At 39.6% G+C, this 56,483-nt stretch carries 60 protein-coding genes (1 of these 60 running past the window's edge); 24 read left to right on the top strand and 36 right to left on the bottom strand.

Going from position 1 to position 56,483, the window contains the following annotated elements; all coding sequences use genetic code 11:
* Positions 1 to 138: 138 nt before the first annotated feature.
* The 4 genes from RIC88_RS19050 to RIC88_RS19065 all read right to left on the bottom strand — a co-directional run bounded on the left by RIC88_RS19050 (position 139) and on the right by RIC88_RS19065 (position 3,418).
* Positions 139 to 849 carry a hypothetical protein gene (locus RIC88_RS19050; RefSeq protein WP_350219170.1) on the bottom strand — a complete coding sequence of 237 codons (711 nt, stop codon included), beginning with the start codon at positions 847 to 849 and terminating at the stop codon, positions 139 to 141.
* Between the two features lie 257 nt (positions 850 to 1,106).
* Positions 1,107 to 1,670, bottom strand: coding sequence for a hypothetical protein (locus tag RIC88_RS19055; RefSeq protein ID WP_350219171.1), 564 nt, complete (start codon positions 1,668 to 1,670; stop codon positions 1,107 to 1,109).
* Positions 1,671 to 1,909: 239 nt separating this feature from the next.
* The gene (locus RIC88_RS19060; RefSeq protein ID WP_350219172.1) at positions 1,910 to 2,476 is read right to left on the bottom strand and encodes a nuclear transport factor 2-like protein; all 567 of its coding nucleotides are present in this window, start codon (positions 2,474 to 2,476) and stop codon (positions 1,910 to 1,912) included.
* Between the two features lie 75 nt (positions 2,477 to 2,551).
* Positions 2,552 to 3,418, bottom strand: a complete 867-nt coding sequence (locus RIC88_RS19065) for a tyrosine-type recombinase/integrase (protein WP_350219173.1) — start codon at positions 3,416 to 3,418, stop codon at positions 2,552 to 2,554.
* Between the two features lie 75 nt (positions 3,419 to 3,493).
* Between RIC88_RS19065 and RIC88_RS19070 the strand changes: the two genes are divergently transcribed.
* The 3 genes from RIC88_RS19070 (at position 3,494) to ppk1 (ending at position 7,204) form a co-directional block, all read left to right on the top strand.
* Positions 3,494 to 3,904 carry a hypothetical protein gene (locus tag RIC88_RS19070; RefSeq protein ID WP_350219174.1) on the top strand — a complete coding sequence of 137 codons (411 nt, stop codon included), beginning with the start codon at positions 3,494 to 3,496 and terminating at the stop codon, positions 3,902 to 3,904.
* Positions 3,905 to 4,001: 97 nt separating this feature from the next.
* Positions 4,002 to 4,940: a malate dehydrogenase gene (gene mdh, locus RIC88_RS19075; protein WP_350219175.1), complete on the top strand. Its 939-nt coding sequence runs from the start codon at positions 4,002 to 4,004 to the stop codon at positions 4,938 to 4,940.
* 164 nt (positions 4,941 to 5,104) lie between these two features.
* Positions 5,105 to 7,204, top strand: coding sequence for a polyphosphate kinase 1 (gene ppk1 / locus RIC88_RS19080; RefSeq protein WP_350219176.1), 2,100 nt, complete (start codon positions 5,105 to 5,107; stop codon positions 7,202 to 7,204).
* A 285-nt stretch (positions 7,205 to 7,489) separates the two neighbouring features.
* Here ppk1 and RIC88_RS19085 read toward each other — a convergent pair whose 3' ends face one another.
* From RIC88_RS19085 to RIC88_RS19100, 4 genes are all read right to left on the bottom strand, one after another.
* A complete protein-coding gene (locus tag RIC88_RS19085; RefSeq protein ID WP_350219177.1) occupies positions 7,490 to 7,879 on the bottom strand; it encodes a hypothetical protein in 390 nt (129 codons plus the stop codon).
* Positions 7,879 to 8,208 carry a PadR family transcriptional regulator gene (locus RIC88_RS19090; protein ID WP_350219178.1) on the bottom strand — a complete coding sequence of 110 codons (330 nt, stop codon included), beginning with the start codon at positions 8,206 to 8,208 and terminating at the stop codon, positions 7,879 to 7,881. The genes RIC88_RS19085 and RIC88_RS19090 overlap by 1 nt, the downstream gene beginning before the upstream one ends.
* A gap of 13 nt (positions 8,209 to 8,221) precedes the next feature.
* Positions 8,222 to 10,837, bottom strand: a complete 2,616-nt coding sequence (locus RIC88_RS19095; RefSeq protein ID WP_350219179.1) for an ABC transporter permease — start codon at positions 10,835 to 10,837, stop codon at positions 8,222 to 8,224.
* Between the two features lie 339 nt (positions 10,838 to 11,176).
* Entirely contained in the window at positions 11,177 to 11,377 is a 201-nt protein-coding gene (locus RIC88_RS19100; protein ID WP_350219180.1) for a DUF1328 domain-containing protein, read from the bottom strand.
* Positions 11,378 to 11,560: 183 nt separating this feature from the next.
* Between RIC88_RS19100 and RIC88_RS19105 the strand changes: the two genes are divergently transcribed.
* Positions 11,561 to 11,980, top strand: a complete 420-nt coding sequence (locus tag RIC88_RS19105; protein ID WP_350219181.1) for a hypothetical protein — start codon at positions 11,561 to 11,563, stop codon at positions 11,978 to 11,980.
* 72 nt (positions 11,981 to 12,052) lie between these two features.
* On the opposite strand, the gene RIC88_RS19110 is transcribed toward RIC88_RS19105, so the two are convergent.
* The 4 genes from RIC88_RS19110 to RIC88_RS19125 all read right to left on the bottom strand — a co-directional run bounded on the left by RIC88_RS19110 (position 12,053) and on the right by RIC88_RS19125 (position 17,197).
* The gene (locus RIC88_RS19110; protein WP_350219182.1) at positions 12,053 to 13,063 is read right to left on the bottom strand and encodes a hypothetical protein; all 1,011 of its coding nucleotides are present in this window, start codon (positions 13,061 to 13,063) and stop codon (positions 12,053 to 12,055) included.
* Between the two features lie 85 nt (positions 13,064 to 13,148).
* Positions 13,149 to 15,797 (bottom strand): TonB-dependent receptor, encoded by a 2,649-nt coding sequence (locus RIC88_RS19115; RefSeq protein WP_350219183.1) that lies wholly within the window; start codon positions 15,795 to 15,797, stop codon positions 13,149 to 13,151.
* A gap of 6 nt (positions 15,798 to 15,803) precedes the next feature.
* The gene (locus RIC88_RS19120; protein WP_350219184.1) at positions 15,804 to 16,682 is read right to left on the bottom strand and encodes a FecR family protein; all 879 of its coding nucleotides are present in this window, start codon (positions 16,680 to 16,682) and stop codon (positions 15,804 to 15,806) included.
* Positions 16,682 to 17,197, bottom strand: coding sequence for an RNA polymerase sigma factor (locus RIC88_RS19125; RefSeq protein ID WP_350219185.1), 516 nt, complete (start codon positions 17,195 to 17,197; stop codon positions 16,682 to 16,684). Before RIC88_RS19125 ends, RIC88_RS19120 begins: the two co-directional genes overlap by 1 nt.
* A 104-nt stretch (positions 17,198 to 17,301) precedes the next feature.
* Between RIC88_RS19125 and RIC88_RS19130 the strand changes: the two genes are divergently transcribed.
* Positions 17,302 to 17,757 (top strand): hypothetical protein, encoded by a 456-nt coding sequence (locus RIC88_RS19130; RefSeq protein WP_350219186.1) that lies wholly within the window; start codon positions 17,302 to 17,304, stop codon positions 17,755 to 17,757.
* 50 nt (positions 17,758 to 17,807) lie between these two features.
* On the opposite strand, the gene RIC88_RS19135 is transcribed toward RIC88_RS19130, so the two are convergent.
* Complete coding sequence (locus RIC88_RS19135; protein WP_350219187.1) at positions 17,808 to 18,650, bottom strand: M57 family metalloprotease; 843 nt, start codon at positions 18,648 to 18,650, stop codon at positions 17,808 to 17,810.
* A 249-nt stretch (positions 18,651 to 18,899) separates the two neighbouring features.
* Here RIC88_RS19135 and RIC88_RS19140 point away from each other — a divergent pair, with 249 nt between their 5' ends.
* The 4 genes from RIC88_RS19140 to RIC88_RS19155 all read left to right on the top strand — a co-directional run bounded on the left by RIC88_RS19140 (position 18,900) and on the right by RIC88_RS19155 (position 24,393).
* The gene (locus tag RIC88_RS19140; protein WP_350219188.1) at positions 18,900 to 21,668 is read left to right on the top strand and encodes a S8 family peptidase; all 2,769 of its coding nucleotides are present in this window, start codon (positions 18,900 to 18,902) and stop codon (positions 21,666 to 21,668) included.
* Between the two features lie 176 nt (positions 21,669 to 21,844).
* Positions 21,845 to 22,447, top strand: coding sequence for an RNA polymerase sigma factor (locus RIC88_RS19145; RefSeq protein ID WP_350219189.1), 603 nt, complete (start codon positions 21,845 to 21,847; stop codon positions 22,445 to 22,447).
* Positions 22,437 to 23,225: an anti-sigma factor family protein gene (locus RIC88_RS19150; protein ID WP_350219190.1), complete on the top strand. Its 789-nt coding sequence runs from the start codon at positions 22,437 to 22,439 to the stop codon at positions 23,223 to 23,225. The genes RIC88_RS19145 and RIC88_RS19150 overlap by 11 nt, the downstream gene beginning before the upstream one ends.
* 19 nt (positions 23,226 to 23,244) lie before the next feature.
* Positions 23,245 to 24,393 carry a hypothetical protein gene (locus RIC88_RS19155; RefSeq protein WP_350219191.1) on the top strand — a complete coding sequence of 383 codons (1,149 nt, stop codon included), beginning with the start codon at positions 23,245 to 23,247 and terminating at the stop codon, positions 24,391 to 24,393.
* 86 nt (positions 24,394 to 24,479) lie between these two features.
* Here the strand turns inward: RIC88_RS19155 and coaD are convergent, their stop codons facing one another.
* The 4 genes from coaD to RIC88_RS19175 form a co-directional block, all read right to left on the bottom strand.
* Positions 24,480 to 24,932: a pantetheine-phosphate adenylyltransferase gene (gene coaD, locus RIC88_RS19160; RefSeq protein WP_350219192.1), complete on the bottom strand. Its 453-nt coding sequence runs from the start codon at positions 24,930 to 24,932 to the stop codon at positions 24,480 to 24,482.
* Positions 24,933 to 25,038: 106 nt separating this feature from the next.
* Positions 25,039 to 25,929: a DUF3822 family protein gene (locus RIC88_RS19165; RefSeq protein WP_350219193.1), complete on the bottom strand. Its 891-nt coding sequence runs from the start codon at positions 25,927 to 25,929 to the stop codon at positions 25,039 to 25,041.
* A gap of 5 nt (positions 25,930 to 25,934) precedes the next feature.
* Complete coding sequence (locus RIC88_RS19170) at positions 25,935 to 26,528, bottom strand: hypothetical protein (protein ID WP_350219194.1); 594 nt, start codon at positions 26,526 to 26,528, stop codon at positions 25,935 to 25,937.
* Between the two features lie 74 nt (positions 26,529 to 26,602).
* Entirely contained in the window at positions 26,603 to 27,094 is a 492-nt protein-coding gene (locus RIC88_RS19175) for an NUDIX domain-containing protein (RefSeq protein ID WP_350219195.1), read from the bottom strand.
* A 52-nt stretch (positions 27,095 to 27,146) separates the two neighbouring features.
* On the opposite strand from RIC88_RS19175, the gene RIC88_RS19180 reads away from it, so the two are divergent.
* Positions 27,147 to 27,551 (top strand): DUF1573 domain-containing protein, encoded by a 405-nt coding sequence (locus tag RIC88_RS19180; RefSeq protein ID WP_350219196.1) that lies wholly within the window; start codon positions 27,147 to 27,149, stop codon positions 27,549 to 27,551.
* Here RIC88_RS19180 and RIC88_RS19185 read toward each other — a convergent pair.
* Positions 27,548 to 28,219 carry a YggS family pyridoxal phosphate-dependent enzyme gene (locus RIC88_RS19185; protein ID WP_350219305.1) on the bottom strand — a complete coding sequence of 224 codons (672 nt, stop codon included), beginning with the start codon at positions 28,217 to 28,219 and terminating at the stop codon, positions 27,548 to 27,550. The two genes, RIC88_RS19180 and RIC88_RS19185, sit on opposite strands and share 4 nt — an antisense overlap.
* A 56-nt stretch (positions 28,220 to 28,275) precedes the next feature.
* Between RIC88_RS19185 and RIC88_RS19190 the strand changes: the two genes are divergently transcribed.
* A complete protein-coding gene (locus RIC88_RS19190) occupies positions 28,276 to 29,829 on the top strand; it encodes a GH3 family acyl-acid amido synthetase (protein WP_350219197.1) in 1,554 nt (517 codons plus the stop codon).
* Entirely contained in the window at positions 29,830 to 30,450 is a 621-nt protein-coding gene (locus RIC88_RS19195) for a LysE family translocator (protein WP_350219198.1), read from the top strand.
* A 58-nt stretch (positions 30,451 to 30,508) separates the two neighbouring features.
* On the opposite strand, the gene RIC88_RS19200 is transcribed toward RIC88_RS19195, so the two are convergent.
* The 13 genes from RIC88_RS19200 to RIC88_RS19260 all read right to left on the bottom strand — a co-directional run bounded on the left by RIC88_RS19200 (position 30,509) and on the right by RIC88_RS19260 (position 38,519).
* Positions 30,509 to 30,850 (bottom strand): hypothetical protein, encoded by a 342-nt coding sequence (locus tag RIC88_RS19200; RefSeq protein ID WP_350219199.1) that lies wholly within the window; start codon positions 30,848 to 30,850, stop codon positions 30,509 to 30,511.
* A gap of 111 nt (positions 30,851 to 30,961) precedes the next feature.
* Positions 30,962 to 31,801 (bottom strand): DUF2705 family protein, encoded by an 840-nt coding sequence (locus tag RIC88_RS19205; protein ID WP_350219200.1) that lies wholly within the window; start codon positions 31,799 to 31,801, stop codon positions 30,962 to 30,964.
* Complete coding sequence (locus RIC88_RS19210) at positions 31,794 to 32,687, bottom strand: ABC transporter ATP-binding protein (protein ID WP_350219201.1); 894 nt, start codon at positions 32,685 to 32,687, stop codon at positions 31,794 to 31,796. The genes RIC88_RS19205 and RIC88_RS19210 overlap by 8 nt, the downstream gene beginning before the upstream one ends.
* A complete protein-coding gene (locus RIC88_RS19215; RefSeq protein ID WP_350219202.1) occupies positions 32,684 to 33,175 on the bottom strand; it encodes a hypothetical protein in 492 nt (163 codons plus the stop codon). Before RIC88_RS19215 ends, RIC88_RS19210 begins: the two co-directional genes overlap by 4 nt.
* 61 nt (positions 33,176 to 33,236) lie before the next feature.
* Entirely contained in the window at positions 33,237 to 33,764 is a 528-nt protein-coding gene (locus RIC88_RS19220; RefSeq protein WP_350219203.1) for a DUF4252 domain-containing protein, read from the bottom strand.
* 56 nt (positions 33,765 to 33,820) lie between these two features.
* The gene (locus tag RIC88_RS19225; RefSeq protein WP_350219204.1) at positions 33,821 to 34,237 is read right to left on the bottom strand and encodes a PG0215 family putative anti-sigma factor; all 417 of its coding nucleotides are present in this window, start codon (positions 34,235 to 34,237) and stop codon (positions 33,821 to 33,823) included.
* Entirely contained in the window at positions 34,221 to 34,730 is a 510-nt protein-coding gene (locus RIC88_RS19230; protein ID WP_350219205.1) for a GFO_1088 family ECF-type sigma factor, read from the bottom strand. Before RIC88_RS19230 ends, RIC88_RS19225 begins: the two co-directional genes overlap by 17 nt.
* Positions 34,731 to 34,791: 61 nt before the next feature.
* A complete protein-coding gene (locus RIC88_RS19235) occupies positions 34,792 to 35,202 on the bottom strand; it encodes a type II toxin-antitoxin system VapC family toxin (protein WP_350219206.1) in 411 nt (136 codons plus the stop codon).
* A complete protein-coding gene (locus RIC88_RS19240; protein ID WP_350219207.1) occupies positions 35,183 to 35,452 on the bottom strand; it encodes a YlcI/YnfO family protein in 270 nt (89 codons plus the stop codon). The genes RIC88_RS19235 and RIC88_RS19240 overlap by 20 nt, the downstream gene beginning before the upstream one ends.
* A 51-nt stretch (positions 35,453 to 35,503) precedes the next feature.
* Positions 35,504 to 35,650 carry a hypothetical protein gene (locus RIC88_RS19245; protein ID WP_350219208.1) on the bottom strand — a complete coding sequence of 49 codons (147 nt, stop codon included), beginning with the start codon at positions 35,648 to 35,650 and terminating at the stop codon, positions 35,504 to 35,506.
* A gap of 68 nt (positions 35,651 to 35,718) precedes the next feature.
* Positions 35,719 to 36,762 (bottom strand): VWA domain-containing protein, encoded by a 1,044-nt coding sequence (locus RIC88_RS19250; protein WP_350219209.1) that lies wholly within the window; start codon positions 36,760 to 36,762, stop codon positions 35,719 to 35,721.
* Positions 36,752 to 37,654: a hypothetical protein gene (locus RIC88_RS19255; RefSeq protein ID WP_350219210.1), complete on the bottom strand. Its 903-nt coding sequence runs from the start codon at positions 37,652 to 37,654 to the stop codon at positions 36,752 to 36,754. The genes RIC88_RS19250 and RIC88_RS19255 overlap by 11 nt, the downstream gene beginning before the upstream one ends.
* Positions 37,635 to 38,519 (bottom strand): DUF58 domain-containing protein, encoded by an 885-nt coding sequence (locus tag RIC88_RS19260; protein ID WP_350219211.1) that lies wholly within the window; start codon positions 38,517 to 38,519, stop codon positions 37,635 to 37,637. Before RIC88_RS19260 ends, RIC88_RS19255 begins: the two co-directional genes overlap by 20 nt.
* A gap of 134 nt (positions 38,520 to 38,653) precedes the next feature.
* Here RIC88_RS19260 and RIC88_RS19265 point away from each other — a divergent pair, with 134 nt between their 5' ends.
* From RIC88_RS19265 to RIC88_RS19285, 5 genes are read left to right on the top strand one after another with little or no spacing between them, the layout of a single operon-like run.
* Entirely contained in the window at positions 38,654 to 38,986 is a 333-nt protein-coding gene (locus RIC88_RS19265; protein ID WP_350219212.1) for a DUF4296 domain-containing protein, read from the top strand.
* The gene (locus RIC88_RS19270) at positions 38,986 to 41,346 is read left to right on the top strand and encodes an endonuclease MutS2 (protein WP_350219213.1); all 2,361 of its coding nucleotides are present in this window, start codon (positions 38,986 to 38,988) and stop codon (positions 41,344 to 41,346) included. Before RIC88_RS19265 ends, RIC88_RS19270 begins: the two co-directional genes overlap by 1 nt.
* Positions 41,346 to 41,573, top strand: coding sequence for a cytochrome b5 domain-containing protein (locus RIC88_RS19275; protein WP_502880012.1), 228 nt, complete (start codon positions 41,346 to 41,348; stop codon positions 41,571 to 41,573). The genes RIC88_RS19270 and RIC88_RS19275 overlap by 1 nt, the downstream gene beginning before the upstream one ends.
* Entirely contained in the window at positions 41,570 to 42,025 is a 456-nt protein-coding gene (locus tag RIC88_RS19280; RefSeq protein ID WP_350219214.1) for an acyltransferase, read from the top strand. Before RIC88_RS19275 ends, RIC88_RS19280 begins: the two co-directional genes overlap by 4 nt.
* Entirely contained in the window at positions 42,022 to 43,107 is a 1,086-nt protein-coding gene (locus tag RIC88_RS19285; protein ID WP_350219215.1) for a DegT/DnrJ/EryC1/StrS family aminotransferase, read from the top strand. Before RIC88_RS19280 ends, RIC88_RS19285 begins: the two co-directional genes overlap by 4 nt.
* On the opposite strand, the gene RIC88_RS19290 is transcribed toward RIC88_RS19285, so the two are convergent.
* Positions 43,108 to 44,283, bottom strand: coding sequence for a hypothetical protein (locus RIC88_RS19290; protein WP_350219216.1), 1,176 nt, complete (start codon positions 44,281 to 44,283; stop codon positions 43,108 to 43,110). It lies immediately after the preceding gene.
* Between the two features lie 34 nt (positions 44,284 to 44,317).
* On the opposite strand from RIC88_RS19290, the gene RIC88_RS19295 reads away from it, so the two are divergent.
* From RIC88_RS19295 to RIC88_RS19310, 4 genes are read left to right on the top strand one after another with little or no spacing between them, the layout of a single operon-like run.
* The gene (locus tag RIC88_RS19295; RefSeq protein WP_350219217.1) at positions 44,318 to 45,838 is read left to right on the top strand and encodes an IPT/TIG domain-containing protein; all 1,521 of its coding nucleotides are present in this window, start codon (positions 44,318 to 44,320) and stop codon (positions 45,836 to 45,838) included.
* 48 nt (positions 45,839 to 45,886) lie between these two features.
* Complete coding sequence (locus RIC88_RS19300) at positions 45,887 to 46,783, top strand: sulfotransferase family protein (protein WP_350219218.1); 897 nt, start codon at positions 45,887 to 45,889, stop codon at positions 46,781 to 46,783.
* Between the two features lie 12 nt (positions 46,784 to 46,795).
* Positions 46,796 to 47,992 carry a glycosyltransferase gene (locus tag RIC88_RS19305; RefSeq protein ID WP_350219219.1) on the top strand — a complete coding sequence of 399 codons (1,197 nt, stop codon included), beginning with the start codon at positions 46,796 to 46,798 and terminating at the stop codon, positions 47,990 to 47,992.
* Positions 47,989 to 49,104 carry a hypothetical protein gene (locus RIC88_RS19310; protein WP_350219220.1) on the top strand — a complete coding sequence of 372 codons (1,116 nt, stop codon included), beginning with the start codon at positions 47,989 to 47,991 and terminating at the stop codon, positions 49,102 to 49,104. Before RIC88_RS19305 ends, RIC88_RS19310 begins: the two co-directional genes overlap by 4 nt.
* Here the strand turns inward: RIC88_RS19310 and RIC88_RS19315 are convergent.
* Genes RIC88_RS19315 through folK form a run of 4 tightly spaced genes read right to left on the bottom strand, consistent with a single transcriptional unit; the run spans position 49,101 to position 54,277 of the window.
* Entirely contained in the window at positions 49,101 to 51,536 is a 2,436-nt protein-coding gene (locus RIC88_RS19315) for a YfhO family protein (protein ID WP_350219221.1), read from the bottom strand. The two genes, RIC88_RS19310 and RIC88_RS19315, sit on opposite strands and share 4 nt — an antisense overlap.
* Positions 51,533 to 53,026 carry an oligosaccharide flippase family protein gene (locus RIC88_RS19320; protein WP_350219222.1) on the bottom strand — a complete coding sequence of 498 codons (1,494 nt, stop codon included), beginning with the start codon at positions 53,024 to 53,026 and terminating at the stop codon, positions 51,533 to 51,535. The genes RIC88_RS19315 and RIC88_RS19320 overlap by 4 nt, the downstream gene beginning before the upstream one ends.
* A 10-nt stretch (positions 53,027 to 53,036) precedes the next feature.
* Positions 53,037 to 53,783 (bottom strand): sulfite exporter TauE/SafE family protein, encoded by a 747-nt coding sequence (locus RIC88_RS19325; RefSeq protein ID WP_350219223.1) that lies wholly within the window; start codon positions 53,781 to 53,783, stop codon positions 53,037 to 53,039.
* Between the two features lie 2 nt (positions 53,784 to 53,785).
* Positions 53,786 to 54,277, bottom strand: a complete 492-nt coding sequence (gene folK / locus RIC88_RS19330; protein ID WP_350219224.1) for a 2-amino-4-hydroxy-6-hydroxymethyldihydropteridine diphosphokinase — start codon at positions 54,275 to 54,277, stop codon at positions 53,786 to 53,788.
* 120 nt (positions 54,278 to 54,397) lie between these two features.
* On the opposite strand from folK, the gene sppA reads away from it, so the two are divergent.
* The 3 genes from sppA to RIC88_RS19345 form a co-directional block, all read left to right on the top strand.
* A complete protein-coding gene (gene sppA / locus RIC88_RS19335) occupies positions 54,398 to 56,131 on the top strand; it encodes a signal peptide peptidase SppA (RefSeq protein ID WP_350219225.1) in 1,734 nt (577 codons plus the stop codon).
* Between the two features lie 10 nt (positions 56,132 to 56,141).
* Positions 56,142 to 56,276, top strand: a complete 135-nt coding sequence (locus tag RIC88_RS19340) for a hypothetical protein (RefSeq protein WP_350219226.1) — start codon at positions 56,142 to 56,144, stop codon at positions 56,274 to 56,276.
* A gap of 98 nt (positions 56,277 to 56,374) precedes the next feature.
* On the top strand, positions 56,375 to 56,483 hold the 5' portion of the coding sequence (locus RIC88_RS19345) for a GNAT family N-acetyltransferase (RefSeq protein ID WP_350219307.1). It continues 74 nt past the right edge of the window; only the first 109 of its 183 coding nucleotides appear in the window; it begins with the start codon at positions 56,375 to 56,377; its stop codon lies off the right edge, out of view.

Here is a 56,483-nt window from a genome sequence, read left to right on the forward strand (position 1 = left end):
TGAATCACTAGTTAGGTTTAAAGACCTGGCCTGTTAGTTAAAGTTCCCCTATCAGTATCCTTTAGTTAAACATGATTTTAGGATATTAAACTATATCCTAATCTTGAAATAATTCAACGGGGTGAATCTAAAGGCCTGTTACATGGCGTTTTTTACCATCTTCTCCAGCGATTCAGTTGTTAGTTCGCTGCTCAGTTCGAGTTCAGGGTTAATACGTAAAAACTGCTTATTGTCAAGGTCGTCATACAAGCTAACCCAGAACTTCTTGCCCATGTTGGTTCTGCCGATCATGTCGTTATCTCCCTCGGTGTTAGAAATGGTCAGAAACCTAGTTCGTCCGTTCGAAGCAAGTCCGACTATCTGATTTTTGGTGAAGTTGTTAGTTAGCCACTGGATCATGAAGTTATAACCGTAGAATCCAGTTCGTGGAATCTCAATGACAGAATAGGAGTCAGTTCGTGCAATAGAATGGTCTTCTAGGTTCACCTCTGGACAGCACTCGTCAGCCTCATTTAGTTCGCTTTCGATCTGTTCAGATGTTGAGTTGACTATGATGTACTTTCTAAAATTCTGGAAGTTGATCTGTTTTCGTTCCTTCGTTTTCTGTTTGGTTGTTGAAGGTTCGCGTTCAATGAACTTAGTTAGATAGTTAATCTCAAATTTCTTCTCAAGAAATAGAATTAAGAGTTCAAGAGGAAATAGAAAGAATCGGATGTAGCTCCATAGTCGTTCAAATGGTAATAGAAGCATGCCAAGTATTCCTCGGCCAACATCCTTAGGATATTTGATAATTGTTACAATCAGCGCAACAATCCCAATGATGATTAATCCTTCAAATACGTACTTCATTTGCGATGCGCAGGTATGCCATGTAACGCCACGCTAGCAGGAGTGCGCCCCGAGCGGCAGAAAGACACTAAGATAGCGCAGCTGCCCAACACCTTCAACGGCATCTACGAAGAACTGCAATTAGAAAGACAAAATCCAGAAGCAAGACAGTTGCTAGGAGTGAAGATGCTTTCAGAATGGGTAGCGGAGCGGTGAAGTTCAGATGAAACTAGTTGATAGCACTCAGGCGCATTCGTGCTAGCAACTGTTATGAGTAGTTATTTAAGTTTTACTTCTCCAGTTTCTGTTACAGTTAAATTGTAGGTTGTGCTATCTAATCTGGTTAGCTTAAATTCAGTTGGTGTACTCCAGCCTTGGAATTTCACGTTTCCAGTCTGTTCAGAACTAATGTTAAGAAGGGTTTCAATATCAATCTGGTTACGAAATGCTTGTCGTCTGCCCATCTCTCCGATGTATTCAATCTTAGATATGTAGAAGTATTTATAAATTTCTGCGCCGTAGACTTCAATTCTGTAGTTGAACCCATGAGCTTGGTCCTCATCTTCTGAGTTTTGCTCTTGATATGCTCCAATTTCAACAAGTTCAAGGTAGCTTCTATCCTTTTCAGACTGTTGGATTTCATATTCGAGAGAATCCAGTACTTCTGTTAGATAGTTGTATTCCTGCTTAATTGAGTCAGTCAGAAAGTTCAAGTCGACAACCTGAGTTAGCAGTTGTTGATTAGATTCCTCTAATTCATCAATTCGCTCTTGTTGAGTGTTGTCTGTGCAAGAAAGAGTTAGAAAGAGAAATGAAAGAGTTAAGTAGTGGTATTTTTTCATCAGGTGAGATTACTCATAACGCCTAGCTAGCAGGAGTGCGCCCCGAGCTCAGCAGAAAAACACTAATCTAGCGCAGCTGCCCAACACCCACAACGGCATCTACAAAGAACTGCGTTTAGAAGTGAAATCCAGAAGCAAGACAGTTGCTAGGAGAGATGCGATTACAGAATGGGTAGCGGAGCGGTGAAGAACAGATGAATCTTGCAGAAAGCACACTGGCGCATTCGTGCTAGCACTTGTTACAGGGCGTCTTTTCTGTTTTCATACAACTCGATGGCCTTGAGGTAGTTTATTGCTCCGTTCATTGTAAGATCATGTATGAATCCATCTAGTTCGGGGTTGTTCTTTTTCGTCCAGTTGACCAATGAATCTCTTTCGGTTTGCCAGACATTCCAATCTGCATTAGGGCAGTCCAACGATTCTAATTTTGTTATCTCGTTCGAGTTAAAGGAAATTCTAAATTGACAGGTTAATGGATCGTTTTTTAGAAATTTGTATCGCTTGGAACTTGATGCTACAGTCACAATTATTTGGTTGTCCTGCTCTTCCAGTTCAAGGATCTTATAAGTTGGCTGGAAAATGGAGTCCCATCTAAATTGTTCATGAAAACTTTCTTTCGAGTATGGCATCACATACTCACCTTCAATAATGGTTATGCTATCAGTGATTACACCAGTTAGACGGTTAAAATCAGAAGAGTTAAACGCATCATAGTATTCAGTTACCAGTTCCCTTGGAGTTAGTCCTTTGTTGCCACATCCAGTTAAGAGACTAGTTAAGAAGAATAGAATAAAATATCTTTTCATGAATTGGTGCAGTAATGCCCTGTAACATATAATGTATCACGCAAAAGTGCGTGATATACACCTTTCAAATATACCCTAATTCATTAAGTCTAATGGACTCCTAACCTCGTCCAGTTTCTTAGTACTTACATGCGTGTATATCTCTGTCGTCTTTGCACTGGTATGACCAAGCAATGTTTGAATGTACCTCAAATTTGTACCACTCTCTAGTAAGTGAGTAGCAAAACTATGTCGCAGCGTGTGTGGCACCACTTTTTTCCTAATTCTTGCTTTTACCACGCTGCGCTGAAGCACCTTCCTAATGCTACTGGCCGAATATTGATCCCCTGAAGGACCCTCAAATAGATAGGTTTTAGGTTGATATGCCCTAAAATAATCTCTGAGCAATTTTAATAGGAGAGGTGAAAGAATAGTCATCCTGTCTTTCACTCCTTTTCCTTCCCGAATCCAAATTCGCATAGTTTGGGAATCCACATCTGAAATTTTGAGGTGTGTAAGCTCTCCAATTCTCAACCCGGCCGAATAAATAGTAGTGAGCATGGCCTTATGCTTAAGGTTTTTGGTGCTTTTCAATATGAGTTTTACTTCTTCCAAACTCAATACTTCAGGCAGCTTTTCCACCTTTTTTGGCCGTTCCAGTTCAAAAAACTGCTTGTCTTGCCTCAATACATGTTCCAGGTAAAACTTTATTGCATTAATGGATTGATTTTGAGTAGATCTGGAAATATTCTTTTTCCGTATCTGTTCCTGGTGGTATTTGTACACATGGAGATTACCAACATGGTGTAGAGGAAGCGGATAGACGAACATTAAAAATGCTCTGAATGCCTGATAATAGCTACGTTGAGTAGAAAGACTATATCTTTTTATCTGTAGCTGCAATTGCAATTGCTCCAAAGCCCAGCGGTATGATTTCGCATCAGAAGCTGCTATTGAATTCATTGCCCAAACATTTATTAAATATGAATCTTAAATTCGTTTATAAGTACTTATATTCGACTATAAGTATTTATATAAATGAATAATTTATCGCCAAAATCTTGTTTGCAATGCGGAAAGCCGTTGGTTGGTCGTGCTGACAAAAAATATTGTGATGCTTATTGCCGGAATAGCTATAACAATCAGCACAAAGCAGAGGACGAGCACTTCATTCAGCTGGTCAATGCCGGGATTAGACGAAACAGACGCATACTCAAGGATTTATCGCCGGAAGGTAAGGCCACTGTAAGAAAAGAAGTGCTGGATCAGATGGGTTATGACTTTAGGTATTTTTCCAGCATCTTCAAAACCGGAGACTCCCGATTATACTATTTGGTCTATGACTATGCCTTTTCACCCGTTTTTGAAAAAGGAGTAGAGAAGGCATTGATCGTGCAGCGGCAGGACTATATGGATCGGTTGAGTCTGGAGATTTGGAAGAAACCATAACCCTAATTCATCCGTTCAAAACGTCCATTTCTCCTGCCAAATCACTACTTTTGCGCTTGAAAAAAATTAATCCCAATTCATAAAAACAAAATAGATCATGAAGGTAACCGTAGTAGGCGCTGGAGCCGTAGGTGCAAGTTGTGCCGAATACATCGCAATCAAAGATTTTGCAGCTGAAGTTGTACTCATCGATATCAAAGAAGGCTTTGCAGAAGGTAAGGCCATGGACCTGATGCAAACAGCATCGTTAAACAGTTTTGATACAAAAATTACCGGTACTACCAATGACTATTCAAAAACAGCAAACAGTGATGTGGCGGTTATCACTTCAGGTATCCCACGTAAACCGGGAATGACTCGCGAAGAACTCATCTCTACTAACGCAGGTATCGTTAAGTCGGTAGCAGAAAACCTGATCAAGCACTCACCGAATGTGATCATCATCGTAGTATCTAACCCGATGGACACAATGACCTACCTGGCACACAAAGCGCTAGGCCTTCCGAAACACCGAATCATTGGTATGGGTGGAGCACTTGATTCTGCACGATTCAAGTACAGATTATCAGAAGCGTTGGATTGCCCGGCTTCAGATGTTGACGGAATGGTGATCGGAGGTCACAGTGATACAGGTATGATTCCTTTGACCAGGTTGGCGACCAGAAACAGTGTACCCGTTTCTAAGTTCTTGAGCGAAGACAAGCTGAACTACGTGCTGGAAGAAACCAAAGTAGGTGGAGCTACACTGACCAAGCTTTTAGGTACTTCTGCTTGGTATGCGCCTGGAGCTGCCGTTTCTGCTATGGTTCAGGCAATTGGTTGTGACACGAAGAAAATGTTCCCATGTTCCAGCATGCTGGACGGAGAATACGGATTGAAAGATATCTGCATTGGCGTTCCGGTTATCATTGGTAAGAATGGTATCGAGAAGATCGTAGAAATTGAACTTGATGGTGCTGAAAAAACAAAGCTTGAAGAAAGTGCAGCCGCTGTTCGTAAAACGAACGACACCCTTTCTGAAATGAATATTATTTAAATTCATCCTTTAAATGATGTGACGAAAAGAAAAACGTTACGTCATATTCGAGCTGGTCTCGGATATCTCCTGATTTTAAGAGCTATTCTTGATTCCGGAGATTCCTGTATTTACAGGAATGACGCTAAATCGTTTTTCTTTTCTATTTTATGACCTTTAACTAAATGCAAACACCACAGGAACTCATCGGTAAAAGTGATCTGATCAGTCGGGATTTGAGCTGGCTGCAGTTCAACCATCGTGTGCTGGACCAAGCGCGGAAGGAGAAGCGAAACTTGTTTGAAAAACTCAAATTTCTGGCGATCACATCCAGTAATGCAGATGAATTCAACATGATTCGCGTGGGCAGTTTGTACAATTACCTGGATTATGGAAATGATCGTATTGATTATTCCGGCCTTCAGGCTATCCCCTTCAAAAATGAGCTGCTTTCCGGACTGAAAGAATTCGGTAAGCAGCAAAATCAGCTTTTTTTAGATCTGAAGCCTTCTTTTCCAAAACACAATTTTGAGATTAAAGGTTATGGGGAGCTAAACGAAAAACAGCAAAAGTCGGCGAGTAGGTATTTTGAGAAGACCATCTTCCCCATGCTCACCCCAATGGTATTCGATCCGTACCATTCCTTCCCGATTCTGATGAATAATATCCTGATCTTCGGGGTGGTTACCAAGGCGGTGAAATCAAGGGAAAAGAAGAAAATGTCTTTCATTCAGCTACCGCAAAACCTACCCCGGTTTTTTGAGATTACTGACAAGGAGAAAGTCATTTTTGTACCAATAGAGAAGATCGTTCAGCAGCACTTCGACCGGGTATTTAAGAATGTAGACATCATCTCGAGTTCACTTTTCAGGTTAACCAGAAATGGCGATTTTACACTGGAAGAGTCGGAGGATATTGAAGCGAACTTCCTGGAGGAGATGAAGAAAAAACTCAAAACGCGAAAGACCGGGCGGGTGGTGCGGATGGAAGTAGAGGAAGGAGCTGATCCATGGCTTATCAAGCAATTGAAGAAGCGCTACGAAATTGGTAGTGAGAATATTAAAATTAGTGCAGAGGGCTCGCTGATTGATTTTACCTGCCTTTGGCAAATTGTCAATCATGAAGAGTTTAACTCTTTCAGACCTGTACGCTTGAAACCGGTCCCACCTATCAGCATGTCGGATGTGGAGCATCAGGATATGTTTAAGATTCTGAAAGATCGTGACATTCTTTTACACCATCCATACAACACGATTGAGCCACTTTTAGACTTACTGGAGCAGGCGGCAGACGATCCTTATGTACTTTCTATTAAGCTGACGATCTACCGTCTGGCAAAGAATAGCCGGATCGTGGAGGCGTTGCTCAGAGCAGCGGAGAATGGAAAGCACGTTTCGGTATTGTTCGAAGTGAAAGCACGCTTTGATGAGGAGAATAACATGAAGCAGGCTCAAAAGCTTCAAAAGGCTGGATGCTTTGTGATTTATGGAGTAGGATCACTAAAGACGCACACTAAGTTGCTGTTGATCGTCCGCAAAGAGAAGGAAAAAGTGAATCGGTTTGTGCACATGAGCACCGGTAATTACAATGAGGCTACTTCCAAGTTGTACACCGATATGAGTTTACTCACCTCGGATGAATCTTATGCCAATGATGTGCAGGAGTTCTTTAACGTAATCACCGGACATTCCATGCCGGAGGATTATGACAACCTGATCACTGCCCCAACTCAAATGCGACGTGATTTGATTGCATTGATAAATAAGGAGCGTGAGCATGCTGTAGCTGGTAAATCCAGCGGAATCGTCATAAAATTAAACTCACTTCAAGACAAGGATGCGATCTATGCCCTGTATGAGGCATCAAAAGCAGGAGTGCCGATTAAGCTGATTGTGAGAGGTATTTGTTGTCTACGACCGGGGAGGGATGGGTTGAGTGAGAACATTAGTGTAAGATCAATAGTGGGTGAATATCTGGAGCACTCCCGTATTTTCTATTTCCACAATGATGGAGACCCTTTAGTCTATTGTGGCAGTGCGGATATGATGGTACGTTCGTTTGACCGGAGATTGGAGTCTCTTTTCATCATTAGGGATCCGTTGCTAAAACAGCAGGCCATTAACATTTTGGCATACAATCAGAAAGACAATGTGAATACTTACGAGATGAAAGAAGATGGCTCATATGTTCATCTGGAACCGAATGGACACCCTTCATTTGATATTCATCAGGAATTTTACAAAGTGAAGCGTGAGGTGATCATGAAAGCGAAGTTGTTTGGGTAGAATCAGCCATTTCAAAAAGATTATAGAAACAGACCAACAAAAACCGTCATTCAGAGGCTCTTTGGGATGGTTGTGAGATGGAAGCCGTGGAATCTACTCGGAATAGAAAGACTCCACGCCTTTTCCCCACCCACACTTCCCTTTAGAAAAGGCTCTGAGTGACGTAGATTAGGTTTTTGTTGGTTTATATGTTTATCTCAATCTCACTCACTTCCAAAGCGGATAATCTGTATATCCTTTTCACCAGCTGTAGATAGGAATTGAGGTTCAGACCTTTAGAAAAATTCAATATTCTTTTTTCAACTCCATCATCTTCTGAATGAATCGGTGATTGTTCGGTTCTTCAAACTCAATGAATTTTCCATCTGATTCGAGTTTCAGAGAATGCTCATAGGTGATTTTCAATGAATCATAAGGCATGATCCAGGAGTAGGCCTGAAGCTTATGACGAAAGTGAATGACGATTCCTTTTGGTCGCAGCTCAATGCTGGCAGTAGAAATATAGTGCTCTGCATTCATGTACGATTGATACTCCTCGCTAATCGCACTGACCGTCATTCTTCGTGATCCAATGCCACCCATTTTCCATCGTTGCTTCCATGAAAATGGGAGTCCAACTGCCAGATTGATTTGTCGGGTGGTTTCCTTGTCTGAATAGGAGGTATCGAAGATCATTAGGTGTGGAAAGCTACGGAAGGAATCTCACTCCAGATAGCATTTCGCTGTTCTTTTACCTGCTCCAACACTTTTTGACCTGCTTTGGTTACCCGAAAAAGGTGTTTTCTACGTCCACCTCGCTCGGAAGTGGCTTCACCATAGCGTGAGTCTACATAACCCTTTGACTGTAATCGTGCAAGTGCAGCATGGACAGTACTAATAGTTATCGATCGATTGCATCGATTTTTGATTTCTTTCATGACGGCTACCCCATAGGCCTCATCATACAATAGGGCTACTGTAAGCATGATCAATTCTTCCAGTTCCCCCAGGTTAGTTCCTTTCATTCTTGATGTTTTTTTATTCGTTGCTTAATGTTTCGGAAGGGTTGGTATTAGCAGTTCGGATAGAGAGCCCACTAATGATCAATGCACTAATGAGACAGGTAATTCCCCCAGCAATAAAGAAGGCCAGGTAATCAATCGAAATTTTATAAACAAATTGATCCAGCCAATCAATCACGAGAAAATATGCAATGGGTACTGCAATGATAAAGCCTAGCGTAATGATGATTAAAAATTGTTTATTCATCATGGAAACAATACTTACAATGGGTGCACCAAGAACCTTTCTGATACTTATCTCCTTGGATCGATGTTGTAGAATCAATGCGGTAATTCCATAAAGCCCCAGTGCACATAATAAGATACTGATCACTGCGTATATGCTCGCGATGCTAAGCACTTGCTGTTCTTTTTGATATTGTTCCTTGAACCATTCATCTACAAAATAGAAATTTAGTGGTGAACGTTCTGCTAGCTCATCATAGGTTTCAGCTATAAAACTGAAAGTATCCTTGAAATCTCCGGTTCCAATTTTTATTGAGGCATAGTTGGGCCGGAGATTGATAAATAGAATCATGGGTTCGATATCTGAGGTGGCGAGGGAGCTAATATGGAAGTCATCCACTACACCTATAATCGGATATGAATTGCCGGAGGAAAAAGTAATCTTTTTTCCTATTGGATCCTCCCATCCTGCAAATTTGAGAAACGACTCATTTATCATCATAGCTGATGAGTCTGATCCGAATGCTGTGCTAAATGCCCTCCCGGAAGAGGTATTGATACCATAGGTTTTAAAGAAATCATAATCAACTCCAAACATTCGAGCCCCAAGCTCTCCGTTGTATCCTTCAGGCACTACCCGTGTGGTATATGATCCACCACCTACAGCAGATCTACCTGCCGAAACGCAAATGATGTTTGGATGAGTAAGTAGTTTTGACTTAAACACATCTGCTTTCTCACCAACCTCATTGTAGATATCAAGCACCAGAATTTGTTCTTTTTCGAATCCCAGAGGCTTGTTTAGAAGATAATTCGTCTGCTTAATGACCACTATAGTACAACTGATCAGAAAGATAGATGTGGCGTATTGAAGTACCAGAAGAGACTTTCCAAACCATCCTGTTCGCCTGACGGCACCTGTGGATAGTTTTAAAATACTTGAAGTTGAAGGAGACGAGAGGACAAATGCAGGATATGAACCAACAATAAAGCTGATTAAAAAAATGAATGACAAAGTTCCAAGAATGTTGACCCATTGAAAAAGAGCTACCCTTGGAATATCCTTTCCCGCAAGACTGTTTGCCTCCGGTATGATAAGGTAAACGATTAAAAAACTAATCAATGAAGCCACTGTAGAAATGAAAACAGTCTCTGCAACAAACCGTCCCATGAGCTGATTTCTCGTGGATCCCATGACTTTTCGAATCCCTACCTCCGTGTGTGTTTGAGAAGCCTTGGATAATGCAATGTTTACATAGTTGACACTGGCTATAATAAGGATGAGGATCGCTGAAAAGGCTATGAGGTTTATGAATTTACTACTACCTGTTTTCATTCCTCTTCCATTCATGATATGATCTCCATAGAGATACATTTCAGGTAGTGGCTGGAGCTTTAGAAAATAATTTTCTGCTCGTTCTTCAAAATGCAATTGCATCAAACCAGGTAATTTATCCTCTAAGGCTCTGGGATTGGCACCTTTGGCCAGATGGACAAACGTATAAATACCCTGTGCCCTCCAGTTGTTCATCCATTCCTGAGCCATTGGGCCAATATTGGGAACAGTAGTACTCCAGGAAATAATTGCATCATACTGAAGTGATGATTGCCGAGGAGGCGATTTGAACACGCCTGTCACTGTAAAATTCAACTCATTGATCCCCATGATAACCTGACCTATTGGATCTTGATCTCCAAAAATTGAGGCAGAAAGAGCCTCGCTGATGATTACAGAAGAAGGAGCAGTCAATAAGTTTTTGGGATTGCCATTGATTATTTTCACATCGAAAAAATCAAGAAAAGAAGAGTCCGCGATGTAACTATGCTCGCTAATCACATTCTTATCATTGTAAGTGAAAATGACCGGATCCCACCAGGGAAGGACACGCGTAAATGACTCCACTTCAGGAAACTCCTCTGTCATGGTCGGCCCCATCATACCTGATGTTTCGTAGGTTAAAAGATCCTTGTTTTCCGGAATATTGATGTGTCTTTTATACAGCCGATAGATTTGTTCCTTTTGGCTGATGTGTTCATCAAATTTCAATTCATCATTGATAAATACCAGCGCAAACAAGGAGCAGGTTATTGCGATAGTAAGCCCGATGAGGTTAATGAAGAAAAATGATTTGTGTCTCATCAGTGAACGATAAGAAGTAAGCAGGTAGTTTGTCCAGATCGCTTTCATGTTGGATGTAGTTTTTGATTTCCTTTTAAACCGCATCCTGAAAAACCCAATGGCTTGTAGTAAATAGATCAGCTTGGCTTTCGCAGGACCTCTCAATTCTACATTCTCCGCAAAAAGCTCCTCCAGATCTCCAGTGATACCTTCATATAGATAGGGTTCACAAAACCGTTCAACCAATCGCTGAATCCATCCTGGTGGTTTGACATTATTGCTACTCATCACCATTTAAACTTCACTTCAGCACAAAGGTTACTAAATCTTTCGTATATGTAGAAAATGATAGTTAAAATTGACTAACGAAAGACTCGATAATATGTTTCGTTTTTGTAGAAATTGATTGGAATGATTCAGAATTGATACCTTAAAATCTCATCCTTGGGAACTGTCAGACACTTCTAAGTAAGAGATGGGTTTTCAAAAACGATCATTTTGTGTCTTTTTAATGTGAAAGAAAAGTTATCATATTAACCCACCCCAACCCCTCCGGGGAGTGGAGTTGTGGCTCTTTTCTTTCATTCTATCTGTTTACAATTCAAGGTTTTGTGCCGTCTGATTGGCCTAAGCAAAAATATCGGTGATCAGTGAAATGATGAGTAAGATCACAAAGATGAAAAAGAGGAAACGGGCAATACCTGCAGCTCCTCTGGAGATTTTACCGAACCCGAAAAGTCCGGCAACCAGTGCTACAATTAAAAAGATTAATGTCCAGGTTAACATGATATGTAAATTTTGATTGATCCAGATTAATGGGAATATCATGCCTGAGCCATTGATCACTTGCTGGAATAGATTTTCAATTAATTACCTCTCAAATTGAATTTACGATTCTCATTTTGAGAAATGAGTTTAGTGAATAAAATGCCCCAGGAGTGGTTTTACGATGTTTTATTGATTGGTACATTTTTTACTAGTACATCATGGTATAACATAAATTGGAAAACCATGAGATCTACAAACAGCTATTTAAGACATACGATAAAATCAATATCAATCCTTGCACTCTTATTTGTATTCTCCTGTTCAAATACCAAAGAGGGTGCTGAGGAAGACTTTGAAAAACAGAAGCAAGAGATCGTAACAGATTTGGAAAAGATGAAATCCAGTATCGAAGATGCAATTGAAAAAGTGGAAGATGCATTGGATATCAATGAAGGACCAGTTGAGCGTACACTAGAAGAAGCAAAAGCTAACCTTGAGCGAAAAAAGAATGAACTGGATGATTCGATACAGAAAGCTAAAAATGCAACAAAAGAAAACTGGCTTGATGTTAAAGCAGAAGTGAATGAAGCAATGATTGAGATTGAAGAAGGCTACAACAAAGTCAAAAATGACATTAAAGAAACCATGGACGATTTGGGTTAGTAAATGGCAAAAGTGCCCTGGAATTAATTCCACGGGCACTTTTATTAAACTAACCTGAGATATGTTATTAAATTAATCTTCCTTACCACACTCATCTTCCCACTCATCCCATTCTTCACCCAGATCAACCTCTTGTGATATTCCATTTTCAGTAACCACCACAATGTTGTCGCAAGCTCCATCACCATAGTCAATGCTATACGAGCCCGTATGATCTCCGAAAATATAGTTGCCTGATTGCTGACCGCTAACAAAAATCCAAACGCCTTCATCTTCGCACTCAAAGTCATAGAATAATGGGATATCAACCTGAGAGCTAAAGGATTCTCCGGTACTCACATTTACTGACTCTGTTCTTGTTTTGACGGTATATCCATCCTGATTTGATTCTTCTGATCCCTTTGCTACATAATCCACTTCTACTAATCGTTCGCCGGTAGATACATCTGATGTAGAATCGTGCCCATACTCCATATACTTCATTTTTAAATCTGCGCTGAACTCATAGGATGCATTGTACTCCCAATTCAATGAATCTTTTTCATTTTCAGGAAGCTCATCAGAGTGCCAGCTTCCACTATAAGCATGAGTACCTTCAATCGTCCAATCGTGCCCTCCAAAGTTTATATAGGTAGCTGTTGCGCTAAAACTGAATTGGCTATATGAACCTTTCTCTATCATTTTACCTTTCAACCACTCACCATAATAATCACAACCATCTCCAAAATCTAAGGTGTAAGTATAGTTTCCTTGCCCATCGTCTTCCCACGTTTCTACCAGGCAGGATGGTGCATCAGTAGTGTCGTTTGAAATTCGTCCGGCATTTCTAAACATAGCTGATGGTGATTTGCTGGATCTACCACTTTTGCTATTTTGAAAATTACCAAACAGGGCTCCCATTGGCCCGCCGATTCCGTTACTCCTTAGTCTATTGAGTGCTGAGTTAGAGTTGACCAGCAGGTTTTCTGCTACAATGTTTTCTTGATTTATATCAACAGGTGATTCGCTACTGTCATTACAAGACCAAACCAGGATCGCCAGAGCAATCCAAAGAGAGGCGATAATAGATTTTTTTGTTTTCATCGTTTTAAATTTTCAGTGTTTGAATAGAATACAGGCACTGAGAAATTTACCCTACTGAAAATCTTGATTTTTATTAAAAATGGCTTTAGAAGCGAATATTGATGAAAAAATTCGGTGTGAAACCAAGAAGTTCTGTATCAAGCGGGACAACCTCCAAATCATCCGATGCTCCAGAAGTATCCGATTGTTCATCAAAGACATAGCGTACGGTAAACTTCCTTGATTTGATGTTTCTGTTGTTTAAGACATTGAAGAAAGTAACTCCGGATTCACATGCTAGTTTACCCAGATTGAAGCTGTATTTGGCCGAAATATCCAGTCGCTTATAGGCTGGAAGGCGTGATGCGTTGATGCGCGTAAGGTCATAAAAAGAGACTGAGTCGTTTTCAAGGCTAAACTCAGGATTGGCTGGTGTATATCGCTGGCCTGTGCCAAACAAGAAGACACTGGACAGTTCCCATTTCCCAAGCTTGAGAATATTGGTAAAGTTCAGTTCATGTCGCTGATCCTGAACGGCGGGGTAAGGATTGTTCTGATTTCTATACCAGAATGAATTTTCAGACCTTCCTACCGAATAGCTGACCCATGATGAGAATGTTTTATTTCGATATTTAAGGAAAATATCTAATCCTTCCGCATTGTTTTGACCGGATAAATTGAGTTGTTGTTGTAGTAGAATCTCTATGATTGCCGGGGGCAATACAAGAAATTGACTTTCAATAATACCTTCTGTTCGCTTGTTGTAATACTCCACGTCCAAAGACCAATTATCAATCGTGTAGTTACCGCCAAAAATGAAATGTGTGCTTCTCTGAACAGGTATTATTTTATCGTCTGCCAGTATCCAATAGAACTGATCAGAGTTTTGTAAAATAGATAAAGATGTTTGGGTGATAAACTGATGATGAAAGGATCCTGCGCCTTTCAGGGAGAATCGGTCACTTACTTTTATTCCCAGATCAAATCTTGGTTCGAGGTACCATTTATTCGTAGGGTCATAATATGAAGTGCGAAGACCTATGTTAGCTAAAATATCCTCTTTCTTAAATTGGTAATTACCGTAAAAGCTAAAGATACTCGCCTCTGCTGTTAATGTATCCGTATATCCAGTCGAAGTATTCAGGTCAACCAAAAAGCTTTGACTGGTTTCATAATTTGTATTTATTCCATTCAGTTCTATTCCGCCTGAGAGGGTATTCTGAGCATCAACATCTATCTCGTTGTGTGATTTGATGGTCACGTCACCCACTGAACTCCCAATCGTGTAGTTAAAGTACTCAATGGATGAATTGGCTTCTATGCTGTCTCCGTCAAAAGCAATGTCTTGAAGAAATGTTTGAGTGATTGAGAGAGATTCATCTTCCCGATACTCGGAAGCACTCAGCGTTGTACTATTAAACCAATTGGGTTTGAATTGACTTTTGAGATTAAAGCTGATGCCTGCGTTTGCCCAGTTGGATTCGTCCAATACGGTATACTCGGCAAAATCGTTCCCTTCCTGATAATTACCGGCATAGAAATCTTCGCTCAGGTAGAGATTGACGTCAAATACAGAGCGTTCGCTGAAGCGATGCTGTACTTTGGTATTGATATCATGAAATCTTAGAGAGGGAGCCAAATTAAGTGCATTCAGCTCTGAGCTGATGGATTCCAGATAGTTCTGCCTACTGGCGGTGAGAAAGTCCTGATAAAGGTCAGAATTGATCACATCAGTGAATGATTGTCGAAACGCAATTAAAGCAGAGGTCTTTTGACCAAACGGAATATTTAATGTGGTATTGAAGGAAAGCATATTTAACCCCACCTGACCACTAAAATTTTCAACTTGACCATTCTTTCCAGCAACATCTATTACAGATGAAACCCTTCCTCCGTACTTTGGTCCAAACCCACCTTTATATATACTCACATTATTGATTGCATTCGGATTGAGTGTACTGAAAATACCGAAAAAGTGATCCAGGTTGTATAGCGTAAATCCGTCCATAAGTACCAGATTTTGAGAAGGAACACCTCCTCTAACCACCAGGCCAGAGGAGGTTTCGTCTGTGGCTCTCACTCCGGGAAGTAGTTGTAGTGTCTTAAATACATCGGTCTCACCAAGCATTGGGAGTGAACTAAACTGTTGTGGGTTCAGACTAAAAAATGATGGATCAGGATTGAAGTTGTCTGATTCTGCAGTGAGTACAACTTCCTGTAGTTCCTGAGGGTTCTGGTTTAATCTCAACTTGAGATTATCTTCATTGGGAGGCACCTTTAGTTCCACGTTCTTATATCCAATGTAGCTTACGGTAAGGGTTACGGTATCTTTACTTGGTGGCAAACTAAATCGACCATTTTGTGAACTGAGCGTTCCTTGTTCCTTTGTTTGTACATGCGCATATGCCAGTGGCTCACCACTGTCACCATCATACACCTGACCAATAATGGGCGTGGTTTTTACTTCAATTTTCTTTGGTATGATCAGGTATACCCCGTCTGTCAACTTTAGATCAAATGGCAAATCTTCAAAGACCTTACTGATGAGCTCTGCTTTTGATTTAGCCGTAATCTTCTTGGTAATGCTATGCTTGGACAGTACACGTGGACTATACGAAAATTTAAGATCATACTTCTTAGATAGGATCTTCACTATTGAAGTGAGCGACTCATTAGTAGCAGATAATTCAAAAGCTTGCTGTGAAAAGGATGCAATGGTTGAGATCAGCAAGAAAATGGTGATTAGCTTCCGCATGCCTTTTTATTCTAATTCACGAATGGCATAAGTGTCCGGGCCTGTTTTTTCATATGCTAGTCCCAATGGCAGACAAACCATTTCCAGTGCACTGTCAATGTTTTTGTTGGTGAAGTAACCTGAGAAGACATAGTCAGATGAATCTGGCAAGGCAATGGAAACGCTAAACTGTCGTTCAACCTCGCTCAAAACATCCGAAAGATGCTGCTCATTAAAGTAGAACTCTCCGGCTTGCCACTTACCGACAAGTTCAGCATCCAGGGAAGTTCTTTTGACTGTATCTATCTCTACACGGATTGATTGACCGGATGATAGTGGTTCACTGACCGCTTTTGAAGGTACATTTACACGTACTTTTCCGGTCTTACAGGCCACCTCGAATGTGGAGTCACGAGCAAAGACATTGAAAGATGTACCTAAAACTTCTACCGATCCTATGGTCGTTTTTACTACAAATTGCTCACCCTTCACCACTTCAAAAAAGGCCTCTCCTTCAAGGTGTAGTTTACGATCCCAATCTTCAGAATAGGAGATGGAAGAATTAGCATTTAAAGTCACTTTAGATCCATCAGGCAAATCAATTGTTGTAGATTCTGCCAGTGCGGTGGCGATATTTAGGGTTTCTGGAGTACCTTTTGGATAGAAAAGAAACGCAATCGCGGCTATTAAAAGAAGCGACGCTGCAATCCCCATATATGTCCATATAGGAATGGTTGATTTTTTCTCATCATCAATTTGCTCCTCGATTTCTGCCCATATATCCTGCTTACTCTTACCAGAAGGCACCTTGGCATCAGATGCTTTCTTCAAGAATTCAGAAAGCTCATCATTCACCTCGTCAGATTGGTGATTTAGTAAATCCCGATATTTGTCTAAATCATCCATTATATCTTCATTCCTAAGGATTCTTTCAACAATCCAATTGTTTTACTCATCCGTTTTTCTATTGCTTTCACACTTAAATTGAGTCTTTCTGCTATTTCAGCATATTTCAATTTATCGATCCTGTTCATCAAAAATACCTCTCTACAGTCTTCCGGCAATTTGGCTATTGCGTTATTAAGCTTTGCTTCAAATTCAGCCTCTTCCATTTGAAATTGGGGCGAGTCTGATGAAGATGAGCTTCCGGGATTTGCGCTTTTCTGATGTTCTCTCACCACCTTTTGATGGTTGAAATGATTTATCAGCATATTATTGGCTATCGTATATAGTAAGCTTTTCACTGTCTCCTTCTCGATCTCATCCCGCTTGTTCCAAATCTTTATAAAGGTTTCTTGCACCAAATCATCTGCCAGGTCAATATCGCCACACTTATAATATATAAACCCTCGAATGCTTTCGAAATACTCATCATAGAGCACTTTTAGGTCATTCTTGGTAAATGGATGGGTGACTTTCATTTGGAGCAATAGTACTCAAATATACAAGTGTCTCCACATCATTCCGTTAGTGTTACAGTTGATTTGAATTTTACCCTACTGATTTTTGGAATTAAGTTTGAATTATGGATGCAGAGTTAAAAAGACGGATACATGCCACATGCATTAAAAAGCTGGAAACAAGGATTTCAGAGTTAAAAACTGAATTGGAAGCTGTGAGAGAGTCAGCAATAGCTGAGACAAAAAGCAGTATGGGGGATAAGTATGAAACCGGTCGTGAAATGATGATGCAGGAAAGAAATAAACTTAACAAGCAACTGGATATTTGCGTCCACCAACTCACGGCATTGAATGCCATTGATTTGGATAAGATTTATACAGAAGTCAGGCACGGAGCTTTGGTTGAAACCAATAAAGGGCTGTTTTTTATCAGTGTCGCATTAGGTGCACTGGAAAAAGAGAAGGTTAAATTCTTCGCCATTTCAGGAGAAGCCCCTATAGCCAAGCAAATGATAGGCAAGAAAAGAAATGACAATTTTTCTTTTAACAATCAGCAATACAATATTTCAGGATTACAATAAGAAAGCCGACCATGTGGTCGGCTTTCTTTGGTGAGGGCAATTACTTGCAATTAATATAAGTACTCAAGAGCCACTCTATCATAGTAGCCGAATTCACCATCTTCGTTAGCGCTAAAGCATGCAAGCATAACAGAATTTGCATCGAATCCGGTAGGTGTTCCAGGAATGTGAACAGCTCCTACACCACTAGAACCTTCGTTTCCTCCAGATCCACAAGATAGAGATCTGTTGAAGTAGTCTGTGTGACGCAGACCTAAGCAGTGACCCATTTCGTGAGTGATCACGTGCTCAGTGGTGTTAGTCCCATAGCTACTGGTTCCGGATAGAATTTGAATCCACTTGTAGGGATTACCTCCTGAAGGAAAGCCTGCAGAACCACCACCTCCACCGCTTACTCGGTAGACTACCATGTCATAAGCGTTGTAGTTGGTGCCAAAAGCAAGCGTAAAATTCAAACCGATGTTCAGGGCGTTGTAATTGTTTACAGCCCACTGAAGTGCGGTTCTCATTGTGTTGTCTAGTGCATTTGAACCTCCAGTGTAGCCCAATACACGGATGGTTTGATTATTACTCACTAGGTTGTTGGTTCGGTACTGCTCACCCACGGTACCAATGTGAAAGATGTCACTGTTAAGCATCTCTTTCATTTGAGATTCAGGAATCAAGATATCGCCCTCTAGCTGATATTGCTTACTTGATTCACCGGTGATTGGGTTTCTGTGGTTGATCAACTCAATGTCACTCACATCAAAACCCAGATCAGTAAATTGTGCCAGGACTTCATCTGAAATCTCATTGGCTTTTGGCTCTTCCTCAGATGTAGAACATGAGGTAAAACCGACTGCTAGAAACATTACTAGCACGCTCCATAGCGCATAATTTAATCTTCTCATAATAATATTAGGTTAAACATTTAATGCCAATATAAAAATTCTGATTTTACTATAAAAGTAAATATTCTATTTTTTTATCAACATTATCAACTGATAAACAAAATAATATTCTGGTCATTCTGAAAAATATCCAATTTTTATTTCACTTAAATTAATAAAATAAGCTTTATCATTTGAAATATCCATTTAATCGAAGAATAATATTTTTTCATCGATAAAATGTGGTGTTTTGTCTAATTTGGCAAACCTATGAGTGGAAGAATTCTTGGAGTGTTATTTATTATTTGGTCAGGCTCTGTGTTTTCACAAAAAACGGAAAATTGGCATGACTTTTTGAGTACTGAAAAATTATTAGATACCATCAGTGAGGAGAGTGTCTTTCTGGTGGAATCCTCATTAGAAAATCTCTATAAATTAAAGGACATTCAAATTGTTAGATCACTTGATGCTAATCATCACATTGTAAAGGGCAATAGTTTTGGTTTGGAAAGGGTTTGGAGTGTAAATGATCAGTGGAAGTTTAACCTGCAGGAGGGAGGCAATCAAATGAACTATCTCATTATCACCTCACCTTTTTTTGAACAAAGCCTCCTTGATTCTTTTGAAGTACTAAAAGAATACACTTCAAGAAATACTTATTTAATAAAAGGAAAGAGTGAAGATGTGAAAAACATCTTGGGAGAGAATGATGAGGTTATTCATATAACCAACAAAGTCCCGAATCCTCAGGTGGAAAGTCGGGTAATAGATATGAACCTAAATCCAAATAGGGTTAATAGAATTCATCACTCATTCCCGGAACTCAATGGGGCATCAGAGTTGGTTTCTATTCAGGAAAACAATTATGACGATTATGATATTGACTTATTAAACAGAAATATCATTTCAGGATTGGAAAGCGAGACGGTCGATAATCATGCTACAGAAATGGCTACTGTGATTGCAGGAAAAGGAAATTCTTTCATTACCGGAAAAGGTGTAGCAACAGATGTATCCATCACATCATCAGATTTTATTGATGCCATGCCTGATTCAGACGAGTCATATCAAAACCTGGGTATCATTACCCAAAATCATTCATATGGAATTCCTCGAGAAAGTGAGTATGGTGTTCAGGCACGTGCATTTGATCTAAGTGCCTTCAATAATCAAAACCTCCTACATGTCTTTTCCAGTGGAAATGAAGGGTTGGAGGTATCAACGGATGGGAATTATAATGGAATTGAAGGGTTCGCAAACTTGACCGGAAACATAAAAATGACAAAGAATTCCATCGTGGTGGGTTCTGTAGACACGGTGGGTAATGTTCCTGCTTTTGTCTCCCGAGGACCTGCGTATGACGGTCGGGTTAAACCTGAAGTTGTAGCCTATAGTGTGGTTGGTAGTTCCAATTCTGCGGCATTGGTATCCGGAGTATCAGTTCTGTTGCAGCAACAATACCGACAAACAAATGATGCCGAAATACCCTCAGCATTAGTTAAAGCCTTACTAATAAATGGTGCAGAGGATGTAGGCCCTGATGGTTTGGATTTTCTTACCGGATACGGAAATGTAAATGGGTGGAGAAGCCTACAGGCACTTCAAAATGATCAGTTTATATCTGGAAATGTCACCAACGGTACTAGTGAATCATTTATTTTAAATGTTCCTGCCGATGCAGTAAATCTTAAGGTGACACTTGTGTGGACTGACCCGCCAGCAAATGTCGGCGATTTTAAGGCATTGGTTAACAACCTGGATTTACGATTGATGAACGGTAGCACGGAAATACTTCCATGGGTACTGGATGCGAGTCCTAGCTCCAATGCTTTATCCAAACCAGCCACCAGAGGTATCGATGATTTAAATAATGTGGAGCAGGTAACTATTGAAAATCCATCAATGACCTATTCTATACAGGTAGAAGGCACTACTGTAACAGGAGCACAAGATTTTTATATTGTGTGGGATTATGATTTAGCTGATTTTTTTGAATGGGATTTTCCAACCGGCAGTGATAATATGCCCTATAATGGGGAAACAGGATCATATTTCAGGTGGTCAACGACGAAATCAGGAATGGGGGAGCTTTCTTATACTGTGGATGAAACCAGCTGGGAAGTTCTTTCGAATGAAGTTGAATTGTCCAAAGGCTATTGGCGATGGAATAATCCTCCACTGATCAATGATGAAATAAAAGCCCGTATGATCATCGGTTCAGAAACTTTTGAAACAGAGCCCTTTTCAGTTTCAGTGCCTCAGTCTGCCTCAGTAGGGTTCAATTGTGGTGATTCTTTGATGCTGAAATGGAATCCTTCTCCAAATGCGATTAACTACACCGTTTACAATCTGGGAGAAGAAGAGTTGGAAAATTATGCAACTGTAAATGATACTTTCTTAATCATCCCAAACGTAGCTACTTTAGACAGCAGGAGGTTTGCCATTCAACCAAACCTCTCCAGTGGAAAGAATCTGATTCCGACCCCCACTTTTGATTACGCTTTACAAGGTGTGGAATGTTACGTATTTTCCCTATTCCAACAAGTAGCACTTGATACCGGAATCTATGTTAACCTTTCACTTGGTACCACCTATGGCATTGATGAGATTATCATCGAAAGAAACGACTTCAATTCATTTAAAGAAATTATTAGGATTGCCAACCCAGAAGCGAGCGAAATTTCAGTTTTAGATGATAGTCCAAGCCAGGGATTCAATGAGCATTGGGCCACTGTCAGATTTATCAATGGAGAAGAGTTGGTACTTTCTGCAGGAACTTCCTATTATCTCACGGAAGTGCCTTACCGTATTTATCCCAATCCTGTAAGAGCAGATGAATCCTTGTACATTATTACCAAGGAATTTGAAGATCGAACTCCCAACCTGGAACTGATCGATGAGAAGGGAGCGATTGTCCACAAGCAGGTTGTGCAAGGTTCACGTGACTATATTTCCATTGGTGGATTAAAATCAGGTATTTATTTCTATAGGCTGGTAGCGGATGACCAGGTTTTTACCGGACGCATCCTGGTGAGGTAATTAGATATTTTACCTGTTGATTAACAGGTAGTTACATTTTATTTTGTAATTTCTCATAGGTTTTAAAACTTTTTTCAGATTCAATTCATCCTTGAGAAAAAGCAAAGCCTGATGAAAACCAGCCTTCAATTTGACAATCAGAGATTATGCATGCGGATCCTATAAAAAGAACGGTTGTGCAAGCTGATGTACTGATAGCAAAGGCGCAAACAGGGGATGAACAATCGTTTAACCAGCTGGTAAACCTGTGGTATAAGCGAATCTATAATTATGCCCTGAAACAATGTGCCTATGAGGATGTGGCTTCTGATATTACGCAGCGCACGTTCATAGCGGTCTTTCGAAACTTAAAAAAACTGAAAGACACGGGAAGTTTCAAACCTTGGGTGTATCGCATTGCTACAAATTTTTGTCATGAAGAAGGCAGGAAGAAATCACGCGGAAGGACAGTGCCCTTTACCGTAACAAAAAATGATGAGGGTGAGAGTATTATAGCAGAAGAGGGCGAAGCAGAGGGGGTGTTTTTTAACCCCGAAATGAGCTATCGTCAGCTGGAGTTGGAGCAGGTACTTTTTGCTTGCCTCAACGAACTACCTAAAGATCAAAGAAGCGTGATTATTATGAAGGAGTATGAAGGAATGAAATTCAGGGAGATTGCTGAAATACTTGATACCTCAGAAAATACAGTGAAAACATGGCTGTATCGCGGATTGAAAGTATTGAAACAGCAACTGGAGGATAAAAAAATAACTAAAGAAACATTGAGCTATGAGTTATAAACCAGAAGAATCAACATTGATAGCTTATCTATATGATGAGCTTGAAGGGGCTGACAGGAAGAAAGTGGAAGAATATCTTTCTGGTAATGTGCTAGCGCAAAAAGAGCTGGAGGAGCTGAAAGACACTCTATCCATCATGGGTCATTTGAAGGATAAAGAAGTGGAGATACCTACTTTCACTTTCGAAAATGCATCTCAGGTTGTGGTTGGTAAAAAATCTGAGATTTCCTTTTGGCGGAGATCATTCGCAATAGCAGCAAGCATTGCTTTAGTAATGCTGATCGGGTACGTAACAGAGTTTAAAGTTGCGTGGAATGAAGGATTCCAGCTTTCATTTGGTGAAAGTGCGACTGAGTACAACCAACAGGAAGTAGAATCGATGATTGCAGCAGCGATTGAGAAAAATAATAAAGAGCTGGATCAGCGCATAGAAAATACGGCAGCAAGCCTTAAGCAGTTTGTAGATGATGAAAATCAAAGTTTCCAGACTAAGTTGACTAGCCAGGTGAGTCAACCTGAGGGTTTTGAATCACAACGAAAGCAGTATTTGGAGCAATTACGCCAATTGGTTGAAGCTTCCGAGTTAGCACAAAAGAAATATACCGATCAGGTGCTTATGGATTTTGCCATCTTTTTGGATATGCAAAGGCAGAATGACCTTGAGGTTATACAAACACGATTTGATAACCTGCAAAACAATACAGAATTGAACCAATTGCAGACGAATCAAATATTAGCAAACCTGATCTCCACAGTAGAAGATCCTAACCAGTATTAATTTTTAAAAAGGACAAAAAATGAAACGAATGAAAACAATGAGACTAATGATAATGAGCATGCTGCTTTGCATGAGCTTTAGCTTTTCACATGGGCAGTCCATCGATGAAAAACGGATGGATCGTGATTTGAAGATAGCTGAAGATATTCTTAGCACGCTTGCACGAGGTGACAGCAGATCGAGATTTTATGATAATGTTGAAAGCAACTACATTAAGGATTTCGGTGTGGTTTTTAATATCCCTCAATCAACATTTGTATTTACTTCTTCGAGCGCTGATGGAAGGGTGTATCAATACCGTGGAAGTGGTGCTGCTGTGATTGCTGAGCCGGCTCCAGCTCCGAAACCATCTGAATCATCTGATGATGAGCGACGTGTGATTGAAGATAAAAGACGAGTTGAAATAAAAGGAGAAAACCTGGCAGAACAAGCAGAAGACAACCTCAAAGAGCAGATGACAACTTTTCTTGTTGATTATGCAGATCTGATCGGGCAGCTTAAACCTTCGGATAGAATTGTAGTTCAAACAAGTGGAAAGAGCAATCGGATTTTTGTTAGTGGAAGTAATGCAATTAAGCAGCAGTCTGCTCTCTCAGCACAAATAGTAAAAAGTGATCTTATAGCCTATAAGCAGGGTAAGTTGAGCAGGGAAGAGGTGACAGGTAAAATAACCTTTACCTCTGATGGAAATGGTGAAGTTGAAAAAGATCTTGAACTTTTTGCTACAATATTCTCAAGACTTTACGAGCCAGACCTATCTTCGACATACTACATGTCATCCCGAAGCATTGGCTATACCAAGCTTGATGGATTTGGAGTTACCTTCAACATGAAGATGTATTCTTCCAGTAGTGATGGTGGACTTCACACGATTCGAACCACAGGAGAAAGTGGACTTACACAAGATCAAAGGGATGAAAAGGTAAACGCTATGTATCCTGAATTTGAAAAAACTTTTAAGGAAAACCTGATGGATTATGGACGAACGGTAAAGAGCCTAAAGCCAGAGGAGTCATTAAATTTCAAGGTGAGATTGACAGAGTGTCGAGGATGTGAAATGCCGGAAGAGATAGAAGTTACCGTAAAAGGCAAAACCCTTCAGGATTATGACAAAGGAAAAATCTCAAGGGAGGAGGCAGTGAGGCAGGTGACCGTAAAAAGAAACTGAAACTTCTAATCAGAAATATAAAAATCCACCAGCGTATACTGGTGGATTTTTAAAACTGGTTTAGAATGTCTTGGTAAAAAGAGATATTAAACCACATAAGGTAGAAATGGGTTTACATCGCCCCCATATCTGTGCACTTCCCGGATGATACTGGAACTAATTGGGGCTAGTTCTGGTGAGGTAATTAAAAAGATGGTTTCCAGGTCTTCATTCAGGTAGCGGTTAATCTGAGAAATGCTATTCTCATATTCAAAATCAGTTGTGTTTCTTAAGCCCCGCACCATAAATTGAGCATCAAATCTTTTTGCCAGGGAAGCCGTAAGCTCGTCGTATACTTCAATCTCAACCCTGCTTTCATTCGCAAATGCTTCATCAATCTTTTCTACCATCCATTCCAGCTCAAAGTAACGCTTATTCTTTTTAGTGTTATGACCAATGGCAATGATCACACGATCGAATAGATCAAGGCTCCTCATTACAATATCAAAATGTCCTTTGGTAAACGGATCGAAAGATCCTGGAAAAATTGCAGTTTTCATACTCAGGGTCTGTAAAATGGAAGGTTAGATACAACTTTTATCATAGGCTCATATCTTACACAATAATTGGGTTGAGCTTGTCTGCCGACAAAGGCAGGCCTTAAGTTCATACACAAAGATACCCACTCAGCACGTCAAAATACTGATGATCCTCTACTTCATCGTAGAGGTAGCTAAACTTAAGGAATGAAGGCTTTGAACCAAAGGAAATGTTCCGGATGTATCTCTTGAGAAGCGACATTTCATTGGAGGTTGGCTTTATAAAACCCCATAGAAAGACATGACTCTCTTTGCCACTCATGCCAAGCTCATTGAAGATTAACATGATATACTTCAGATAGTCCTCTTTTTTACGAGCAGCAAATTGATTGTAGTAAAGAAGCTTTTTGCCCTCCGTCACCACAATGTGTAGGATGCCTCTGTCTACATAAGCATACATGCTTTTTTCATCTATATGATCGGCATGCTTAAGAAATCCTTCAATGAGTGCACTGCCTTGATGTATGATGTGAACTTTTTTCTTTTTGTAGATGGATTCAATCCATCTGCACAGTTTGGTTTCTGCTGCAAATACATTGACAGTATCTACTGCTATTTGCTTGTAATAATTTACCTCCTCGAAGGCAGTTTTAATTTCACTATTGAGTGCCAGGTAGTCTGCAGCAGACTCTTGAACAAACATATTAGTCGGAACCAGTGAGAACTTGTGGGATTTAAGGCTAAGTTTTACATCCTTCCAAAAACCTGCCGTCAAGTATTCGTGATTATCTAGAATTTCCTTGATTAGTCGGAGACGACCGTTTACAGTTTTGATTCCTTCAAGGCGATAATCTTCAAGACCCATCACGACATTGTCCTGGGAGTCAACAACCGCAAATTGCAGGTCGTAAATCCCAACCTGCATGATAAGCGAGTAATGGTCAAGTTCATCAATGGTAAACTTGGTGTCCTTTACTCGCTTAATCAGCTTATAGGTCGATGTGTCTTGTGCAATCAAAATATTTATTCCCAGTTACCAGCGGTGGTCACACTCGTGCGCGATCCAAACCTCAACGGTTTCCTGGTGTTGTACTCGCTTTCTTCGTCTCTACTAGGATCTACCGGACGAGGGTTCTTAACCTCGATCGCGTTTACATAAAGTCCCGCTTTCAGGATTTTATCCGCCCAGATATCAAACTTCACCGGAGGTTGAGTTCCAGGAACGTAAGGAAGGGTAGCCAAATCAAACCTTGGCCACTTATCCTTTCTAAATAACGAGTCCATTACCGGCTTAGTACCAAGTGTGTCTATTTCAACATAAATACTATCCTTGCCATATGGCTGAGGTATAATAGTTTCACTTTTCTCTGTCAGGTAAAACTGACCTGAATCGATAAATGCTAACAGTTTATCCCAATCGCTGGTGTACTGCCCATTTACAGACATATAAGCGATCTCTGCTTCACGGATCATTTTCAATTGCTCAATGATTCGAGCTTCTGCTCGTTCAATGCGCTTTGTTTCATCTATGGATGATTTGATACTGTATACTAAGAATACGGCCAATGACACCCATACCACGAGCATGACCACTGAAACAATTTTTGTTTTACTCATTGCTAAATTTCTTTTTCGCTAGGTTTTTGCAATTATAAATATTTAATGGTGATTCTTGAAGCACCACAATACTATTAATGCTTAAAAGTAAACAATCCCTTAAGTTCCGTTATTTTATCTCTTGCATTAGCGGCATTAAAAGCATTATGAATGGTGTTTTCAGGCAAACTATCCAACTCTTCAGCAGAAAAGAACCTGGCTTCACTCAAAATTTGTTTTTCAGGTGGTAGCTCCGGATCATTTCCCAAAGCCAAAGTTCCTGAAATACGCTTCACAAGATAGAATATTTCTATCGCATGGTGCCTTTTTGCTATGAATTCATTGGTAAAAAGGTAGTCCATCACCTCAATTTCCAGGTTCGTTTCTTCCGCAAATTCATTTTTCAATGTTTCTTCCAGGGTAATACCAAAATCAACACCACCTCCGGGAGGTGACCAAAGGAAGCCTGCCGGGCCTATTTTATCATGTTTGAGAAGGAGTATCTGATCATTTTCTTTTAGTATCCCGCAAACCCTTACCCGTACTTTATTCTCAAATTGTGATGCGATATGATTTTGGTTTAACATATAAAAAAGATGTTCGTTAACTTTGATGTAAGATCAAGTAAACAATATAAATATGAAATATTTAGCGTCATTGCTGTTGATAGGATTTGCATTTTTTGCAACAGCACAGGAAGAAGATGAGCCAATGACTGGCCCAAAGATTTCTTTCACCGAAAAGTCTTTTGATTTTGGTGAGATCACACAGGGAGAAAAAGTGGAACATGTTTTCGAATTTGAAAACGTGGGCAATGAGCCCTTGATTATCTCGGATGTGCGAACCACGTGTGGATGTACAGCTCCGGAATGGCCAAGAGAGCCGATTGCGCCAGGAAAAACAGCCAAAATAAAAGTTGTTTTTAACAGTGCCGGCAAAATGGGCATGCAAAACAAGGTGATAACAGTAATGTCAAATGCTGTGAACAATCCTGAGCGTGTTAAGATCGTCACGAATGTAATGCCTCCGGATCCAAACAATTAATAATTTCTGGCGCCAAAAATGGCGCTTCCAATTCTGACCATATTACTTCCCTCTTCCAGGGCTATTTGATAGTCTCCACTCATTCCCATGGAGAGGGTGTTCAACTGAACATTGGTATGGTCAGAATTTTTTATTTCTTCAAAAATTGATTTCAGGCTCTTGAACTCTCTTCTGATTTGATCCTGATTCTCTGTGAAGGTTGCCATTCCCATCAGCCCGATGATTCGAACATTGATCATTTCTTTCAATTGTTGTCCATTTAGGATTTCCATCAATTCTATTTTATCCAATCCAAATTTGGTGTCTTCTTCCGCAATGTGGATTTGAAGCAGGCAATCAATCACTCGATCTACTTTCTTTCCTTGCTTATTAATTTCTTTTAGAAGCTTGAGTGAATCGACTCCATGGATGAGGTGAACAAAAGGTGCGATATATTTTACCTTATTCCGCTGCAAATGCCCAATCATATGCCAGCGAATATCTTTTGGGAGTTCTTCAGCTTTTGAAGTAAGTTCCTGAACCTTGTTCTCACCAAAATCAAGATGACCTGTTTGGTACGCTTGCAGCACATCAGATGATGGCTTGGTTTTGCTAACTGCTACTAATGTGCAACTTTCAGGTAAAGTTTTCTTTAAATCTGTTAGTTGGTTTGATATTTCGCTCATTATTGTCTCTTTTACATCCCTTAAATTTGAAAGCTAAAGAATAAGTTTCAATAGACTGAATGGCAATTTTAGGGACATTACTCAAGAAGGGAATCATGTTGAGGGAAAGTTTGGAGCAGATGTATACCTCTCCATTCGATTTGCAAAAGCAGGAGCTAAGAAACTTACTTATCCATTGTCAGGATACACAGTTTGGAAAGGCTTATGATTTTGACAAAGTATTAGCCCGCTTCAAAGGTGACAAAAGCCAATTTTATCATTCTTTCACCACTCAGGTGCCCATTTTCGATTATGATAAAATGTATTCAGAATGGTGGTACTTGGCCAAGGAAGGGCGAAGAAATGTATGCTGGCCGGGTAAAATAAAATACTTTGCATTGAGCTCGGGGACTTCAGGAGCATCTTCTAAGTACATACCAATCACCAAAGAGATGGTAAAGTCTATTCGCAAGACTTCCATACGACAGATACTCACTATGAGTAAATACGATTTGCCAGCTTCACTATTTTCGAAGGGAATTTTGATGCTAGGTGGGAGTACTAACCTGAAGAAAAGCGGACATTATTTTGAAGGTGATTTATCCGGTATCACAGCCGCGCAAATTCCTTTTTGGTTTCAACATTTTTATAAGCCCGGGAAGAAAATTGCCAAGACCAAAGACTGGCATGATAAACTTGAAGAGATAGTAAAGAATGCTCCTAATTGGGATATTGGAATTATTGTAGGCGTTCCGGCATGGTTACAGATTCTAATGGAAGCCATCGTTGAGAAATATCAGGTTGATACGATTCATGATATTTGGCCAAATCTTCAAATTTTTGTGCATGGTGGTGTGTCTTTTGAACCTTACAAAAGAGGATTTGAGAAGCTATTGAGTCGTCCACTTTATTACATGGAGACCTATTTAGCTTCAGAGGGCTTTATTGCATTTCAGGCTTACCCAAATCACAAGTCAATGCGACTGGTTTTGAACAATGGAATCTTTTATGAATTTGTGCCGTTTACGGAGGCCAATTTTGACGAGGAGGGCAGAATCAGGAAAAACGCTAAAACGCTAAAAATTGATGAAGTAGAGGAAAATAAAGAGTACGCATTACTAATAACTACAAATGCTGGTGCCTGGAGATATATGATTGGAGATGTAATAAAATTTACGTCTGTTGAAGAAAGTGAGATTGTTATCACAGGTCGTACGAAGCTCTTTATGAGCTTGTGTGGAGAACATTTGAGTTTAGATAATATGAACAAAGCAATTGAATTGGCTGAGGACGAATTGAAAATAGACATTCGAGAGTTTACGTTGTTGGGTGACAGAGCCGGAAGCTTATTTGCTCATCATTGGTACATAGGTACTGATGATGATATAGATGAAAGTATTCTCAAAGATTGCATTGATGGTCATTTAAAAATATTAAATGATGATTACAGAGTTGAACGAACCTCTGCCTTGAAAGAAGTGAAAGTCAGCGTTTTACCGGCAAATACTTTTTACAAATGGATGGAAGCTCAAGGGAAAGTAGGGAGCCAAAACAAATTTCCTCGTGTACTTAAGAAAGAAAAAGCACAACTTTGGAAGAATTTTCTAACCGATCAAAACATCCAAGCTAGTTAGATGCCCCCTATTATTAACGGATTGATATTTGGCCTGATTTTCATTTTCGCGCTAGGCCCGGCCTTTTTTGCGCTTATTCAGACAAGTATTCAGCAGGGATTAAAGAAGGCAATATTTCTTGCCATTGGTATTTCTGTAAGTGATGTTTTTTATGTGATCATCGTGCTTTTGGGAATGGCTAAGGCGCTGGAGACAGATGACTTTAAGTTTTGGATGGGAATTTTTGGAGTCATTATGTTGGGAGCCTATGGGGTGTACTCGTGGTTTAAGACCCCTAAGATTCATTCAGAGAATACGATGGTTGATGAGTCTAACGATTTCAAACAGTTTGCGAAGGGATTATTTCTGAACGGATTGAACCCTTTTATCATTGTGTCCTGGGTTACCTGGGTCAGTGCCATTGCTATCAATTTTGAATATCAATTCAATCAGCAAATTCAGTTTTTTGGTGGAATGCTCATTACAATCTTAAGCATGGATATTGGGAAGGCATTTATTGCAAATAAGTTGAAACACTTGATTACAGTCAAGTTTGTTCGCAATATGAATAGGACTGTGGCAGTCATTCTAATTCTTTTCTCTTTGCAAATAGTCTACTTTCTAATCAGCAACTACGCATAAAAAAAGCGCACCCAAAATTGGAATGCGCTTTCAACCTTTAATAACCTAACCTAATATTTTATTGGATGGTAAATCCAAATATTTTTTCCTCCTTAGTGGTGTTTACCACTAACGTATAAGTTCCTTCGTTCAGTTTTGCGATTTCAGATAACTCAACCTTTTCAGAGTTAATTTCTTTTTCTTCCTCGTTCAGGTAAAGTTTGATTGCCTCCTTCTGAGGATTGGATATCCATATTTTGGTACCCTTGGTGAACACTGGCTGTCCGCTTTCAATTGCAACAGCCTTATCGCTGAATTCTATGTCCACTTCCTGTGGTTGACTTTCAGCCTTAGTGGTATTGTAAGAAACGTAGAAATTGACCGATACCACTGAAATGAGAATTGATATAAACTTGATCATAACCTGCTTTCTTTACTATAACTAACACAAACAACGAGAAAAACCCTGACTTGGTATCAAGCTTTTAGTTAAGATGCTTAAAATTTTAGTTGAACAGCAGGTTTATGTCGTTCAGGCTTTTAAATCCCTTTTATTGAGAATCCAGGTAATAAAAAGCATAAAAATCACTCCCCAACCAATTGCAATCAGCCATTCGTACCAGTATACATTATCCTTTATTTCCTGAAAAAAGTATCGGGCAAAAGGACTTTCATACACCTTTCCGCAAAGCTTCTCCATGGAGTAGATTGGGAAAAACTTCACAATTCCTGCAGTATAGTCTTTCGTGAATGGAGCAAACTCTAAAATAGAAGTTACAATTGGCTCAAATACCAGGCTGTAGAGCATTGTAATAACGATAGCAAATCCTGCCTTTTTGATGACCATGGCCAAACTAAATGCAAACAGACAAAAAACGACCAACTGTAAGAAATAGGCCAGGAGAAATTCCAGCTCGTCAAAGATGTATTTAAGGTCTGTGACATGTGAATACATTAGCCCTGCAATAAGCCCTGACGAAAACAAAACCAAAGTGCACACAGTGGCCAGGAATAAGATTAGAGACAGTTTAGATAGTAAAAACTCTCGTTTGCTGACGCCATCAATGATGTTTTGTCGGAGCGTATTGTACGAGAGCTCGTTGTTTACTGAAACAATTACAATAAAGGATATAAGCACCTTTACAAAAGAGGCCAGCCAAACAGAGTTTTGCCAGATGTCCGGAAAATCGTAGATCGGGATGATTGAGGGGTCAATCCCATCAAAATCAACCTCTTTGCTTTTTAGCCACTCTAGAAAAAAAACACCTCCATTGGTAATAATCAGCTGTGCCAATAGGTATAGTCCAAACAGGATCCAGAAGACCCTATAGTGCTTCAGTTTTAACCATTCAAGTGTAAAAGCTCTAATCATTTTCTTTAAGGATTTTAAGGAATTCTTGTTCCAGTGATTTAGACTGTGGCACTAGTTTTCTCAGCGCTATGCCCTGATCAAAACAGAATCTGTTTAGGTGATCTGAAGACTGTCCTTCTTTAAGAAAGGCCATGAGAGATCCGTTTTGCTTTTCAATTTTCTCCAGCCCTTCAAATTTCTCTACTGTGGTGCTCAGTTTATCCAAATCTGTTGCTGAAATTTCGACCACATTGGTTTCTCCGAGTATTTCATGAACAGAACCTTCATGCAGTTTTACTCCTTTTCTGAGGATACAAAAGTCAGTGCATACTTTTTGCACTTCGTCAAGGAGGTGACTAGCCATAATGATCGTCTTGCCCTGAGCAGCTATGTCTCGAATCAGTTGACGAACTTCGGCTATTCCTTCCGGGTCAAGCCCATTGGTTGGTTCGTCCAGCATAAGAACAGGGGGATCGGAGAGGAGTGCAGCAGCCAGTGAAAGACGCTGTTTCATCCCTAGACTATAATTCTTAAACTTGTCATCTTTTCGATCGAAAAGGTTGACTTGTTTTAGAATTTCATCGATTCGATCAGTTCCACATTTCTTAATGTGTGCAACTATTCGAAGGTTTTGAACTGCAGTGAGATAGCTATAGAAACAGGGTGTTTCCAGGATGGATCCAATCTTTTGTCTGGCCTCCACATTGCTCATTCCTCCAAACCATTCAAAGTTTCCGCTTGTCGGCGCTACCACCTCGAGAATCATTCCAAGAGTGGTGGTTTTACCGCTTCCATTTGGGCCTAAAATTCCATAGACCTGACCCTCATTAATGATAAGATCCAATTGATCAACAGCAGTCAGCCTCCCAAATTTTTTGGTAAGTTTATTGATTTTTAAAACACTCATTGAAACTTGAATTGATCGGTTATCATAGGTAGGACATCAGCACTCTGAAAGCTTTCCAAAAGCGTCGGAATTTTTGCAAAAGGAATATCACCTCTTAAATAAAACGTCATCGCGTTACCTTCAGCAGCAATTACTCCTACATATTCATTTTCTTTCCCTATTATCCGCATCTCCTGTTTTCCGAGCATGGTTATATATTCTTCATAACCTAATGCTTCGTAATCCTTCAATAAGGAATTGTAAGTTTTGCCAACAACCGTTGCTGAGTCAAGTGTGTAAATCAAGACTTTTTCAATGTCATTCACCATCTCGTAAAGCTGAGGATCACCAGAGATATTAATCATCCTTAATGTGCTGGGATATAGACAAATAGGATTCATCCATCGTGTGGGTCTTCTTGGCTCGGCAAAATCTTTTATGACAGATTCCTGTGCAAGAAGAGTGATTGTGAGAGTAAGTAATATTATGGGTAGTGATATTCTTTTCATGCAAGTAAAAAATAAAAGGCAGGAAGGGAAGCCCCGACCCACCTTGTCAAACTAACTGTCTTTAGTCCTTGTCGCTTTCGTCGAGATTTTTCAAGTACTTTAATTCGCTCATTCGCATCATACTTGCAAGCTTAGACACCTGCTTCAGGTCAATGATCCCATACAGGCTTACCATTGCAAATTTTTCTTTGCCTCCGGCTACCAGAATCAATTCCTCAATGATTCCATCTTTTTCCTTGATGGAAATCTTAACGTTTTCTTCAGCATCTTTTACAGTCATTAGTTCTTCATAGCCTGCCTTGGATACATCGTTGATGGCAGTATTGTAAAGCCCTTTTGGATCAGAAACTTTCTCACTCGCCACTACCTTCATGCCTTTCAGCTTACTTATGACATCCAGGAATTCCTTTTCGTCTTCAGTGTTTCCCTCCATCTCTGTGAAAAGCGAAAACATTTTACTGCTTACAGATACTTTGGTGAAGGTTTCATCATTTTCGTACTTATCAAAGTACTTGGTAACTACGGCTCCCTGTCCGAAGGCAAAGCCAGCTACAGAAAGAACAAACATGGTTAATACAATCTTTTTCATGGGTTATTTTTTTAATGGTCTTAAATCAAGGTTTTGGTTTTCTTTTAGGAATGACTTTAGGAATCTTCCTGAAGTTCTTCCTGGGCTTTGTTAAACTTTGTTAGCTCAAGTGTGTGACTCTGTCCCTGATTTAGTTCAGAGCCAATCATCATCAGAGCCTCTTTAGTTGCTTGAAAGGCTTTTTCAGGATCTTCTATTGCAAAAGGATCTTTCTTGGCATCATTGAAAACCAATGCTGCGGTGATAACTCCAATCGTAATAGTGGCTGCTGCTGAAAGCCAGGCTTTTCTATTGGACGTCATCTTTGATCCCTGATACTTTACAGATTTTTGATTTGTGAGGTATCGAAAATAGTGACTTTCATTGTTCAGTGCCGGATTGGATTTGAAATGTGATTTGATCACTTTCTCCTCTTCCAAACTGGTTTCACCGTTCCAGTACTTTTCCAGTAGTTTATCAATTTGCGATCCCATATGCGTCTATTTTTTGCATGGCTTCTTTTACTTTTTTCCGAGCTCTGTGAATGTTGACTTTTACATCGCTTTCACTGAGCCCACATGTTTCAGCTATATCCTGATAGCTCATGTCTTCCACCTCTCTTAGGTGAAAAACCTCCTGCTGCTTTGCCGGTAGCTCTTTCAAAACCTCCTTCATCAATGACATAAAATCGTTGGTGATGGCCTGATTTTCTACCGGCTCAGAATGTCTCATATTCACCACTTTCTCGTCCAGATCTGCATATCTGTTTCTTCGCAAAATTTCGATGCATCTGTTTCGGACAATGCGAAAAGTCCACGCGTTGACTTTTTCTACTTTATCCAGATCCTCGCGAATACTCCAGATTTTCGTCAGGCAGTCCTGCACGACATCCCTCGCTGTTTCCGGTTCACGCACAATAGATAGCGCGTATCTGTACATACCGTCACTGGCGGGTAGGATTTCTTTATGGTATAGATTGTGTGACATTCAGCAAGATGATGTGGAAGCCGATTGAAAAGTTACAGGAAGAAGTGAAATAAAAATTTGACTACTTGAAAATGTTCGTTAAATATTTATTTCGAATGTCTCGATAGATATAAAAATCAGAATCTATGGAAATGATTTCATCGTATCCGGAGAGCTTAGATACGACAACCAGTGAGGCATCAGCCAAATCCATTGGGACATCACTAAATTTATTAGTGAGCTGTTTAATTCGTGTGATGTGTGCTTCTTTCAACTCATAAATTCGCAACCCACCGCGATCAATCCATTCAAGTAGCGACGATTGTGCGGTGATACTAAAATCCAACATGTGGCTAGCTTCCGTTAAGACTGGCCAGGTTGTCCATAAATATCCCTCATATTCCTCCAGAAAACGAACAGCTTTTAAATGATATTGATCAGATCTGTCAAACAGGGCAATAAGAGGACCGGCATCAATGAGCGTGTTTTTCACTAATCTTTGATTTCACTTTAGTCTTATAAGTAGTGGAGTGATCTGATTTCCCACTTTTTGCGACACCAAAAAGATCATTACCTAATACAAAAGGTAATTGCTTTGATTGTTCTTTATTGAAATACATGGCTAACGCTTCTTTTACAATGGAAGATTTTGATGAATCGTGCTGTTTGCTGTATTCTGTTAGTCTACGATTAGTATCCTCATCCAACCGTACATTAAGCATATTTTCTTTTTTAGCTTTCATTGTATTACAAATGTAATACATTTTTTTTGAATGAAGAAATCTTAGTTAAGGTTATTCATTTCTCTTTTTCCTAACCCAATATCCAATCAATAAAATAACGATCAAAATCGGTATCAAATACCACCCTTTCCACTCGTTGGCGTATTCAAGAGGTTCCGGGTCTTCCAGAATAGCTAAGAATATCTGTAGAAAAATCATCTTAATAAATTAGAATCATAAATCAATCCTTAAGATAAAGCAAGTAGTAGTCGATCCCAAAAGGCGGTCTAATCCGTTAGCACATTTGTCACAAAAGTGGACTTAGTTAGTAGCCAAAGTAGTAGAAAGACAGCAGCCCATTTCAGATAGACATAATAGAAGTCTGTAATGTCTTTGTACCGGGTTTCTTTGATTTCAGCTTTTTCTAAACGGTCTATTTCATCAAATACCTGAACCAGTGCTTCTTTATCAGATACCCGATAAAACTTACCGTTCCCAATATTGGCAATCTCCCGAAGTGTTGATTCATCGAATGTGTTTTCCACCATTCTCGGACGTCCAAAGAAATCGGTACCAAAAGGCACTTTCCCTTCACGTCCAATGGCAATCACATACATTTTGATGTTGTAAGCGTTTGCGAGATTGGCTGCTGTAATTGGATCCACATTTCCGGCGGTATTGTCGCCATCACTCAAGAGGATCATTACTTTAGACTCAGATTCTGATTCTCTAAGGAAGTTTATCCCGGAGGTTATAGCATTGCCAATGGCAGTCCCTCGACTTTCAATTTTGTCAAAATCAATGTCTTCGATGAGTTCGTACAGCAATCCGTAATCTGTGGTTAGCGGGCATGAGGGAAGAGCATCACCTGAGAATATGACCAGCCCTATACGATCCTGAAAACGACCAGCCACAAAATTTCTGGCTACATCCTTTGCAGCTTCCAGTCTGTTGGGCAGAAAATCCATTATTTGCATGGATTCAGAGATATCGATATTGAGCACAATGTCAATACCCTCACTCCATTGCTCAACTTGCTCATTGGTCGTTTGAGGACGGGCCAGACTTGTCATTATCAATACGAGACTGATCACAAAGAAAACCGGAGGTATAAATCGAAGGTAAGTGATAGGATCACTTTTGAGATTCTTTTTAGAAAGGGCAATAGGAAGTTTTTGACTGAACTGATTGACAATCAACCATCTCAGAATAAATAGGAATGGAATAATGAGCATGGCATAGAACCATAATGGATTAGCCCAGTCGAAACTTTGAAGTTTGGCCGGAGTGAACCATTCGAGTGAAAACCAATTTGCTGTTTTACTTTCCATCTTTGATCTCCTCTACTTTTTTCGAATACCTGTCCTGAGTAAACTCGTCAATCTGTTGAAAATCCTGGAACACATTTTCCTGAACTCGCTTTCCGTATACCACCCGGTCAATTGACTTCAATGGCTTATCCAGTTCTTTAGTAAAATCATGACTTAGAATTTCCTTTGTGGTCATTACCGAAAAGGAGACTTTATCCAGTCGTTGCTGATAATTTTTCCAGAAAACCAAAGCTCTTTCTGCAAGTTCAGGTTCGGGATCAACCTTAAGTTTGTTAATGTAGCTATTAAAGACCTCTGAAAACTGCTCGTACTGAGTTCTCAGCCTTCTCAATTTAATCCATTTGATAATTCTTTTTCCGAATATCAATAGAAGGATAATGGTAATTAGAATTAGTCCGCCAATGATGTAATACATTAATGGATAATTGAACTGGGTATCCACCAGCTGATAATCCAGGTTGGTTTTGAGTTTGGTGGAGTCAGAAACAACCGGAGCAAGTTCTGTTAAGAATATGGAGTCAAGTGGCGTGTGAATGATGATGGAATCTCTTCCGTTTAATACTACAGCAGGAAGTTTCAGGTACTGCACTTTATCAATCTCATACGATTGAATGGTATAGACAGTACTATCAAAAGCCAAATCTCCTCTTATCTGAGTTACAAAATAGGTTTTGTCGCTAAATTCAAAAGGACTAAAAGAATATAGACTATCAGGAAAAACCATTTCCATATCCGGAGGATAAGTAGCTGACATCCAGAAGTTCACATCCTGACCGATCAGCAGACTGTCCTCAAGAAAGCCTCCCTGAACGGAAATTTCCTGTGCACTCAGGTTTAGTGAGCACAATAAGGCAATGATCGTTATCCAACGTTTACCTTGTCCTTCTCGCATTGCTTCGGTTTCTGTGTCTGAAAAGTTTGATGAGTTTAGGCACATAATCATCTTCTGTGCCAATGGAAATATAGTTTACGTCATTTCTTCGGCAGAAATCTTCAAGTGATTCTTTGTTTTTGCCGTGCGTTTTGTCCACAGCATTTTTGAACTCTTTCGAAGAGGTGTTGAGCCATACGGTTTTGCCGGACTCCTTCTCATAAAGTGGTACAATCCCCAGATGAGGTATAGCAGATTCTCGTTTATCAGATATTTGAACCACTACCAAATCATGCTTCCTTGCCAAACCTCTCATGGAGTGGGTAAAGTTTTCATCTATGAAATCAGAGATGATAAACACGATGGCTTTTTTCTTGAGGAGATTTAGCGTGTACTTAATGCCTTCGTCCAAATTGGTTTTCCGCGATTTTGGCTTTAGCGAAAACATGCGATTGATAATCTCATAAGCATGCTTTACTGTTTTCCCCGGCTTCACATAATCTTCCACCTGATCAGAATAAGAAAGCAGTCCCACTTTGCTGCCTTCACGGATGGCTGATAGGGCCAATAGTCCGGTCATTTCTTTTGCCAAATCAATTTTCTGACGTTTTTCTTTACCAATTTCCTGTGAAGCAGATACATCTAGCAAGAAGAAAACCGTTTGTTCTTTTTCTTCGATGAATGTTTTCATGAAGGTGCCATGCCCTTTAGCGGTCACACGCCAGTCAATGTTCCTTACGTCATCTCCCCACTGGTACGGGCGCACATCATCAAACTCCAACCCTGATCCTTTAAAGATGGAATGGAAGTCCCCTTGCATCTGCGAATTAATCGCCTTTCTTATGCGTATCTCGTACCTTCTTATTCTTTTAAGGATGTCCTTCATGTTGAGTTTTTTGCTTTATCAAGTTTGGCACTAATATGGCAACATTGATAATTGCGTCGCATTGTATGATCTTTGCTATTGATCAAACTTGCTTTGACCTTCAAAATTATATTTTCACTTATATATAGACCGATTTGAGAAACATTTTTTTAACCGTTCTTGTAATAGTTTTTTCCTGTTCGGGTTCAGATGTGCCTGAAGACCTTATTGGAAGGGAAAAAATGGCAAAGGTGATGATGGAGATCCATTTGTTGGAAGCTAAAATCAATAACGTGCCTATAGATCCACATGATAGTACTGAAGCTGTGTACGAGCATTATGAAAAACTGTTGTTTAAGGAATTGGAAATTACGCAGGATCAATATGAACGCAGCTTTAATTACTACGTTGATCATCCAAATGAATTTGAGAAAATCTACAGTGCGGTTGTAGATTCATTGATGGAACGAGAGAAAAGATTTAAATAGTGAAAGTATATCCTCAGGATATTGAAGAGAAGTTGGGGTTCGATCAGGTTAGAGCACAGCTGATTCGATTTTGCCAAAGCATACGTGGAGAACAGCTCGCTACCAAGGCAAAGCCTACGGAGAAATACGAAGTACTTGTGAAATGGCTTAATCAAGCCAAGGAGATGATTCGTCTGAAAGGCAGCTCAGAGGATAAAGTTTCGTTTGAGTTTCCGGATATTGATGATTACCTAACACAGGTAAAAGTTCCCGGTTCATTCCTTGACCCACAAGATTTTCATGAGCTAAAAAGAGGGGTGAACACTTTAACCTCATGGGTAACTTTTTTTCAAAAAAAAGGTGGTGAGTATCCAGAATTATTGGCGCTTTCGAGTCATATTGAAATAGACGCTAACCTTTCAATACATATAGACAAAACGATTGATGATCGAGGAGAAGTCAAAGATTCGGCTTCCAGGGAGCTATCTGAAATTCGCTCAAAGATTTCCAAGTCCGAAAGAGCAGTTCGATCTGCTATTCAGAAAATATTAAAAAAAGCAAAAGACGATCAATTCAGTGATGAAGACAGCACGCTGACCGTTCGGGATGGTCGTTTGGTTATTCCGGTAAAGGCGGAACATAAAAAGCGAATCCAGGGATTTGTGCATGATGAATCTGCTACCGGCCAAACGGTATATCTGGAGCCGGGGGAGGTGCTGGATTTGAATAACCAGGTTCGCGAGCTGAAATATGCAGAGAAGCGAGAGGTCATAAGAATTTTAATTGCATTGTCTGATCATGTTCGAGCCAACCTCAAAGATTTAAAAAATGGATCTGGTCTATTAGAGAAGCTTGACTTTATTCATGCGAAGGCACTATTGGCAAATCATATCAATGGAGTAGTTCCATCAGTCGAAAAATCAACGTCTTTTTCTCTGGTGAATGCGATTCACCCATTGCTTTACCTATCTCATAAAGCGAGTGGAAAACCTGTGATTCCAATGAACCTCACTTTGGATCATGAAAAAAGAGTTTTGATCATTTCAGGGCCAAATGCCGGAGGTAAATCTGTGGCGCTAAAGACTGTCGGGTTGCTTCAATATATGTTGCAGACGGGATTACCTGTTTCTGTCAATGAAGAAAGCAGGATGGGTATGTTTTCTTCTATTTTCATTGATATAGGAGATACACAGTCTATAGAAGATGATCTAAGTACATACAGCTCCCATTTGACGTCCATGAAGTTTTTTCTTAAGCATACGGATAAAAAATCCATGTTTTTGATTGATGAATTTGGAAAGGGTACCGAACCTCAGTTTGGAGGTGCCATAGCAGAGTCAGTTCTACATGAGCTTAATAAAAAGCGGGCATTTGGAATCGTTACCACCCACTATCAAAATCTCAAGAAAATCGGTGATGAAACTCCTGGGTTAGTGAACGGCGCGATGAAATATGATTTGGATGCTTTAGAACCTCTATTTGAATTGGAAGTGGGGAAGCCGGGAAGTTCTTTTGCTTTTGAAATAGCTGGAAAAATAGGACTACCGAAAGATATTATTGAAACGGCAAGGAAGAAGATAGGAAGCTCTCATGTAGCGTATGATCAGTTGCTAAATCAGCTTGAAAAAGAGAAAGCAAAATTTGAAAAGTTGACCAAAAAGTTAGAAAAAGATCAGTCAGACATATCCAAAGTTCGCAAGGACTATGAGGACTTGAGAAGTATGCTGGATGAAGATAAGAAGCGAATCTTGAAAGAAGCCAGGAAGGAGGCAAGTCACATTCTTGAGAGTGCAAATAAGGAAGTGGAGAGAGTTATCAGAGAGATAAGGGAAAGTAAAGCATCAAAAGAGCGAACCAGGGCAGCTCGTGAAAAACTGGATCAAAAGAAGTCGGACTTACAGCCGAAACCAGAGAAAAAGGCGAAGGAATTAAAAGAAGGAGATGTAGTCAAAGTTGTAGGGCAGGAGAGTACCGGAACAATCCAGAAAATAAAAGGAAAGCAAGCCGAGGTATTGTTTGGTTCACTAAAATCTATCGTTTCTACCGATAAGCTTCAAAAAGCAAATGATGCTCCACAGGTCAGCTATCAAAAAAAAGTAAAGAAGCTTGGGATTGATATTTCCAGTAAAATGGCCAATTTCAATTATGAACTCAGTATAAGAGGGATGCGGGCAGATGAAGCCATGAGTAAGGTAGAGTCATTCATTGATGAGGCTCTTCTGGTAGGAGTAGACGAAATTAAAATTGTGCATGGGAAGGGACATGGCGTGCTTCGTGAAATTGTAAGAAATGTTACCAAGGGGCACCCGAGCATAGCCAGTGTGGAAGATGAACATGCTGATCGGGGAGGGGCAGGAATCTCCATAATCAAATTGCAATAATGGAGTTTACAAAACAGCAATTGGCGCTTCGAAATGGGAATGATCGAGAAGAAATTTGGATTGCGTTTCAGGGGGTGATTTATGATGTAACTAATTCAAAGCTGTGGAGGGATGGTAAGCATTATGAACATTGGGCCGGACAGGATTTAACTGATGAATTGCCGGACGCACCTCACGATACAAAAGTTTTTGAGAAATTGCAGGTCGTAGGAAGACTAGTCAAATGAAAATAATTGAGTCCGGAATTAAAGATGTTCAAGCACACGAAAGCGTAAAGGTGGTTATGCCCAGCAATCTGTATGGATGTGAATTGGCTGAGGGTGTGTTTGTGGGACCATTTGTTGAGATACAGAAAAATGTAAAGATTGGAGCCAGGACCAAGGTGCAATCCCATTCTTTCATTTGTGAGTTAGTTACAATCGGAGAAGATTGTTTCATTGGTCACGGCGTGATGTTCATCAATGATGTATTTTCTTCCGGAGGTCCGGCTGGAGGAGATGCAACTAAATGGGAATCGACAACCATTGGAAATAAAGTTTCCATTGGTTCAAATGCTACCATTATGCCAGTTTCTATATGTGATAACGTCGTTATAGGGGCTGGATCAGTTGTAACTAAGGATATCACAGAACAAGGAATTTATGTTGGTAATCCGGCAAAGAAATTAAGAGATTTATGAGTATTCCATTTGTGGATTTAAAGGCTCAGTATGAGTCAATAAAAGACGAAATTGATGCAGCAATAGCATCTGTTATCGACCAGACGGCCTTCATTGGTGGTAGAGTAATAAGAGAGTTTGAGGAGGATTTCGCAGAGTATATAGGAACCAAACATTGCATAGGAGTAGCCAATGGGACAGATGCAATTGAAATAGCTTTGAAAGCACTTGGAGTAGGCGAGGGTGATGAGGTGATTGTTCCTGCACTCACCTGGATCAGTACTGCCGGATCGGTGAATAACGTCGGAGCAGAGCCGGTATTTGTTGATGTGTTGGAAGATGAGCGTACCATCAATCCCGATTTGATTGAAGCAAAAATTACATCAAAGACAAAAGCCATTATCCCGGTTCATTTTTATGGCCTACCAGCCCGAATGGATGAAATTATGGCTATTGCCAAAAAGCATAACCTTCGGGTTTTGGAAGACAGTGCTCAGGCCCATAGTGCAGAGGTTAATGGAAAAAGGGTGGGGACAATTGGTGATATCGCTACTTTCTCTTTTTACCCGGGTAAAAACCTGGGTGCCTATGGAGATGCTGGAGCCATCGTGACAGGCGATGATGAGTTGGCAAAGACTTGTCGGATGCTCTCCAATCATGGTCAGTTGAGTAAACATGATCATCAGATCATTGGAAGGAATAGCCGATTAGATACGCTGCAGGCAGCAATTTTAAAAGCGAAACTTCCGCATTTGGAAAAATGGACACAAGCCCGTATTCAGGTAGCTAAATGGTATGATGAAAGATTGAATGGAGTAGCTAAACCTGTGACTCCTGAAGAAATGCGGCATGTTTTCCATCTTTATGTCATTCAATCACCCAAAAGAGATGAATTGATGGCTAAGTTGAAGGAAGTCAACATTGGATGTGCTTTGCACTACCCAACACCATTGCCTTACCTGAAAAGCTACCAATATCAAAATCATCAAACAGGAGACTTCCCAATAGCTGAAAAACTGTGTACTGAAATCTTATCTCTTCCCATTTTCCCTGAATTGAGTGAGGAGGAGGTTGATTGGGTTTGTAAGATTATTAGAGAGTAATCATCTGCCTAGAGGTAGTTTCATCCCCACCATTATAGCAACATTATTAAGGTTAAATGTAGAAGTATTTGATTCACCATCTTCGATTTTGCCAAGGGCCATAGAATTATTAATCTCCATGAAAAAGGATTGTGAACCAATAATATAATCTGCTACTAGACTTGCAGAAGCAAAAGGCTCCAGTTTATTGATCTCAAATGTTTCTGACCTTATTAAGATGTCATTTCCTTCGATTTTGTCAATTATTCTTTTTTGGTTTTTTATTGATGATAGCCCTCCTCCAGCTCCCAAATGAACAGCCAGTCTAAGATTGTCTGTAATACTCGCTAATAAATATTTCGCGCCTATACTTAACCTTACTGAGTTGTAATCAAAGCCAGTTTCGTAAGCCATTGACTCATTGGAATAATCAATATAGAATCCTTTATAGTAAAGGAAACTAAATGCGGTTGTAAAACTTAATTTATTTCTTGATCCTTTGTTGAATCTAATTTGTAGGTTTAAACCAGGGGTTGTCGGAGTTGAAAAATCAAACTCTTCGAAAGATGATTCTGCTGAACTAGAAGCAAAGCTGCTGATTCCTGAACCAATCGCAAAATCAATACTACTTTTGACTTTCTTGCTCATGTATGCAATTGCGGGTTTATTAAGGCAATCATGGTAAGACAAGAAAAAATTGGCCAAAGATTTATCTGACAACTCTAAATTTTCAATTTTGTTAGTTAAATCATAGCAATCATTTACTAGGACAGCACTTATATTGGCCTTATAAAAATTATCTTCTTTTAATAAGAGATACAATCTTTTTGATGGAGCTCTATAGGCATATTGTCCGCCGAAATAATATAATGGAACATCACCATCCACAACAATTCGCACAAAGCTAGACTCAAGTCTATTGATTTCTATTCCTAATTGATTTGAAATGTATACTCTACCACCACTATATCCATAAGAATAGACCTGATCTGGATTATATATCACCTCTATGTCATTATTAGTCTTCTTAAAGACACATATTTTCTCGCTAGCTCGATCGCTTTGTCGCTTCACTAAGCCTTCTATGGTATCATATTGCTGAGTGACAATGAAGCCAGCATTGAAATCTTGAGAAAATGAAAGTGTTGCAATCAAAAAAATTGCTAAAAACAAAGAGAAATTAAATTGCACATGCATTATTTTGCGCTTGAGTTTAAAAATTATCTCAAATATGAGGATAAAATTCTACATGCTGGTTTCTTTTTTATGTGTTTTTATCTGTGGTTGCAATGATGATGAAGCTAGTAGGCCTTACCCTAGAGTAACAACTGATGGCGTGATTAGTATTTCGGATGAAGGAGCATTGTTTCAAGGTTTTATAACCTCCTATGATGAAAACAAAATTTCTTTAGTAGGATTTGTCTGGAGTGATAATTCTGATCCACGTTTAGACAAAAGTGAGGTAGTTTTTCTTTCCCCCGAAGTAATAAATGAAAACCGATTTACTTTTTCGTTGAGAAGTACTTTGGATGCTGGCAAAAGTTATTGGGTTAGGGCATTTGCGATACAAGATGAATTTAGGGTCTATGGAGATACTACATCTTTCATTAGTCAAGGTAGTTCAAGTAATCCAGTCATTGAAGAATTTGAGCCAAAAAGTGGTACTGATTCATCGGAAATTACAATTTCAGGTGAAGGGTTCAGTCACAAAAATGAGGAAAATAAAGTCTCATTCGGAAACCTTGAAGCTAGAGTTATTTCAAGTTCCGTTGAAGAATTAAAGGTCTTGGTACCTGCTGGAATAAGTACTCGCGAATCCACTCTTACAGTTGAAGTGACTGGCAATGCATTTATTGCTGAGACCAAATTTCAACGATTGGCACCAATCATTACTGATTTTGATCCGAAGGATATTATTTGTACCGAAAGCATTGTTATTACAGGGAACAACTTTGGTATTACTACAGAATCTAATAAAGTATTTTTTGACGATTTCGAGGGGGTCGTTTTGAATGCGTCACCTTCAGAACTAGAAGTTAAACCTCCCATTGGTCTTAAAGGCACATATGATCTAAGTGTTGAAACTGCAGGCCAAAGAGTTACAGCTTTAAGCTCCGTTAACCTTGATATTGATTTAACATGTGATGAAAGTCTAATCGCCTATTATCCATTCAATGGAAATGCAAATGATGAGTCTGTTAATTCAAATCATGGAGTTGTTAATGGAGCATCATTAACTGAGGATAGAAATGGAAACGCAAATTCGGCTTATAGTTTTGATGGTGTAGATGACTATATCAAATTAGGAGATGATTTTGATTTCAATGAACTAACAATAAATATTTGGTTTAAAGTCATAGATTATACTGTTAATTCGGATCTTATTTTTAGTATAGATCATTCTAGCAAACAAAATGGTTTACTAGCCATTGCTTCAATAGAAATCAATGGTCAATTAAATTTAAGGTATAATAGAAATGGAGAAATTGTAGATATTCTAACTGATAATGAATGGCAAATGGCCACAATGATATATGAAGGAAGTGATTATAGTTTTTTCTTAAATGGGGTAATTGTTGGTTCTGGAACAGATGATGGAGATATTAATTCAAGAGATGGTGTGTCAGATGCTACAGTCGGTTGTGATAGAAAATATGGTAGGTTATTTAATGGATTGATTGATGATATTAGAATATATGATCGGGAGTTGGCTATAACGGAAATTGAAGCACTTTACAATGAAATGGAATAATTTCGAAAAACTTAAATTAGATTAAGTCTCCTTAATGGAGACTTTTTTATGCCTGATCAAATAGTCCATATCGGATTTCCTAAAACCGCAACCACCTTTCTTCAGAGGAGTGTTTTTCCAGCTATTAAGGGGGTCAATTACATCGACTATCATAAGTCAGTAGAGTTACTGTCTTCCCTTATTTATTTGGATGATCTCGATTACTCACCAAAAGTGGTTGAGAAGAATCTAAAGTCTCATTTAAGTGATTCTGTAAATCTCACATCCTTTGAAGGGTTATGCGGAGCACCTTTCATTTACAAAGGGCTTGGAAGATCAGCGATAGCCGGGCGACTCAAAGAATTAGGATTCAACAAAGTAATCATAACGCTGCGAGATCAGGAATCACTAATTGATTCCATTTATCGTCAACACATCCTGCAAGGCGGGGTAGTTAAATTCAAAGATTTTGTTGATCTAGATGGGAAATTCAACCTTTACAACAGATCTTTTAATCTGGAGTATCTCAACTATTTCAAACTAATCAAGCTGTACAGAGAGGTGTTTGGAACACAAAACGTCATCGTTCTATCTCATAAAGAACTTGTGACTGATCAGCAATCGTATATAAGAAAACTGGTCGATTTCATTCATCCGGGAAGTCCTGAATTGAAAATATCACATCAAAGTGAAAATCCGGCTTTAACAAATCTGTCTATCAATCTCTTACGGATTATCAATCATTTCATCTTTACCAGCCAGAAGCCCAATCATCTAATTTGGAACAAGATTTCAACGAAATATATATCAAAGTCTTTTCAAGCAATATTGGATCCTTACTTCTTTCGATTTTTTTCATCAAAAAAATCCTACGTTAAGACAAAAGAATGCGTGTTTTTAAAGCAGTATTACGCTCACAGCAATGAGCAGCTGTCCAAACTTTTGGGAAATGAATTTTCCCTGTAATTTGGTTCGCCAATGAAAATCAAGCTTTTCACTTTTTATTATCCCTTTGGAAATGAGGAGCAGTTCCTTCATGAAGAAATCATCTATCTGGTAAATCAAGGGGTTCAGATCACCGTTATACCCTTTGAGGTGAAAGGTGAAATGAGAAAATTACCATCAAGTGTGACGGTAGATAAGAGTATGGCCGAGAAGCTAAAGCAAAATTCAGAGCTAAAAATCTATCCGCTATTCCAGAGTTTTGGAGCTATTCTAAAAGCATTGTTTCAGCATAGAGTTCGAAGCTTATCCGGGCTGAGAGATGTGGTTGGTTTTGCGCATCATGGAAGGATTATTCGTGAATGGGCTTCTAACAACATACAAAGTGGTGATTTACTCTATACCTATTGGTTTGAGCGAATTACCTATGGGTTAGCAGAATATTTAAAGAAATGCAAGCTCAATAATATTTTGGTGAGTCGGGCCCATGGATATGACCTATATACCGAAAGGAGAAAGCACAACTTCATTCCTTTTCGAGAAAAGACGTTTCAGAGACTTGATCAGATTTTCACTATCTCGGAGGATGGGGAGGACTATTTAGTCGAGAAATATGGTTTCCAAAGTAAGATTCAAATAGCTTATTTGGGTATTAAGGACCATGGAATCTCAGAAGTTTCAAAGCAAGCTGATCTGGTGAGGCTCGTGTCCTGCTCATCCATCATTCCTCTCAAGCGGCTTGATTTAATTGCGCGTGTCATCAAGTTATTTTGCGAACAAAATCCATCTGTGAATGTTGAATGGAATCATTTTGGAGAAGGGAATGCCTCAGAAGTTGAAAAAGAGTTACTCACTCTTCCTTCCAACCTAAAGGTGAAATTGCATGGCAATATTCCAAATGAAAAGTTAATCTCCTTTTACAAAAACACATATGTAGATTTGTTTATAAACCTTTCCACCACGGAAGGTTTACCAGTTTCTATTATGGAAGCGATATCTTTTGGTATTCCTGTACTGGCTGCAGATGTTGGAGGTGTTTCAGAGATTGTAAATGATTCTACTGGTATACTTTTAAAGTCTACTTTTGATCTTGAAGAGGCTAATAAAGGAATTACGACCATCTTGAAGGGAAAGGATTTGCGAATAAGTACCAGGAAATTCTTTGAAGAAAACTTTGTTGGCGAACGCAACTATCATTCATTTTATACCCAGCTAAAACAGCTGAACTCATGAAGCAGAAGTATTTGGTTTTTGGAAAAGTTATCGAATTAAATACCATCGATAGTAGAGAGGGGAAATTGCTTCACAATGAATTATCGGTTTACCCATTAGCCACTCAAGGACCAGTAGACCTCCAAATAAACTATGTATTACCGGTTAAGTCAGGAGATGTGATCGGCCGCAATCCATCCACTCATTCTTTAAGAAATGATGGGTTTGATTTCACCATGGGACCGGTGACGATCAGTTATTGGTTTGAACAAAAAGATATTACCAGAATTGATTTTTCAATCAAGCGCTCATCCACTTTGATGTCTACCTTAAATAAGTTGATGAATATTCAATTTACGAATCACAAGGAGGCAATTGGACAATGGTTTCATGAGTTTGTGATTGTCCCGCTTGGGTTTGTATTGGATGGTAGAGCATTGCTTCACAGCTCGGCTGTAATGACCCCAGAAAGGAAGGCTATTCTGTTTGGTGGAACAGGAGGAGTCGGAAAAACATCTTTGGAAATAGAACTATGCAAGCATCAAGATTGCAGCTTTCTTACAGATGATATTTCATTTGTTTCTGATGATGGAGACATCTTCCCGAACCTTGCTTACCCTAAGATATATGGATACAATATTAAGGGTGATCCAAAAACGCGCAAGGAAGTTTTTAAGGGTAAAGGAGTTATTAACCGATTCTTTTTTTGGCTTCATTCACTACGGGGAGATCAATATGTAAGAAGACGAATGAGTCCTGCAGTTTTCTATGGAAAAGTGCAAAATGAAAAAGTAAGCATTCAATCATATCTGATCCTTTCTAAAATGGATGTGGATCGTATTGAATTAAAACCACTTGAAGTTGATAAAGCGCTTAACCTGAGCCAAAAAGTAATAGAACGTGAATACCAAACCTTTATTGATCACTTGGTTTGGCATGATTACAATTCAATCCTTGCAGACAAGGAACCCATTATCAGCGAGAAAAAGTTGTTGTCAAAAAATCAGACGATCCTTCAATCGGCACTAAATAAAATAGACAACATTTATCTGGTTAAGATTCCTCTTCACCTGCCTCATGCTGAATTTAAATCTCAGATGATTCAGGTCTTGAAAGACCACAAAATACTTTAAGCTGTCAGTGTTCCGGTTTTCACTTCAACAGCCAATCCGCCAAGGAAAACCAATAAAACCAAAATAGAACTCACCATCATCACTGTATTGCCAGTGAAGTAGGTCTGTGGCTTGAATTCAAATACTATTTCATGGTTTCCACTAGGAATTTCGAGAGCTCTTAGCACATAGTTTGCTCGAAGGATATCTACCTCGTTCCCATCGATAGTAGCTTTCCAGCCTTCCGGATAGTAGATTTCAGAGAATATCCCAAGTGCAGTTCCACCATCGATACTTGCTGTATAACTCACTTTGTTTGGAGTTTTATCAGTTAATTTAATTGAGCCTGTACCAGAAATTTGTGGCACTACAAACTTTGTCTGATCAATCAATGCCTGATTTTTTGTATCAATGGAACAAACGGTTGAAATCTCTTCATCCGGAGAATTAACAGGAATGACTTCCGATACCGTCCAGGCATTGCCATTTGCAAAACGATTTGCAAATACGGCATTTCTCTGAGTTCCGGCATACATGAATTTGGTATTTAACATATTCAGGACTTGTAGATTCGAGAAGTTCATCGACTGGCTTTGCAAAGTTTGAAATGCACTTTGAAGTTCAGATTGCAAACAGTAATCAATCAAATCCTGATACCTTCTAATTTTCGCTCCATGATAGCCACCAATTGATTCATGATAATAGGAAGTGCGGTTTTCATTGAACGGGTTTTGCAGATTCAAAACACGATCCCCGTAGTAGGCCTTAGAAGCAATCTCTTTGTCCACCTCCGTCATTTGAAAAAATTCTTTAGAGGGATCTTTCACAAACTTTTCCTCACCCAGGAATCGTTTTGTCAAGGAGAAGGAATCTACAAATACAAGAAAGGCTAAGCCTATCATAACCTGGGTGGTTTTCACTCTTTTCTTATAAATGGCCCATAATACAATCACAAAACCAACCACAAACATTAATGCTCTTAAACTATCCTTTATAAGCAAGGATTGACGATCTTCTCGTATGGCATCAATAAACCAGTCAGGAAGCTGTGAATCTACGGCACCTCTATAACCTAGTGCGCCAGAAAACATTAATAGTGCAAGTAGGAAACCACCTGTGATACCTAAAACGATGAAAATCTTTTTCTTTAGCTCCTGGTTCCAATCACGCCCAACCAAATTTTCCAAAGCTGCAAACCCCAGAAGATTCATAGCGAAAATGGTAATGATGATGGTGAAAGTGACCGAGCGAAATTTGTTGTATCCGGGTAAATAGTCAAAAAGAAGATTGTTGAATACTTCAAAGTTTTTACCCCAGCTCATCATGATTCCTAAGATCACTAAAGTGATAAGCCAAACCTTGTGTTGTTTGGATAACAAGACAATGCCTAAAATGAAAAGAATGATGGTGATTGTTCCTGCATAGTAAGGAGCTGTAAGTGGCTGGTCACCCCAGTAGGTTGGAATGGCTTGAACTTGCTGTTGGATTTGAGCTCTATTATATCCAGCACCTCGCAATGCATCTGCAACAGCAGATTTAGTTGATAGTTCTTGCTGAGACGATCCTCCAAAAATATTTGGAACAAACAGGAATAATGGTTCAGCAATACCATTGCTGTATCGGAATGCATATTCCTTATCCAATCCTGACGAAGCTTGCTGATCGGCTTTTAATTCAGATTTTCCCCGAATGGTGTACTTGCTGTATTCCAGTGTAGTAGCCAATCTTCCATAGTTTGCTCCAACAGCCAGAATAGCTGCCAAAATCATGAGCGATGCTTTTACTGCAAACGGCTTGTAATCTTTGGCCTTGATCACTCTCACAATTTCATTGATCCCGTAAGCCAAAACAATGATGGCCAGGTAATAGGTAATCTGAGGATGCCCGGTTTTAATTTGAAGTCCCAATGCCATTGCGGTTAGCCCAAAACCCAACCATTTTTTACCCAAAAAAGTTAAATGAATCCCAGCCAGTACAAGCGGCATTAGTGCGACAGCAGCAATCTTAGCGTTATGTCCTGCCATTATTCCAATAATGTTGAAGCCATTGAGACCAAAAGCAATAGCTCCGGCAGCTGCTATGAGGGGTCTCACCTTAAACGATAATAATAGAATGTAGAAGCTGACCAAAGAAATAAACAAGATAGCAGCCGGATGGGACATACCTAAACCGAAAACCCGATATACATGCTTTAGTAAATCCCCTGAAAATTGTACTCCTGTCAGGTAAGCTGGCATACCACTAAACATGTATGGATTCCATAATGCCTCTTCGCCAGTACCATCACGGTGCATGATTAATTGATTGTTTCCACCTTGCCCTTGAAGAATATCGTGTTGGTTGATCTGTTTATTACTAATGAAAGAAGGGTAATGGACTAGTAGAGTGATGACCAAAAATCCAAGGATAATTAGTCCATGAGTCAGTAGGTTTTTCTTTAGGGCTGAATTCATTTTGGTAGGTTAATTTTTAAGTACCGTTCAAAGGTAGAATGAATGATTTTATTGATGTCGGTAGAGATGTTAAATCGATAAATCAGGAAAATAAATACCACAACTGTAAGAACAGATCGTATGGTAATATTAGTAACCGGATGCAAACCAGGCTGAAAGTAATATGCTCCTATGGTTACAATCACTCCAATAAATGCTAAAGGGATGTGTGATCGCATGAAAGGATGCAAACCGAATTTTATTTTCACAAAAACCAGCTTCAAAAATATGTGGAACAGGATGGCAATGAGATAGCTAATAGCTGCTCCGTTTAATCCCCATTCGGTGATGAGAAAAGTATTTAAGATGACTAGTACTGCAGCAGAAGTCAATTGAAATATAAGGTTGTATTTATAGCTTGGAGAGAAATTGATAATCTCACCTGCGAAGCTCGAAACCATGATGGCCAGCTTAGCAAAACACACGCCAATGACCACCCAAAAACCTGCTTGAAAAGCTGATCCTTTTGGTATAAAATCAAACAAATCCTGCAGGTTGGTGGCGATACCAATGAAAAACAGCAGACCAATCACCGACATGGTAATCGAACTTCTTTTATAAAGCTTATCAACCTCCTTCATATTGCCATTCTCAAATTCACTTGAAATAATAGGGGCAACAACTTTGGCCATATTCCTGCGTGGCATTTCTACAATAAGGGCGATGAAGAAGCATGTGGTAAAAATACCATTCATATCCGGTCCTAGAATGGCGGTTATCTGATCGTAACTCACATTGTTTATCAATGCAAAACTTCCTGCAAGCGCCATGGAATATGAGCCAAACTTAAGAAGCTTCAACCTCCACTCTCTGGTGATAATGCCAAATGAGAAGTTGAACCTGAACCCATGATATAAGATCAGCTGAAGAAAGAGAAACACAAACGCAAGGAAGTATGTCAGCCCAAGCCCAACCACGGCAGCAGAAAAATCCCACCATCCGATTGCAAAACCGAAAACCAATAATAGCGATCCTACTCTCAGATAAATGTCCCGCAGGAACGACGGAAAGACCACTTTCATAATGGTTCTGCTGTAGCTAAAAAATAGATCGAAGAAGCTATTGGAAAGGATGATAATTGCTGTTATGGATAAAAAATCAATGTAGGTTGGTGCTGTTTCGATATAGCGAGCGGCAATCAAATCCTTCATTAGATATCCTATAAACAGTACAATTGCATTTCCAATGATCGTTACCAGAAAGAGAAAACTGAAAAACCTGTTTTTATCCTTTTCTTCAAACACTGGAAAGTACTTGAGATAGGAACTCCCCATTCCAAAAGACGAGACTGGAGAGATGATCATGGCATTTGCTGTGATCAATGTGAATAGCCCAATTTGTGACAAGTCAAAGTATTCAGCACGTAAATACAACGTATTCACATATCCTACAATGACTCCCAAATATGAGATCACCGTTCCCCAAAAACTCTGTTTGATAACTACACCCACTTCATTGTAATTAGAAGAACCACAATTTAATTGAAAGTGCCACTACCATCACCAGTAAAATCATCCGAATCAATTTATCGCTTTTCTCCACCGACCAGCGGCTGGCAATCCATCCACCTGTTGCATTTCCTATTGCCAGGACGAGCCCATATTCCCACCTTATTTTATCACTCAAATAAAAAACAATGAGGGCCGCTACTGTGTAAGTAAGCGCTACAAAAACTTTAATGGCATTTGTTTTGGCCATTCTGAATCCGTGGACTGCTGTTAGGGAGGCAATAATTAGAAAACCGACTCCTGCCTGAATAAACCCACCATATATGCCCAGGAAAAAGAAAATGATCACACTTGTCCAGACTTTTTTTCTGGATAGCATCTCAGAAGCTTCTTGCTGAACTTTAGGTTTGAAGATGGTAATTCCCATTACCATTAGCATGATAACCGCCAGAATTTTATTGAAAACCTCCTCGTTGATATCGACAGCAATTTTGGAGCCGATAATCGCTCCAATGATTGCAGGAATAGCTACCCATGCAGCAAATGGAAATATCCTGACTCCCTTGCTTTGGAAGCCCGCAACCGAAAAAATATTTTGAATAAAGATAGCCACGCGATTTGATGCATTGGCTTCTGCCGATGGCAATCCGAGAAAAATTAAAAGTGGTAGTGTGACTAATGACCCTCCTCCTGCAATAGTATTTATGAACCCGGCAAATATGCCGGCAGAGATCAAAAAAGCCCCTTCGAGAATGGTCATCTTTAAAGCTTGTATTCTGTGAGGTTGCAATCTAATTCATCGCTGCATTCCGCAAGCAATTGCATTTGAGTTTGATTGGTTTCAGGGTGCACTTCCATTGGACACATTTCGACCAAAGGGATGAGCGTAAACTTACGAGTTGGAATTCCGGGGTGAGGAATATTCAGCTCATCGGTGCTCATAATTTCATTATGGTAATAGAGAATATCTATGTCAATACATCGCTCGCCCCACTTTTCCTTCCTTATCCTTCCAAGTGATTGTTCAACCTCTAATATTGTTTTTAATAGTTCAGTTGGTGATTTTGAAGTTTCGATTTGTAGAACAACATTTAAGAACCAATCCTGATTCTCTTTTCCCCAGGGAGCAGTTTCATATATTGAAGATTCGTCGATCACCTGAATGCCCTGTTGAATTAAGAGATTTTCAGCCTCTCTTAGGTATTCCAACCGATTGCCCATATTGCTGCCTAGCAGGATATAAATTCCGTTCATATACTTTCTAAATCGAATGTTTGCAAACCTCGTCTTACTTTTGCGAATTATCAATACATACAAAGCAGGCTTTTGTCTGTAGTTTACAAAAGACAAACTAAAACGTATTAAAAAATATACATGGCTTTTTTAAGAAATCTTCTAGCCACAATCGTTGGCCTTTTCATTTTTACGATCGTCGGCTTTTTTATGCTGGTTGGCATTGTTGCTTCGGCATCCGCTGATGAGGCACCAACGGTGAAAACTAATTCTGTTCTTCACTTCCCTATGACCGGTATTTTGCAGGAAAAAGCTGTTCAGGATCCATTTCTTACTGCGTTTGCAGATGCTCCGCCCGTACACAGTTTACTTGATATTATCACTGCAATTAAAAAGGCAAAAACAGATGATAGAATCAAAGGAATTTACATTGAGCCAATGTATCTCGCAGGAAGTTATGCCGGATTACAGGAGATCAGGGACGCATTACTTGATTTTAAAGAGTCGGGAAAGTTTGTCTATGCCTATGGAGAATACATTAGCGAGTCTGACTATTATGTTGTTTCAGTTGCAGATAGTTTGTTTCTGAATCCTACAGGGGCAATTGAGTTCAATGGACTGGATGTGAATATTACTTTTTTGAAAGGCATGTTTGATAAGCTTGACATCAAACCTGAAATTTTTAGAGTTGGTGATTTCAAAAGTTACGTTGAGCCATACATCAGAAAAGACCTGAGCGAAGAAAACAGACTGCAGTATACGGAATTGCTGAATTCCATGTATTCCACCTATCTGGAAAATGTATCAAATTCTGTTCAAATTCCGGTGGATAAGTTGGCTGATATCTCAGATCAAATGAAAGTGAGTCTACCTCAGGATGCTGCTGATGTGGGGCTGTTACACAAGGTCGGGTATGAAGATGAGCTAAAAAGTGTGATGATAGAAAAGCTAGGTTTAGCTGAATCAAAAGAACTGAAAACTATGAAAATGAATAAATACATTCAGGCCATTGAAGCTGAAAGTAATTATTCAACGAATAGAATAGCTGTGATTGTAGCAGAGGGAGACATAGTGATGGGAGGAGATGAAGGAATCGTTGGATCGACGTATGCTGAAGAAATCCGAAAAGCTAGAAATAATGATAAGGTAAAAGCCATTGTCATGCGGATAAATTCCGGTGGAGGAAGTATGACGGCTTCCGACATGATCTGGAGAGAGCTAATGTTGACCAAAGGGAAGAAACCAATTATTGCTTCGTTTGGTGGTGCCGCAGCATCTGGTGGTTACTACATTGGTATGCCAGCTGATACCATTATTGCTCAACCCAACACCATTACTGGATCCATAGGAATTTTCGGAATGTGGTTCAATTTTGGTGAGTTTCTGGAAAACAAGATCGGTATCACACATGATGTCGTGAAAACAGGTGAATATTCGGATATCTATACCGTCACTCGACCTTTAAGAGATTCCGAGCGAGCGATCATTCAAAGAGGAGTGAACGAAGGCTATGAGGTGTTTACTCAAAAAGCAGCCGATGCAAGAGGTATGACACAGGAAGCGTTGAAGAAAATAGCCAGTGGCAGAGTATGGAGCGGCGAACAAGCCCTAAAGAATGGATTGATTGATCAACTAGGAAGTTTCAATGACGCCATAGAACTGGCAGCAAAATCTGCTGGCATTGAGGATGATTACTCTGTGTCGTACTACCCTAAACAGAAACCATTCATCGAAGAGGTACTGGAAAAGATGAGTGCAAAAGTTCAGTTCACCCTGTTTGGAATGGATACCGATCCTATGCTAAAGAAAGTTAAAGACCTAAATAACCTGAAAGGACTCCAGGCACGGTTGCCGGGCGATTTGGAGGTGAGGTAGTAATAATCCAATGCCCTCAAAATATAAACTAGCTTCTCACTCCGATCTTCCTGATTTGGTAGAGGTAAGTGGTGCATTATTTGATTATCTCATTAAAGAAAATCTAGCGAAGGAGTTCTTAGATGATGGATGGCATTACCTGTAGCTGGCTTATGATGGGGAAGCAATTGTGGGCATGACTTCAGGATTTCACTACGTTCACCCGGACAGAATCTTGCGTTGTTTATAAATGAGGTGTGAGTTATCAAATCTCATGAAAATCAGGACATTGCTCGCACGTTGGTCAGAAAGCTGGCGGATTATTTCAAAAGTGTGCTGGACTGTAAAAGCGCCTGGGTTGCTACAGTGGATA

Origin of the sequence: Ekhidna sp. (genome assembly GCF_040220215.1) — a bacterium.
Classification (GTDB): Bacteria; Bacteroidota; Bacteroidia; order Cytophagales; family Cyclobacteriaceae; genus Ekhidna.

What these genes read in the sequence shown, in the direction of transcription:
- RIC88_RS19050 (WP_350219170.1), bottom strand. Translation starts at nt 849, where the DNA reads ATGAAGTACGTATTTGAAGGATTAATCATCATTGGGATTGTTGCGCTG.
- RIC88_RS19055 (WP_350219171.1), bottom strand. Translation starts at nt 1,670, where the DNA reads ATGAAAAAATACCACTACTTAACTCTTTCATTTCTCTTTCTAACTCTT.
- RIC88_RS19060 (WP_350219172.1), bottom strand. Translation starts at nt 2,476, where the DNA reads ATGAAAAGATATTTTATTCTATTCTTCTTAACTAGTCTCTTAACTGGA.
- RIC88_RS19065 (WP_350219173.1), bottom strand. Translation starts at nt 3,418, where the DNA reads ATGAATTCAATAGCAGCTTCTGATGCGAAATCATACCGCTGGGCTTTG.
- RIC88_RS19070 (WP_350219174.1), top strand. Translation starts at nt 3,494, where the DNA reads ATGAATAATTTATCGCCAAAATCTTGTTTGCAATGCGGAAAGCCGTTG.
- mdh (WP_350219175.1), top strand. Translation starts at nt 4,002, where the DNA reads ATGAAGGTAACCGTAGTAGGCGCTGGAGCCGTAGGTGCAAGTTGTGCC.
- ppk1 (WP_350219176.1), top strand. Translation starts at nt 5,105, where the DNA reads ATGCAAACACCACAGGAACTCATCGGTAAAAGTGATCTGATCAGTCGG.
- RIC88_RS19085 (WP_350219177.1), bottom strand. Translation starts at nt 7,879, where the DNA reads ATGATCTTCGATACCTCCTATTCAGACAAGGAAACCACCCGACAAATC.
- RIC88_RS19090 (WP_350219178.1), bottom strand. Translation starts at nt 8,208, where the DNA reads ATGAAAGGAACTAACCTGGGGGAACTGGAAGAATTGATCATGCTTACA.
- RIC88_RS19095 (WP_350219179.1), bottom strand. Translation starts at nt 10,837, where the DNA reads ATGAGTAGCAATAATGTCAAACCACCAGGATGGATTCAGCGATTGGTT.
- RIC88_RS19100 (WP_350219180.1), bottom strand. Translation starts at nt 11,377, where the DNA reads ATGATATTCCCATTAATCTGGATCAATCAAAATTTACATATCATGTTA.
- RIC88_RS19105 (WP_350219181.1), top strand. Translation starts at nt 11,561, where the DNA reads ATGAGATCTACAAACAGCTATTTAAGACATACGATAAAATCAATATCA.
- RIC88_RS19110 (WP_350219182.1), bottom strand. Translation starts at nt 13,063, where the DNA reads ATGAAAACAAAAAAATCTATTATCGCCTCTCTTTGGATTGCTCTGGCG.
- RIC88_RS19115 (WP_350219183.1), bottom strand. Translation starts at nt 15,797, where the DNA reads ATGCGGAAGCTAATCACCATTTTCTTGCTGATCTCAACCATTGCATCC.
- RIC88_RS19120 (WP_350219184.1), bottom strand. Translation starts at nt 16,682, where the DNA reads ATGGATGATTTAGACAAATATCGGGATTTACTAAATCACCAATCTGAC.
- RIC88_RS19125 (WP_350219185.1), bottom strand. Translation starts at nt 17,197, where the DNA reads ATGAAAGTCACCCATCCATTTACCAAGAATGACCTAAAAGTGCTCTAT.
- RIC88_RS19130 (WP_350219186.1), top strand. Translation starts at nt 17,302, where the DNA reads ATGGATGCAGAGTTAAAAAGACGGATACATGCCACATGCATTAAAAAG.
- RIC88_RS19135 (WP_350219187.1), bottom strand. Translation starts at nt 18,650, where the DNA reads ATGAGAAGATTAAATTATGCGCTATGGAGCGTGCTAGTAATGTTTCTA.
- RIC88_RS19140 (WP_350219188.1), top strand. Translation starts at nt 18,900, where the DNA reads ATGAGTGGAAGAATTCTTGGAGTGTTATTTATTATTTGGTCAGGCTCT.
- RIC88_RS19150 (WP_350219190.1), top strand. Translation starts at nt 22,437, where the DNA reads ATGAGTTATAAACCAGAAGAATCAACATTGATAGCTTATCTATATGAT.
- RIC88_RS19155 (WP_350219191.1), top strand. Translation starts at nt 23,245, where the DNA reads ATGAAACGAATGAAAACAATGAGACTAATGATAATGAGCATGCTGCTT.
- coaD (WP_350219192.1), bottom strand. Translation starts at nt 24,932, where the DNA reads ATGAAAACTGCAATTTTTCCAGGATCTTTCGATCCGTTTACCAAAGGA.
- RIC88_RS19170 (WP_350219194.1), bottom strand. Translation starts at nt 26,528, where the DNA reads ATGAGTAAAACAAAAATTGTTTCAGTGGTCATGCTCGTGGTATGGGTG.
- RIC88_RS19175 (WP_350219195.1), bottom strand. Translation starts at nt 27,094, where the DNA reads ATGTTAAACCAAAATCATATCGCATCACAATTTGAGAATAAAGTACGG.
- RIC88_RS19180 (WP_350219196.1), top strand. Translation starts at nt 27,147, where the DNA reads ATGAAATATTTAGCGTCATTGCTGTTGATAGGATTTGCATTTTTTGCA.
- RIC88_RS19190 (WP_350219197.1), top strand. Translation starts at nt 28,276, where the DNA reads ATGGCAATTTTAGGGACATTACTCAAGAAGGGAATCATGTTGAGGGAA.
- RIC88_RS19195 (WP_350219198.1), top strand. Translation starts at nt 29,830, where the DNA reads ATGCCCCCTATTATTAACGGATTGATATTTGGCCTGATTTTCATTTTC.
- RIC88_RS19200 (WP_350219199.1), bottom strand. Translation starts at nt 30,850, where the DNA reads ATGATCAAGTTTATATCAATTCTCATTTCAGTGGTATCGGTCAATTTC.
- RIC88_RS19205 (WP_350219200.1), bottom strand. Translation starts at nt 31,801, where the DNA reads ATGATTAGAGCTTTTACACTTGAATGGTTAAAACTGAAGCACTATAGG.
- RIC88_RS19210 (WP_350219201.1), bottom strand. Translation starts at nt 32,687, where the DNA reads ATGAGTGTTTTAAAAATCAATAAACTTACCAAAAAATTTGGGAGGCTG.
- RIC88_RS19215 (WP_350219202.1), bottom strand. Translation starts at nt 33,175, where the DNA reads ATGAAAAGAATATCACTACCCATAATATTACTTACTCTCACAATCACT.
- RIC88_RS19220 (WP_350219203.1), bottom strand. Translation starts at nt 33,764, where the DNA reads ATGAAAAAGATTGTATTAACCATGTTTGTTCTTTCTGTAGCTGGCTTT.
- RIC88_RS19225 (WP_350219204.1), bottom strand. Translation starts at nt 34,237, where the DNA reads ATGGGATCGCAAATTGATAAACTACTGGAAAAGTACTGGAACGGTGAA.
- RIC88_RS19230 (WP_350219205.1), bottom strand. Translation starts at nt 34,730, where the DNA reads ATGTCACACAATCTATACCATAAAGAAATCCTACCCGCCAGTGACGGT.
- RIC88_RS19240 (WP_350219207.1), bottom strand. Translation starts at nt 35,452, where the DNA reads ATGAAAGCTAAAAAAGAAAATATGCTTAATGTACGGTTGGATGAGGAT.
- RIC88_RS19245 (WP_350219208.1), bottom strand. Translation starts at nt 35,650, where the DNA reads ATGATTTTTCTACAGATATTCTTAGCTATTCTGGAAGACCCGGAACCT.
- RIC88_RS19250 (WP_350219209.1), bottom strand. Translation starts at nt 36,762, where the DNA reads ATGGAAAGTAAAACAGCAAATTGGTTTTCACTCGAATGGTTCACTCCG.
- RIC88_RS19255 (WP_350219210.1), bottom strand. Translation starts at nt 37,654, where the DNA reads ATGCGAGAAGGACAAGGTAAACGTTGGATAACGATCATTGCCTTATTG.
- RIC88_RS19260 (WP_350219211.1), bottom strand. Translation starts at nt 38,519, where the DNA reads ATGAAGGACATCCTTAAAAGAATAAGAAGGTACGAGATACGCATAAGA.
- RIC88_RS19275 (WP_502880012.1), top strand. Translation starts at nt 41,346, where the DNA reads ATGGAGTTTACAAAACAGCAATTGGCGCTTCGAAATGGGAATGATCGA.
- RIC88_RS19280 (WP_350219214.1), top strand. Translation starts at nt 41,570, where the DNA reads ATGAAAATAATTGAGTCCGGAATTAAAGATGTTCAAGCACACGAAAGC.
- RIC88_RS19285 (WP_350219215.1), top strand. Translation starts at nt 42,022, where the DNA reads ATGAGTATTCCATTTGTGGATTTAAAGGCTCAGTATGAGTCAATAAAA.
- RIC88_RS19290 (WP_350219216.1), bottom strand. Translation starts at nt 44,283, where the DNA reads ATGCATGTGCAATTTAATTTCTCTTTGTTTTTAGCAATTTTTTTGATT.
- RIC88_RS19295 (WP_350219217.1), top strand. Translation starts at nt 44,318, where the DNA reads ATGAGGATAAAATTCTACATGCTGGTTTCTTTTTTATGTGTTTTTATC.
- RIC88_RS19300 (WP_350219218.1), top strand. Translation starts at nt 45,887, where the DNA reads ATGCCTGATCAAATAGTCCATATCGGATTTCCTAAAACCGCAACCACC.
- RIC88_RS19305 (WP_350219219.1), top strand. Translation starts at nt 46,796, where the DNA reads ATGAAAATCAAGCTTTTCACTTTTTATTATCCCTTTGGAAATGAGGAG.
- RIC88_RS19310 (WP_350219220.1), top strand. Translation starts at nt 47,989, where the DNA reads ATGAAGCAGAAGTATTTGGTTTTTGGAAAAGTTATCGAATTAAATACC.
- RIC88_RS19315 (WP_350219221.1), bottom strand. Translation starts at nt 51,536, where the DNA reads ATGAATTCAGCCCTAAAGAAAAACCTACTGACTCATGGACTAATTATC.
- RIC88_RS19325 (WP_350219223.1), bottom strand. Translation starts at nt 53,783, where the DNA reads ATGACCATTCTCGAAGGGGCTTTTTTGATCTCTGCCGGCATATTTGCC.
- folK (WP_350219224.1), bottom strand. Translation starts at nt 54,277, where the DNA reads ATGAACGGAATTTATATCCTGCTAGGCAGCAATATGGGCAATCGGTTG.
- sppA (WP_350219225.1), top strand. Translation starts at nt 54,398, where the DNA reads ATGGCTTTTTTAAGAAATCTTCTAGCCACAATCGTTGGCCTTTTCATT.
- RIC88_RS19340 (WP_350219226.1), top strand. Translation starts at nt 56,142, where the DNA reads ATGCCCTCAAAATATAAACTAGCTTCTCACTCCGATCTTCCTGATTTG.